This window comes from Blautia sp. AM28-27 (assembly GCF_003480905.1).
Lineage (GTDB): Bacteria > Bacillota > Clostridia > Lachnospirales > Lachnospiraceae > Fusicatenibacter > Fusicatenibacter saccharivorans.
Genome location: NZ_QUJK01000010.1, coordinates 1 through 57,671 on the forward strand (window position 1 = coordinate 1; position 57,671 = coordinate 57,671).

At 47.6% G+C, this 57,671-nt stretch carries 50 protein-coding genes, 3 tRNA genes and 1 other RNA gene (1 of these 54 running past the window's edge); 9 read left to right on the top strand and 45 right to left on the bottom strand.

Going from position 1 to position 57,671, the window contains the following annotated elements; all coding sequences use genetic code 11:
• Nucleotides 1-660: 660 nt before the first annotated feature.
• The 11 genes from DW743_RS12445 to pheA form a co-directional block, all read right to left on the bottom strand.
• On the bottom strand, nucleotides 661-2,217 hold the full coding sequence (locus DW743_RS12445) for an ABC-F family ATP-binding cassette domain-containing protein (RefSeq protein ID WP_117761760.1): 1,557 nt from the start codon (nucleotides 2,215-2,217) through the stop codon (nucleotides 661-663).
• A gap of 408 nt (nucleotides 2,218-2,625) precedes the next feature.
• Nucleotides 2,626-3,450 (bottom strand): HAD-IIA family hydrolase, encoded by an 825-nt coding sequence (locus DW743_RS12450; protein ID WP_226906418.1) that lies wholly within the window; start codon nucleotides 3,448-3,450, stop codon nucleotides 2,626-2,628.
• Nucleotides 3,447-4,175, bottom strand: coding sequence for a glycerophosphodiester phosphodiesterase (locus tag DW743_RS12455; RefSeq protein ID WP_117761795.1), 729 nt, complete (start codon nucleotides 4,173-4,175; stop codon nucleotides 3,447-3,449). Before DW743_RS12455 ends, DW743_RS12450 begins: the two co-directional genes overlap by 4 nt.
• A gap of 319 nt (nucleotides 4,176-4,494) precedes the next feature.
• The gene (locus DW743_RS12460; RefSeq protein ID WP_117761796.1) at nucleotides 4,495-5,913 is read right to left on the bottom strand and encodes an ABC transporter substrate-binding protein; all 1,419 of its coding nucleotides are present in this window, start codon (nucleotides 5,911-5,913) and stop codon (nucleotides 4,495-4,497) included.
• Nucleotides 5,914-5,966: 53 nt separating this feature from the next.
• A complete protein-coding gene (locus tag DW743_RS12465) occupies nucleotides 5,967-6,779 on the bottom strand; it encodes a carbohydrate ABC transporter permease (protein ID WP_416388109.1) in 813 nt (270 codons plus the stop codon).
• 101 nt (nucleotides 6,780-6,880) lie between these two features.
• On the bottom strand, nucleotides 6,881-7,708 hold the full coding sequence (locus DW743_RS12470; RefSeq protein WP_117761797.1) for a carbohydrate ABC transporter permease: 828 nt from the start codon (nucleotides 7,706-7,708) through the stop codon (nucleotides 6,881-6,883).
• A 55-nt stretch (nucleotides 7,709-7,763) separates the two neighbouring features.
• Nucleotides 7,764-8,918: an ABC transporter ATP-binding protein gene (locus DW743_RS12475; protein WP_117761761.1), complete on the bottom strand. Its 1,155-nt coding sequence runs from the start codon at nucleotides 8,916-8,918 to the stop codon at nucleotides 7,764-7,766.
• Nucleotides 8,919-9,524: 606 nt separating this feature from the next.
• Nucleotides 9,525-11,711 carry an RNA degradosome polyphosphate kinase gene (locus tag DW743_RS12480; RefSeq protein ID WP_117761762.1) on the bottom strand — a complete coding sequence of 729 codons (2,187 nt, stop codon included), beginning with the start codon at nucleotides 11,709-11,711 and terminating at the stop codon, nucleotides 9,525-9,527.
• 16 nt (nucleotides 11,712-11,727) lie between these two features.
• Nucleotides 11,728-13,269, bottom strand: a complete 1,542-nt coding sequence (locus DW743_RS12485; protein ID WP_117761763.1) for a Ppx/GppA phosphatase family protein — start codon at nucleotides 13,267-13,269, stop codon at nucleotides 11,728-11,730.
• Nucleotides 13,270-13,352: 83 nt separating this feature from the next.
• Nucleotides 13,353-14,681 (bottom strand): ATP-binding protein, encoded by a 1,329-nt coding sequence (locus DW743_RS12490; protein WP_055222098.1) that lies wholly within the window; start codon nucleotides 14,679-14,681, stop codon nucleotides 13,353-13,355.
• Nucleotides 14,682-14,758: 77 nt separating this feature from the next.
• A complete protein-coding gene (pheA, locus tag DW743_RS12495) occupies nucleotides 14,759-15,889 on the bottom strand; it encodes a prephenate dehydratase (protein ID WP_117761764.1) in 1,131 nt (376 codons plus the stop codon).
• Between the two features lie 413 nt (nucleotides 15,890-16,302).
• Here pheA and pyrB point away from each other — a divergent pair, with 413 nt between their 5' ends.
• Nucleotides 16,303-17,223, top strand: coding sequence for an aspartate carbamoyltransferase (gene pyrB / locus DW743_RS12500; RefSeq protein WP_022462762.1), 921 nt, complete (start codon nucleotides 16,303-16,305; stop codon nucleotides 17,221-17,223).
• A 19-nt stretch (nucleotides 17,224-17,242) separates the two neighbouring features.
• Nucleotides 17,243-17,680, top strand: coding sequence for an aspartate carbamoyltransferase regulatory subunit (locus DW743_RS12505; protein WP_022462761.1), 438 nt, complete (start codon nucleotides 17,243-17,245; stop codon nucleotides 17,678-17,680).
• Between the two features lie 60 nt (nucleotides 17,681-17,740).
• On the opposite strand, the gene DW743_RS12510 is transcribed toward DW743_RS12505, so the two are convergent.
• A complete protein-coding gene (locus tag DW743_RS12510; RefSeq protein ID WP_117761765.1) occupies nucleotides 17,741-18,922 on the bottom strand; it encodes an MFS transporter in 1,182 nt (393 codons plus the stop codon).
• A gap of 194 nt (nucleotides 18,923-19,116) precedes the next feature.
• On the opposite strand from DW743_RS12510, the gene DW743_RS12515 reads away from it, so the two are divergent.
• Together DW743_RS12515 and DW743_RS12520 are read left to right on the top strand one after the other, a co-directional pair.
• A complete protein-coding gene (locus DW743_RS12515; protein WP_022462759.1) occupies nucleotides 19,117-19,401 on the top strand; it encodes an autorepressor SdpR family transcription factor in 285 nt (94 codons plus the stop codon).
• A complete protein-coding gene (locus DW743_RS12520; protein ID WP_055267355.1) occupies nucleotides 19,385-20,017 on the top strand; it encodes an SdpI family protein in 633 nt (210 codons plus the stop codon). Before DW743_RS12515 ends, DW743_RS12520 begins: the two co-directional genes overlap by 17 nt.
• Before the next feature lie 141 nt (nucleotides 20,018-20,158).
• On the opposite strand, the gene nadC is transcribed toward DW743_RS12520, so the two are convergent.
• From nadC to DW743_RS12540, 4 genes are all read right to left on the bottom strand, one after another.
• On the bottom strand, nucleotides 20,159-21,013 hold the full coding sequence (nadC, locus tag DW743_RS12525; RefSeq protein ID WP_117761766.1) for a carboxylating nicotinate-nucleotide diphosphorylase: 855 nt from the start codon (nucleotides 21,011-21,013) through the stop codon (nucleotides 20,159-20,161).
• Nucleotides 20,979-22,355: an L-aspartate oxidase gene (locus DW743_RS12530; RefSeq protein WP_117761767.1), complete on the bottom strand. Its 1,377-nt coding sequence runs from the start codon at nucleotides 22,353-22,355 to the stop codon at nucleotides 20,979-20,981. The genes nadC and DW743_RS12530 overlap by 35 nt, the downstream gene beginning before the upstream one ends.
• A 40-nt stretch (nucleotides 22,356-22,395) precedes the next feature.
• Nucleotides 22,396-23,304 (bottom strand): quinolinate synthase NadA, encoded by a 909-nt coding sequence (gene nadA, locus DW743_RS12535; RefSeq protein WP_117761768.1) that lies wholly within the window; start codon nucleotides 23,302-23,304, stop codon nucleotides 22,396-22,398.
• Nucleotides 23,305-23,684: 380 nt separating this feature from the next.
• Nucleotides 23,685-24,899, bottom strand: coding sequence for an AI-2E family transporter (locus DW743_RS12540; protein ID WP_243002094.1), 1,215 nt, complete (start codon nucleotides 24,897-24,899; stop codon nucleotides 23,685-23,687).
• A 275-nt stretch (nucleotides 24,900-25,174) separates the two neighbouring features.
• On the opposite strand from DW743_RS12540, the gene DW743_RS12545 reads away from it, so the two are divergent.
• Nucleotides 25,175-26,329 carry a DUF4317 domain-containing protein gene (locus DW743_RS12545; protein ID WP_117761770.1) on the top strand — a complete coding sequence of 385 codons (1,155 nt, stop codon included), beginning with the start codon at nucleotides 25,175-25,177 and terminating at the stop codon, nucleotides 26,327-26,329.
• 94 nt (nucleotides 26,330-26,423) lie between these two features.
• On the opposite strand, the gene DW743_RS12550 is transcribed toward DW743_RS12545, so the two are convergent.
• From DW743_RS12550 to DW743_RS12635, 18 genes are all read right to left on the bottom strand, one after another.
• Nucleotides 26,424-26,846, bottom strand: a complete 423-nt coding sequence (locus DW743_RS12550) for a flavodoxin (protein WP_022462753.1) — start codon at nucleotides 26,844-26,846, stop codon at nucleotides 26,424-26,426.
• Between the two features lie 91 nt (nucleotides 26,847-26,937).
• Complete coding sequence (locus tag DW743_RS12555; RefSeq protein ID WP_117761771.1) at nucleotides 26,938-27,492, bottom strand: DUF3793 family protein; 555 nt, start codon at nucleotides 27,490-27,492, stop codon at nucleotides 26,938-26,940.
• 18 nt (nucleotides 27,493-27,510) lie between these two features.
• Nucleotides 27,511-27,801 carry a DUF2325 domain-containing protein gene (locus tag DW743_RS12560; protein ID WP_022462751.1) on the bottom strand — a complete coding sequence of 97 codons (291 nt, stop codon included), beginning with the start codon at nucleotides 27,799-27,801 and terminating at the stop codon, nucleotides 27,511-27,513.
• A gap of 364 nt (nucleotides 27,802-28,165) precedes the next feature.
• Nucleotides 28,166-30,253 (bottom strand): heavy metal translocating P-type ATPase, encoded by a 2,088-nt coding sequence (locus DW743_RS12565; protein ID WP_117761772.1) that lies wholly within the window; start codon nucleotides 30,251-30,253, stop codon nucleotides 28,166-28,168.
• 97 nt (nucleotides 30,254-30,350) lie between these two features.
• Nucleotides 30,351-30,662: a DUF6110 family protein gene (locus DW743_RS12570; RefSeq protein ID WP_022462749.1), complete on the bottom strand. Its 312-nt coding sequence runs from the start codon at nucleotides 30,660-30,662 to the stop codon at nucleotides 30,351-30,353.
• Between the two features lie 176 nt (nucleotides 30,663-30,838).
• The gene (locus tag DW743_RS12575) at nucleotides 30,839-31,294 is read right to left on the bottom strand and encodes a transcriptional repressor (protein ID WP_022462748.1); all 456 of its coding nucleotides are present in this window, start codon (nucleotides 31,292-31,294) and stop codon (nucleotides 30,839-30,841) included.
• Nucleotides 31,295-31,327: 33 nt separating this feature from the next.
• Entirely contained in the window at nucleotides 31,328-31,462 is a 135-nt protein-coding gene (locus tag DW743_RS12580; RefSeq protein WP_022462747.1) for a FeoB-associated Cys-rich membrane protein, read from the bottom strand.
• 97 nt (nucleotides 31,463-31,559) lie between these two features.
• Complete coding sequence (gene feoB / locus DW743_RS12585; RefSeq protein WP_022462746.1) at nucleotides 31,560-33,710, bottom strand: ferrous iron transport protein B; 2,151 nt, start codon at nucleotides 33,708-33,710, stop codon at nucleotides 31,560-31,562.
• Between the two features lie 116 nt (nucleotides 33,711-33,826).
• Nucleotides 33,827-34,048 carry a FeoA family protein gene (locus DW743_RS12590; protein ID WP_022462745.1) on the bottom strand — a complete coding sequence of 74 codons (222 nt, stop codon included), beginning with the start codon at nucleotides 34,046-34,048 and terminating at the stop codon, nucleotides 33,827-33,829.
• A gap of 19 nt (nucleotides 34,049-34,067) precedes the next feature.
• Nucleotides 34,068-34,277, bottom strand: coding sequence for a FeoA family protein (locus DW743_RS12595; RefSeq protein ID WP_022462744.1), 210 nt, complete (start codon nucleotides 34,275-34,277; stop codon nucleotides 34,068-34,070).
• Nucleotides 34,278-34,510: 233 nt separating this feature from the next.
• A complete protein-coding gene (locus DW743_RS12600) occupies nucleotides 34,511-36,685 on the bottom strand; it encodes a M3 family oligoendopeptidase (RefSeq protein WP_117761773.1) in 2,175 nt (724 codons plus the stop codon).
• 16 nt (nucleotides 36,686-36,701) lie between these two features.
• Nucleotides 36,702-37,298, bottom strand: coding sequence for a Maf family protein (locus DW743_RS12605; protein ID WP_117510305.1), 597 nt, complete (start codon nucleotides 37,296-37,298; stop codon nucleotides 36,702-36,704).
• Nucleotides 37,299-37,479: 181 nt separating this feature from the next.
• Nucleotides 37,480-37,830, bottom strand: an RNA gene (gene rnpB, locus DW743_RS12610) — RNase P RNA component class A.
• Nucleotides 37,831-37,930: 100 nt separating this feature from the next.
• Complete coding sequence (locus DW743_RS12615) at nucleotides 37,931-39,586, bottom strand: nucleoside kinase (RefSeq protein ID WP_243004582.1); 1,656 nt, start codon at nucleotides 39,584-39,586, stop codon at nucleotides 37,931-37,933.
• 117 nt (nucleotides 39,587-39,703) lie between these two features.
• Nucleotides 39,704-40,402 carry a tRNA (adenine(22)-N(1))-methyltransferase gene (locus tag DW743_RS12620; protein ID WP_117761774.1) on the bottom strand — a complete coding sequence of 233 codons (699 nt, stop codon included), beginning with the start codon at nucleotides 40,400-40,402 and terminating at the stop codon, nucleotides 39,704-39,706.
• Nucleotides 40,403-40,431: 29 nt separating this feature from the next.
• Entirely contained in the window at nucleotides 40,432-41,574 is a 1,143-nt protein-coding gene (rpoD, locus tag DW743_RS12625; RefSeq protein WP_055218884.1) for an RNA polymerase sigma factor RpoD, read from the bottom strand.
• Nucleotides 41,575-41,679: 105 nt separating this feature from the next.
• Entirely contained in the window at nucleotides 41,680-43,458 is a 1,779-nt protein-coding gene (gene dnaG, locus DW743_RS12630) for a DNA primase (RefSeq protein ID WP_117761775.1), read from the bottom strand.
• An 18-nt stretch (nucleotides 43,459-43,476) separates the two neighbouring features.
• Nucleotides 43,477-44,484, bottom strand: coding sequence for a deoxyguanosinetriphosphate triphosphohydrolase (locus tag DW743_RS12635; protein WP_117761776.1), 1,008 nt, complete (start codon nucleotides 44,482-44,484; stop codon nucleotides 43,477-43,479).
• A gap of 253 nt (nucleotides 44,485-44,737) precedes the next feature.
• On the opposite strand from DW743_RS12635, the gene DW743_RS12640 reads away from it, so the two are divergent.
• From DW743_RS12640 to DW743_RS12650, 3 genes are all read left to right on the top strand, one after another.
• Nucleotides 44,738-44,822: transfer RNA gene (locus DW743_RS12640), tRNA-Leu, on the top strand.
• A gap of 25 nt (nucleotides 44,823-44,847) precedes the next feature.
• Nucleotides 44,848-44,932, top strand: a tRNA-Leu gene (locus DW743_RS12645).
• Nucleotides 44,933-44,957: 25 nt separating this feature from the next.
• Nucleotides 44,958-45,042 (top strand) — tRNA-Leu (locus tag DW743_RS12650).
• A 125-nt stretch (nucleotides 45,043-45,167) separates the two neighbouring features.
• Here DW743_RS12650 and ilvA read toward each other — a convergent pair.
• From ilvA to pta, 11 genes are all read right to left on the bottom strand, one after another.
• The gene (gene ilvA, locus DW743_RS12655) at nucleotides 45,168-46,379 is read right to left on the bottom strand and encodes a threonine ammonia-lyase (protein WP_055219017.1); all 1,212 of its coding nucleotides are present in this window, start codon (nucleotides 46,377-46,379) and stop codon (nucleotides 45,168-45,170) included.
• Between the two features lie 36 nt (nucleotides 46,380-46,415).
• Nucleotides 46,416-47,357: a signal recognition particle-docking protein FtsY gene (ftsY, locus tag DW743_RS12660; RefSeq protein WP_022462735.1), complete on the bottom strand. Its 942-nt coding sequence runs from the start codon at nucleotides 47,355-47,357 to the stop codon at nucleotides 46,416-46,418.
• A gap of 60 nt (nucleotides 47,358-47,417) precedes the next feature.
• Nucleotides 47,418-50,978 (bottom strand): chromosome segregation protein SMC, encoded by a 3,561-nt coding sequence (gene smc, locus DW743_RS12665; RefSeq protein ID WP_117761777.1) that lies wholly within the window; start codon nucleotides 50,976-50,978, stop codon nucleotides 47,418-47,420.
• A 7-nt stretch (nucleotides 50,979-50,985) separates the two neighbouring features.
• Nucleotides 50,986-51,678, bottom strand: coding sequence for a ribonuclease III (gene rnc, locus DW743_RS12670; protein WP_022462733.1), 693 nt, complete (start codon nucleotides 51,676-51,678; stop codon nucleotides 50,986-50,988).
• A 105-nt stretch (nucleotides 51,679-51,783) separates the two neighbouring features.
• Nucleotides 51,784-52,017 carry an acyl carrier protein gene (gene acpP, locus DW743_RS12675; protein ID WP_022462732.1) on the bottom strand — a complete coding sequence of 78 codons (234 nt, stop codon included), beginning with the start codon at nucleotides 52,015-52,017 and terminating at the stop codon, nucleotides 51,784-51,786.
• Nucleotides 52,007-53,047, bottom strand: coding sequence for a phosphate acyltransferase PlsX (plsX, locus tag DW743_RS12680; RefSeq protein WP_022462731.1), 1,041 nt, complete (start codon nucleotides 53,045-53,047; stop codon nucleotides 52,007-52,009). Before plsX ends, acpP begins: the two co-directional genes overlap by 11 nt.
• A 228-nt stretch (nucleotides 53,048-53,275) precedes the next feature.
• The gene (locus DW743_RS12685; RefSeq protein ID WP_055218872.1) at nucleotides 53,276-54,061 is read right to left on the bottom strand and encodes a hypothetical protein; all 786 of its coding nucleotides are present in this window, start codon (nucleotides 54,059-54,061) and stop codon (nucleotides 53,276-53,278) included.
• Between the two features lie 207 nt (nucleotides 54,062-54,268).
• Nucleotides 54,269-54,448, bottom strand: a complete 180-nt coding sequence (gene rpmF / locus DW743_RS12690; protein ID WP_022462729.1) for a 50S ribosomal protein L32 — start codon at nucleotides 54,446-54,448, stop codon at nucleotides 54,269-54,271.
• A 2-nt stretch (nucleotides 54,449-54,450) separates the two neighbouring features.
• Nucleotides 54,451-54,978 carry a YceD family protein gene (locus DW743_RS12695; RefSeq protein WP_117761778.1) on the bottom strand — a complete coding sequence of 176 codons (528 nt, stop codon included), beginning with the start codon at nucleotides 54,976-54,978 and terminating at the stop codon, nucleotides 54,451-54,453.
• 74 nt (nucleotides 54,979-55,052) lie between these two features.
• Nucleotides 55,053-56,249 (bottom strand): acetate kinase, encoded by a 1,197-nt coding sequence (locus tag DW743_RS12700; protein ID WP_022462727.1) that lies wholly within the window; start codon nucleotides 56,247-56,249, stop codon nucleotides 55,053-55,055.
• Nucleotides 56,250-56,348: 99 nt separating this feature from the next.
• Nucleotides 56,349-57,344: a phosphate acetyltransferase gene (gene pta, locus DW743_RS12705; protein ID WP_022462726.1), complete on the bottom strand. Its 996-nt coding sequence runs from the start codon at nucleotides 57,342-57,344 to the stop codon at nucleotides 56,349-56,351.
• 215 nt (nucleotides 57,345-57,559) lie between these two features.
• Here pta and DW743_RS12710 point away from each other — a divergent pair, with 215 nt between their 5' ends.
• Nucleotides 57,560-57,671 carry the 5' end (the start) of a tRNA(Met) cytidine acetate ligase gene (locus tag DW743_RS12710; RefSeq protein WP_022462725.1) on the top strand. 1,139 nt of this gene lie beyond the right edge of the window, so 112 of the gene's 1,251 nt are visible here — the first part of the coding sequence; it begins with the start codon at nucleotides 57,560-57,562; its stop codon lies off the right edge, out of view.

Below are 57,671 nucleotides of genomic sequence, written 5' to 3' on the forward strand. Positions count from 1 at the left end.
TATTCAGAACTTTCGAGGATGTGTTTCACTGTTTAATTATCAAGGATCTTTGCTGTTCCGACTCGGATCAGCTCGTTTATTTTATCACAGAACCTTTCGTTTGTCAAGAACTTTTTTAATTTATTTTTTGAAGCTTTTTCGAACTTCTTTGCTGTTCTCTCGATCAGCAACTCGTTTATTTTATCAAACTCATTCGCTTTTGTCAAGAACTTTTTTCAGGTTTTTTGAAGCAGTTTTTCCAACCCGCGGCAGCCACCCGGCTCCGAACTAGGTTTTTCTGTTTCAAAGAAACTCATTCGCATCAGCTCTCGCTGACAGCTTAGTTATAATAACACCGCCAAAAGCAAAAGTCAACACCTTTTTTCGAATTTTCTTATTTTCAGAAAAATACACACAATTCTGTATATTCATTTTTTTATCTAACTACTTGTTAAATACAAAAAATCAGCAGAAAACACCTTCTATAAAGTCCGTTTTCTGCTGACTTTTCTTCTTAATATTAGTCAAGCGGATGTTCGCAATCCGTTTCGCTACTTGCTCATAACCAAATAACTGCTTCGCAGCTTATCAGGAGTGACTTGTACCACTCCTGATACAAACAAGTCCCAACCCACTGCTTATTGCTCCACGCAATGGAAGCAGGGAACTTACTTGATTCGATTAAATCACTTTCGTCGTCCACTCCGAGCAGTCCCATACGCTGGTTGCCAGGCCATCATAAAATTCCGGCTCATGGCAGACCATAAGAACAGTTCCTTTGTACTCTTTCAGTGCGTTTTTCAGCTCCTCTTTCGCGTCCACGTCAAGATGGTTCGTCGGCTCGTCGAGGACAAGGAGGTTAGTTTCGCGGTTGATGAGTTTGCAGAGGCGCACTTTTGCCTGCTCGCCGCCGGAAAGGACACGCACCAGGCTTTCAATGTGCTGTGTGGTAAGACCGCATTTGGCGAGCGCTGCGCGGACTTCATACTGGGTATAGGATGGAAATTCTTCCCAGATTTCCTGGATACAACTGTTGGTGTTGCCTTTTGGCATTTCCTGCTCGAAATATCCGATTTCCAGATAATCGCCAAGCTCCACGTTTCCGCCAAGGGACGGAATCAAACCGAGGATACTCTTTAAGAGTGTTGTTTTTCCGATTCCGTTGGCACCGGTGAGCACGATCTTTTCGCCACGCTCGATCGCAAAGGTCAGCGGTCTGGAAAGCGGTTCTTCATAGCCGATCACAAGTTCTTTTGCAGTCACAACGAAACGACCCGAAGTGCGCGCAGTGCGGAAATGAAATTCCGGCTTTGGTTTTTCTTTCGCAAGCTCGATCACATCCATCTTATCCAGCTTCTTCTGCCGTGACATAGCCATGTTTCTGGTTGCCACACGGGCTTTGTTTCGTGCCACGAAATCCTTCAGTTCACTGATCTCCTGCTGCTGACGGTTATAGGCAGCTTCCTTCTGCGCTTTTTTGACCGCATAAACCTCCTGGAAGTGATCGTAATCACCCACATAACGATTCAGCTCTTTGTTTTCCATATGATAGATCAGATTGACAACACTGTTCAGGAATGGGATATCGTGAGAGATCAGAATGAAGGCATTTTCATACTCTTCAAGGTATCGTTTCAGCCAGGTGATATGTTCCACATCCAGGTAGTTGGTCGGCTCATCTAAAAGAAGGATATCCGGTTTTTCCAGCAGCAGTTTTGCCAGAAGGACCTTCGTTCTCTGTCCGCCGGAAAGCTCAGTGACATCGCGTTCGAGACCGATCTCCTCGAGGCCGAGTGCACGGCCGATCTCTTCGATTCTCGAATCCAGAATGTAGAAATCGTGTGCATCCATCATCTCCTGAATCACACCAAGTTCCTCCATCATCTGATTCAGCTCGTCCTCGGAGGCATCTCCCATGGAATCGCAGATCGTGTTCATCCGCTCTTCCATCTCGTACAGCCAGGAAAAAGCGCTTTTTAACACATCACGGATCGTCATACCTTTTTCCAGAACGGTATGCTGGTCCAGATAGCCGACACGGACATTTTTTGCCCACTCAACCTTTCCCTCATCCGGCATCAGCTTTCCGGTGATGATGTTCATAAAGGTTGATTTTCCCTCACCATTTGCGCCTACCAGACCGATGTGTTCCCCCTTTAAGAGGCGGAACGATACATCTTCAAAAATCGCACGGTCGCCGAAGCCGTGGGACAGATGTTCTACATTTAAAATACTCATGCATAAATTCTCCTTCTTCTGTTGTATTGGAATTTTCCGATCTCCTGATCGTTTTCTTTTTCATATGTAACTATTCAGAGCCATGCAAAATGGAAGAAAATTGCGAATCATGCTTGCATGAATGAGCGGTTTTCTTCCTTTTCATATGGCGAGAAGCAACATCGAGATGCAGCGTAAGCGGAATCGAGATGGGGCTCTGAATAGTTACTTTCCTATTATAGTCTGAATCATTATATAGGGAAATTCCCTCTTTTGGCAAGCTTTTTCTATACCGTCCCAGGCTTTTATCCCATATCCGGAAAGTATCCTTTTCCGCAGCAAAAAAGAAGAACTCCTTCGGAAAAAGGTTCTCCTCTCAGAATTCTTCTTTTTGTTTTTTTGTTCCAAAACCATAACCATTTCGGAATTTTAAGAGCATTTCTTTTTTTGTCCATACACCCAATCCGCATACATTTCCTTCACGGATGGATAGACATACTCCACAAGATACTGCGAGTTCTGCATTTCTTCGCGTGTAGATTCGCCTGAAAGCACAAGGGCTGCAGAAATATCCGCCATGTTTGCGCACGCAATGTCCGTATAGAGACGGTCTCCCACAAGAACAGCCTCATCGCGGGTTCTGCCTGTCATATCAAGTGCCATCTCAACCATCCGTGTACCTGGTTTTCCGATATAAGTCGGCATGCGGTGGACCGCATGTCCGATCATCTCGCAGATGGAACCGCAATCCGGCACGTAGCCGAATTCAATCGGACAAGCATAGTCCGGGTTCGTTGCAGCGTAATCGAGCTCCGGGCGCTCTGTCAACAGCCGACAGATATCCGTCAGTTTTTGATACGTCAGTTCATTGTCATAGCTTGCAAGCACACATGCAATTCCTTCTTTCTCCGGATCGTGGGTGGTACACACACCGAAGCTCTCCAATTCCCGGATCAGAGAGTCCGTTCCCAGCACATAGACGGGACGGGATCCATATTTCTGCTTCAGATAATGCGCTGTTGCAACAGAAGCCGTCAGAAAGTTCGCGCTTGTTGTCGGGATGCCCAGCTTTGCAAATTTTTTCCGGTAATCTGCTACGCTCATCGTCGTATTATTTGTGATAAACACATAATCTCCACCGTACTCGGACAGTCCGTTTAAAAATCGGTCTGCTCCCGGAATCAGACGGTTCCCCACGCAGATGGTTCCGTCGATATCCAAAAGGAACAGCTTTTTTTCTCCAATCGGTATCACTTCGCGTTGCGGCAGGAAACGGCCACATCCGGATAATTAGTGATGACTGCGTCAACACCGGCCTCCATCAGACGCTCGATCTCCGCCTTATCATTGACCGTCCACACATGCACCGCAAGATCGCTTTCCACATACTGCTGAAGAAAGTCTGCCATCTGCACATGAAAGGTTGCCGGATGAAGAGCTCCTGTTCCGATTTTTTTCGCATAATTCACGACATCATAAATAATATCTGCGTAGAGGATGCCGGTGCTGGCTTTCGGATCCAGTTCCAGAATTTTTGCAATGCTGTAATGGTTAAAGGAAGAATAAATCACGCGATCTTCCATCTCCATCTCTTTTGTCAGCTCGAGTACCTTTTTTTCCAGGTCTTTATACCAGAAAATACCGGTTTTCAGCTCGACATTGATCGTCATTCCCGTTGGCTTTAATGCTTCATATACTTCGCGAAGCGTCGGAATTTTTACATTCTGATATTCCAGATGTGTCTTATTAAAGTTCAGGTTCTTCAATTCCGCAAGCGTATAATCTTTGACAAATCCGCTTCCGTCACTGACCCGGTCGATTTCTTCATCGTGGACAACAACCATCTCGCCATCTTTCGTCAGCTGTACATCCAGCTCCACACCGTCTGCTCCCTGCTCTGCCGCAAGAAGAAACGCTTCCAGTGTATTTTCCGGTGCATATGCACTGGCTCCTCTGTGTGCCCATACTTTTGTTTTCATCTCGTATCTGTCCTCCATTTTCCGTTCCCATTTCCAAATCTGCACTCTTTTCTATCTTTTGTCCCGACTGCAGCTTTTTTCCTTTTATCGTAAGCCTGAAAACAAGTGAAAAAAGCGGTGCTGATTTTTTTACATCTTCTGCGGGATTGCTATAGATTCGGAAGCGCGCCGGATTTTTGTCTCCGACGCATTTCCAGTCATATCTGAAAAATCATTTCCGTAAATCGGATCTTCCCATTCACAAAACCGTTCAAACACGCTTTGGGAACTCGTTTTTCTTCACTATAGGACGAAATCTTATTTTTGTAAAGCCTGTCTCTTATTCATTTACCAGATTATAATCCTCGATGGAGCTGTTGATCTGGGAAGCCATTGATTCTACTGCTTTCTCCGGGGTCTCATTTCCGTTGATCATATTCTCGATTTCTGTTTCCACAATCTGTCTTGCCTCCGGGAATACAGAGAGAAGTGCGCCGGCGTACTGCGGCTTGGAATCGTGCAGCTGGTCGATTGCGGTCTGGAACTGCGGATACTGTGCTACATTATCTTTAAAGGTCTGCTCCTCATCAGCAGCTGTTGTTACCGGGAAGTAACCCGTCTCGGCATTCCAGTATGCCTGAGATTCCGGGGAAATCAGGAATTTAATAAATTTCCAGGTAGCTGCTGCTTTCATATCATCGTTGTTGTTCAATGCCCAGAGAGAGGCTCCTCCGATGGAAACACCGCCCTCATCGCCGTCCTTGATTGTCGGGAAATATGCGGTTCCAACTTCGAAGCTTCCATTGACATCCTGTAAAATCTGCTTCAGAGATGCGGTAGAGCCAAGGGTGATCGCTGCTTTTCCGGAAGTAAAGTCTGTCGTTGCGGTATCACTTCCGGCACGGCCTACGTTTGGTGCAACGTCGGCATCGTTCAGGGCTTTCCACTCATTTAAGATGTTGAGCGCTCCGCCGTTGGAATCAAATTCAACTGCAGTAGCAGCGGCATCACGGCCATTTCCATTATCCGCATAGGAAAGTCCCTGTTTACAGAGCCACTGTTCGAAATACCATCCATAGATGGAGAGTGCCAGCGGTTCACCGGCTCCGCCCTTTGTTTTCAGATCATCACCGATAGCAAGAATTCCTTCCAGGCTTGTCGTAACCTCAGTGATCCCTGCTTTTTCAAACATATCTTTGTTGTAATACAGAATCGGTGTGGACGAATTGAATGGCATCGAGTACAGCTCATTGTTTACCGTATAATAAGCAGCGATATTCGGCTCGATCTGGGAAATGTCATAGCCATCTGCATTAATCAGCTCCTGCATCGGAATGACCCAGCCGGAATCAATCATAAAGCGTGTTCCGATATCATAAATCTGTACCAGGTCTGCTCCCATATTTCCGATCTGTGCACTTTTCAGTTTGTTAATCGTATCATCATATTCTCCCTGATAAACCGCCTCAACGGTAATGCCATCGGTATTCTCTTCATTGAATTTATTGACAAGATAATCCATTGCCTCGCCATTGACACCGCCCATGGAATGCCAGAAGGTAATCGTGGTTCCCTTCGTATCCTGGTTTAAATCCGGTGCTTCTGCGCCATCTGCCGTACTTCCTGCCTCTGTGCTGGCTGTGGTTTCATCCGTTGTCGCACTCTGTGCCTCACTCGTTGTTTTTCCGCCTCCACATCCAGTAAGCGCCATAGCTGCCATAGAAGCCGCAAGAATCGATGCAATCACTTTTTTCTTCATTTTTTTCTCCTCGTTTTTCATACAGTTTTCTATTCTTTTTTCTGTCACAGGAATCAGCCCTTGACTGCTCCTGAAAACATTCCTTTGATTAAGGCCTTCTGGCCTACGATAAAGATGGAAATGGATGGAATGATAATCATTACCACGCCCGCCAGCATCAGGGTAATCGACTGTGCGTCGACGCTGTTCAGCATACTGATACCAATCTGTACGGTACGCTTGCTGTCCGAACCTGTAACCAGCAGCGGCCACATGTACATATTCCATGCATTGATAAAGGTGTAAACCGCCATTGCTCCCATTGCTGACTTTGTCAGCGGCATCAGGATTTTTACGATAAACCGCAGATTCCCGCAGCCGTCCAGCTTCGCCGATTCATAAAGCGAAATCGGAAAGGTCATGTAGAACTGGCGGAACAGGAAAATTCCCATTGCAGAGGTAAGAGAAGGCAGGATCAGAACAATATAGGTATCGAGCAATCCGAGACTTCCTACTGTCAGATAATTGGAAATAATGGTTGCCTCACCCGGCACCATCATGGTCGCCATGACCAGCATAAACAGAACATTTTTTCCTTTGAAATTCAGGAAAGAGAAGGCAAATGCCGCAAGAGAACACGTTACAATCTGACCCAGCGTAATGCTGCCCGCAACCAAAAATGAGTTCAGGACAAAGCGTACCAGCGGAATTTTATGAAATGCTTCCACGAAATTTTCCAGCGTCGGATGTTTTGGCACGATGTTCATTGCCATTGTGTAAAGCTCGCCGGACGGCATAAACGCTACACTGATGGTATAAAGCAGCGGAAACAGCATAAACAGACAAACGATCAGGTTCATGGTAACCAACGCTGTTTTCTGAAGCATTTTCTTTCTTTTTGCTTTTGCATTCATTGCCAGATGCAGTGCCTGCAGCTCCTCTGCAGAATAAGTTTTTGGTCCGGCAATCGTAGTTGCTATTGTAGACATCAGTATTTTACTCCTCTCTTTTCCACGCGGAACATAACCAGGGTAAGCGCCATGACAATCAGAAACAAAACAACGGACTGTGCGGCTGCGCTTCCAAACCGGTAATTAAAAAACGCATCACGGTATATCGAATATACAATCAGGTTCGTGGATTCTCCCGGTCCTCCCTGTGTCAGGATTTTCACCTGTCCGAATGACTGGAATGCCTGAATAATGTTAACAACCAGTGTGTAGAACATGATCGGAGAAAGCCCCGGCAGTGTCAGCTTAAAAAATTTCTGTACTGCATTCGCTCCATCTACAGAAGCACGCTCATAAATCGAATCATCAATGTTTCCAAGTCCCGCCGAAAAATACAGGAAATTGATGCCACTGTTCAGCCATGCCGTAAGGACAGCCACACAGATCAGCGCATATTTCGGATCACTGACCCAGTTAATGCTCACATGCAGCAATTTGTTTACGATACCGATCGTGGGATTTAAAATAATCTTGAAAATCATGGCGCCTGAGCTCGATGCTACTGCCATTGGGAGTGCATAGGAAGTACTGAATACCCGGATTCCCGGGAAAGCCTTGCTGCAAAGAACTGCTCCCAGAAGGCCAAGCGCCATACTTCCGACTACAACAATCGCCACAAATTCCAGTGTAACCCAGAGACTGTTGTAAAAGGATGGATTCGATAATAAGCTTTTATAGTTATCCAGTCCCACATACAATTTCGCTTCTCCAAGCTTGTTTGTCTTATACAGGCTCAGATAAATGGTTTTAAAAAACGGATAAAACAGAAAGATGCTAAAGATCACCATACTCGGGATCAGATACATATAAACTTCTGCTCTTTTACACTTTTCGATTACTTTTTTCACTTTCTGCTCCTTCTTATGCTGTTGCACGTTCTTCTTTTTCAACCGGCCGAGATAAAATATTTTCTTCTGTAAACGGATCAAAGATCTGTGCTTTTTCCATATCTGCATACAATGTAATGCTTTCCTTTGCAGTAACCGGCACCTCGGAAGGCACTCTTGCTGTAATCAGATTTTTTCCGGTATTCATATGCAGATACGCTTCTGCACCGATCATCTCCCGCAGGTCAACAAATGCCTTCAACTGATTCTCTTCGTAACAGATCCGATGTGCGGAAGCGGTTGTTTCGTCCTGTAAATCCTCCGGTCTCAGACCTAAGATCACCATTTTTCCGAGATAAGCGCGGCGAAGCACCATTTCGTTCTCTCCTTTTGCACGAAGGGTAACTCCTCCGTCTGCCTCCAGATAAACCGCTCCGTTTCTTTCCATCACCATCGTTTCCATAAAATTCATACTCGGAGCTCCGATAAAACCAGCCACAAATTTGTTTGCCGGATGGCGGTAAATCCGCTCCGGTGTATCCGCCTGCTGCACAACACCGTCTTTCATAACAATAATTTTTGTACCAAGCGTCATCGCCTCCGTCTGATCATGTGTAACATAAATCACCGTCGTTTTCAGTTCCTTATGTAATTTTGCCAGCTCCACCCGCATCTGTGCCCGCAGCTTCGCATCTAGGTTCGAAAGCGGCTCATCCATTAAAAATGCTTTCGGCCGTCTCATAATTGCACTTCCAATCGCAACTCTTTGTTTCTGACCGCCGGAAAGTGCTGCCGGTCTCCGGTCAAGTAAATGCTCAATTCCAAGCATTTTAGCTGCCTCATGTACCTTTTTATCAACTTCATCCTTGGGCTGTTTCCGGATTTTCAGAGAAAACGCCATGTTTTCATATACCGTCATATTCGGATAAAGCGCGTAGTTCTGAAACACCATCGAAAGATCGCGATCCTTTGCTTCTACATAATTACAAAGCTGTCCATCAATCCAGAGCTCCCCGCTCGTAATCTCCTCAAGACCGGCAATCATCCGAAGCGTCGTCGATTTTCCGCAGCCGGAAGGTCCAACAAAAATCACAAACTCCCGATCCGGTATTTCAAGCGAAAAATCCTGAACCGCATAATGTTCCTTATCATAAGATTTACAGACATTCTTCAACACAATATTTGACATTCGTTTTTCTTCCTCCTCGTCTTGTCGAGATTCATTATACCTTTCCTTCCGTAAAGCCCACTACCACCGCTTTGTAAAATATCCGTTAATAAAATAACCGGTTACTTTACAAAAAATGTCCACATTTTCCCTTACCTCCATCCCCTTCTTTTCCAGCCACTCTTCCAGATCACTCTTTGTAAAATCCCCGAAAATCACCCGCAAAACCAATTTTCAAAACAAATTCTGAATAGCCATTCCTTTTCCCAATACCCAACAGATTATTTTTGACACAAAAAAAACGCCGCAACTCTCAAAGCTGCAGCTCTTTCTCATCACAACATACCATATTCTTCTTTCATGTCAACGCAGTGGGCGCTCCCGCTCCCACATCCGTGTCCGTCCTTCACACAGCCCCGTAACGCACACAAGGGTGATGCGCATTTGCAGGGAGCGTGTAATTCTTAGGTTCTGGCATTTTGCGTTATGCGCCAAAAATCAACTGTCTGAGCGACAGCGAGTTTTGATTTTTGGCGCATGGTTTTAGCAAAATGACAGAGCCTTAGAATTACTAGCTCCCGAAACCGCGCATCACCCTTGTGTGCGTTACGGGGCGTCCGTCCAAACCTATTCCACCGGTTCCGCCGGCACAAACACCCTGCTGTTTTCCTGTTCTTTCGGTTTTTCCGCTCTTTCCGTTGCCTCCCTGCAGAAATACTCCTGTGAATTCACCAGCATCTTTCCGCGCTTATCCGGCTTTGTATACGTTCCGTCTGCCTGTAAAATACTGGCTTTCACATTATCCTTCATCTGGATATCAAGAATATGCATTACTTCTTTCTTGATCTGCTCATCCTCAACCGGGAACACGATCTCCACCCGTTTTTCCAGATTTCGCGGCATCCAGTCCGCGCTTCCCATAAACACCTCTTCATTTCCACCACTGTAGAAGTAGAAAATCCGCGCATGTTCCAGGAAATTGCCGACAATCGAGCGAACGGTAATATTCTCGCTGACACCCGGGATTCCAACCTTCAGGCAACAGATTCCCCGGATAATCAGGTCAATCTTTACTCCGGCTGCCGAAGCACTGTAAAGCGCCGCAATAATATCGCGGTCGCATAACGAGTTCATCTTCGCAATAATATGCGCTTTCTGTCCCTTCTTTGCGTGCTCCTCTTCCATCGCAATCAGATGCAGGAACCGGTCCTTCATCCAGAGCGGTGCAACAATCAGTTTGTTCCAGCGATCCGGCTCCGAATAGCCCGAAAGCATGTTAAATACTGCTGTTGCGTCCTCACCGATCTTTGCATTGCATGTCAGCAGGCCACAGTCCGTATACAGCTTTGCCGTAGAATCGTTATAGTTTCCCGTGCCAAGATGTACATATCTGCGAATGCCTGTCTCCTCGCGCCGAACCACCAGTGTGATCTTACTGTGTGTTTTCAGTCCCAGAAGACCATAAATTACATGGCATCCCGCCTTTTCCAGCATCTTCGCCCAGACAATATTGTTTTCTTCGTCAAACCGTGCCTTTAATTCCACCAGTACGGAAACCTGTTTGCCATTTTCCGCCGCCTGAGCCAGTGCTGCAATAATCGGAGAATTGCCGCTCACACGGTACAGCGTCTGTTTGATTGCCAGTACATCCGGATCCTTTGCTGCTTGTTGTACAAATTGCACGACCGGATCAAACGTCATATAAGGATGATGCAGTAAGATGTCTCCTTTTCGGATGTTTGTAAAAATGTCATCCTCATTCATCAGCGCCGGAACTGCTGCTGGAATGTATTTTGGAATTTTATACTCATCAAAGCCGTCGAGCCCATACATTTTCATTAAAAACGTCAGATCGAGCGGTCCCGGAATCCGGAACAGGTCGTCTTCATCGATGTCAAACTCTTTTTCCAGCATCTTCAGGAGCCGCTTATCCATCTTATCTTCCACTTCCAGACGGATCACTTCGCCCCACTGACGTTTTTTAAGCTGCTTCTGGATCTCTTTTAACAGGTCCGAAGCCTCATCCTCATCGATCGAAAGATCTGCATTTCGCATAACACGGTACGGATGCGCACAGACCACATCGTAGCTTAAGAACAGCTTTCCAATGTTCCGCTCGATGATCTCCTCCAGAAGAATCACATACCGCTGTCCCGTCTTTTCATCCTGCGGAAGCAGAATAAAACGCGGCAGTACCGAAGGAACCTGAACCGTCGCAAATTCCAGTTCTTTCTCTTTTTCCTTCTCCTTGCCTTTCTTCTCTTTCTTATCCTCCGCACGGCTCAGAAGCGAATCCTCTTTCTTCTGCACCAGTGCACCGATATTCAATGTTTTGTTCCGGATCAATGGGAACGGGCGGGCCGAATCCATGGCCATCGGGGTCAGAACCGGGTAAATGTTCTCCTCAAAATAGGAATCCACATACTCCGCCTGCTCCTTCGTCAGCTTCTCGTGCTCGCTGATAATCGTAAGGCCAACGTGCTCCAGAGACGGAACCGCCGAGCGATTGTACGTATTGTACTGCAGCTGCACCAGCTCGTGTGTCCGTTTGCTGATCCCGGCAAGCTGCTCCTTCGCATCCATGCCGGACAGATCCTTTTTCGTATAGTTTGCATGCACCTGGTCTTTTAGTGAAGCCACACGGACCATATAAAACTCATCCAGATTGGAGGAGGTAATGCTGATAAATTTCAGACGTTCAAACAGCGGAATACTCTTATCCCGCGCCTCGTTTAAAACACGCTCGTCGAAGCTGACCCAGCTCAACTCCCGGTTGCGGAAATATTCCGGTTTCTTATATGGTGCAATATCCATCTTTCTTCGCCTCCTTTTACATCTGCCGTTTCAGTTTGATGACCGGCTGTATGCTGAATACCTCATTGAAGAAATCTAATTTTTGCTGGCACAAACCTTGCTCAAGGGTAAAATCGCGGTTGACCGTGAGCGAAAGCTGCAGCTCGCGCTCCTTTAATGTGGCGCGGATCGCCTGAATCTTCTGCAAATGACTCCGGTCGAGCGCATTCGCCAGACGGACGATTGCGGTCAGTTCGGATACTGTCAGATACTGCTCGGCACTCAAGGACGATTCCATCACCAGCTCATCGTAGGACGGGAGCGTAACCGTGTTGTATCTTGCAATCAATGCCACCATCTCACGCTCAATGTGCGACAATCCGATGATTTCATTTGACATGATAATATTATAGGAAGAATCCGCCACATTATTGAAACTGATGTATTTTCCAACGTCATGCAGCATCACTGCCATCTGGAGAAGCAGCCGTTCGCGCTCTTTCATACCGTGCATCTTTTTCGTCGCATCAAACATGGCAAGCGCTGTCATCTCCAGGTTCTGGACATGCGGACGGTTCACTGCGTACCGTTTTCCGATATTTTTTGCCGCCATCAGAATATCATTTTCGAAATTATGACCGCCTTTCAGCAGTTTCATCTGCTCCGCATACTCGTATGCAATACCACGTGTCATATGCACGCCCGGAATCCAAATATGCTCCGCACCCATCATATCAATCAGACATTTATAAATCACAGCAGACGGATACATCAGTGAAGCGTTTTCCAGCGGAATACCAAGTTTTACGGCGAGCTCCATCGGTGACTGGCGGATAATTTTCTCATACCAGGTATTAAAGTTTTCGCGGGAAATGATTTTTGTCGTTTTTTCTTCAATGTTCTGATAAACACTGTCGGTGAAAACATCGCCGATCAGCATAATGTTTTCAATTTTGCGGTCTTTCAGATACATCTTTTTAAAGCTTGATACTTCGTTCCAGATCAGCTCCTCGACCATCTCTTCGTAATGTTCCGTCTCACTCTGAATTCCGGCAAGACGCTCGCGGATGCGAAGACTTCCCATGCGGATGTTCTGTGTTGTGACAAGTGCATCCTTGTCGAACAGGGAAATCTGAAAACTGCCACCGTCAAGATCGAGAATCGCAGTTCCCTTTTCAATGATCTTGTTAAAATTGTCCTCCATCGCCGCGAGCGCTTTATAGCTAAGAAAACGCTGCTCCGAGTTGGAGAGAACCGTGACAGAAAGACCGGTCAACTGATGAATTTTTCCAAGGACATAGAGACTGTTCGACGCCTCACTGATCGCACTGGATGCCGCTGCACGGTAATCGTCCACGCGATAGCCTTCCATAATCCGCACAAAATCTGCGAGTACACGGCACAGCTCTTCTTCCATTTCCGGGCGAATTTTTCCCAGCGTGTACGTATCTTTTCCAAGCTCCATCCGATGGCAGATCTTATCCACGCTTCGGATACCCTGCTTTTTGGAGATCTCGAAAATCTCCAGAATGACGTCGTAGCTGCCGATATCAATGGCAGCAAATGTGGAATACTGCATATATGCTTTTCCTCCTTCTTTTTCAAAGGATATCCCAAAAAGCCCGCTCCCAATACCAAGCGGACTTTTTGACCTTTTTCTTTTTACTGTTTTCCGAGCAGATAATCGATAAACTGCTGTGCGGTACGGCCGGACAGACCGCCGTGGGACAGTTCCCATTTGTTCGCTTCTGCCAAAAGCTCTTCCTCACGCAGCGTCACGCCGTATCGTTCGGCCAGTGTGGAAACAATCTTCTGGAATTCTTTCTTATCCGGTGCACCAAAATAGATGCTGACGCCGAAACGGTATACCAAGGATAGTTTCTCCTGTACGGTGTCGGAAGTATGCATATCCTGTCTTGTTCCTTCTTTATCACTGTAATCCTCTTTAATCAGATGGCGACGATTGGAGGTTGCATAAATAAGAATATTGTCCGGACGTTTTTCCAGGCCTCCCTCAATGACAGCTTTCAGGTATTTGTACTCAATCTCAAACTCTTCAAAGGAAAGGTCATCCATGTAAATAATGAATTTATAATTTCTGTTTTTGATCTGTGCAATCAGCTCATTCAAATCCTGAAACTGATGCTTGTAAACCTCGATCATACGAAGTCCCTGATCGTAATATTCATTCAGGATGCCCTTGATGCTGGAGGATTTTCCGGTTCCGGCATCGCCAAAAAGCAGACAGTTGTTTGCTTTCTTGCCCTCGACAAACGCTTTCGTGTTGTCGATCAGCTTCTGCTTTGGAATTTCGTAGCCGACAAGATCAGAAAGGCGCACATCCGGAATGTTGGTAATCGGGATAATCTCAACGTTCTCTCCTGTATGCGCAATACGAAATGCCTTGTGAAGTCCCAGTTTTCCCACTCCGAAATCTTTGTAAAACTGAACCATATCAGCCATAAATTCATCTGCGGATGCAGCCTTTGCCAGACGGATGGCCAGCTCACAGATACGATCCCGGACTTCTTTGTTGAACAGTTTATTTGGACTGTCCGTGTTCTCATAGGAACTGATGACAGAGGCATCGCCGGACTCAAAAATTTCATCAAAAACACAGATATCAAAATCAAACAGTTCTTTGAAACGGACAAAGTCGTGTTTTGCCATCTGGTTGATGCTTCCCTCTACTTTTCCGACAATCTCGCACGAGGTAGAGAATGCATTTTCTTTGTTTACCAGCAGATACGTCAGATAATCATGCCAGAGATTTCCGGAGAAGCCGTAGCGGTTTGCCATCTCGACAAGGCGGTTCAGTGCCTCGTAAAACTGCGGCTCATATGCGCTCATATTCTCACGGAACCGGCGGTCCTTTAAGGAAATCTGAGCATTGACCAGTTTTTTGTAGGTCTCCACCAGTATCGTCATATCGCGCAGTACCTCTCCCTCTGCGAAATCGCGGTAGAGGATACATTCTTCTATTCTAATCATCTTTTTGTCTCTTCCTTCCTGTCATTTTTCATTTTATTTATGCGAAAAGGCCGCTTGGTACGGCCCTCTCTTCTGGATTAATAATTTCCGAAAATCCGGAATTTCGCGGATTCTGCCTGCAATCCGCGCAGTGCGTTTTTGACTGCCGGATCGCTTAAGTTCCCCTCGAAATCCACGAAGAAACGGTACTCCCATTTCCGCTGCGGAATCGGGCGGGACTCGATTTTGGTCATGTTCAGATCGTTGTAAATAAAATGTGCCAGTGCATTGTAAAGAGAACCGCTTTGATGCGGCAGTTCCATGCATACGCTGATTTTCTGTGCATCCTTTACAAAGCGTTTCTGACCGGAAATAATAACAAAGCGTGTCGTATTGCCCCGGGTGTCAAAAATGCCTTCTTTTAAGATCTGCAGTCCGAAGTGTTCTGCTGCATATGGGCTTCCGACGGCTGCCATCGTCAAATCCCCGCTCTCAGATACTTCTTTTGCAGCGGCGGCCGTATTCAGTCGTTCCTCTGTTTTCCAGTTTTCATTGGAATCGAGAAAACGGCGGCACTGGGCCAGTGCCTGCGGGTGGGAAATCACGGTACGGATGTCCTCAACTTTCGCACCCGGCAGTGCCATCAGCACATGCTCGACCGGCAGCTCCTGCTCGCCGACGATGTAGTGCGGGTATTCCACGAGAAGATCGTAAATGTCGGATACGATGCCTGCGGTGGAGTTCTCGATCGGAAGCACAGCGTAATCAGCCTCGCCCTTTGTGATCGCCTCCATCGCCTCTTTCCAGGTGTCTACGTGGAAACTGGTGATCGTATCATCGAAAAATTCTTTCATGGCACCGAAGCTATAGGCGCCCTCCACACCCTGGAAGACAACTCTTCTGCCGTGCGTCGGGAGGTGGTCAACCTGTGTGTAATCGGTCATCTCCTCGCCGCCGTTCTCGGTCAGCAACTGATACTGGCGTTTCCGGCTGATCGACATGATCTGCTGGAACAGCTCCTGGATGCCTTTTGTATTGAATGCATTTGTTCCCTCGCCTGTCAGCTTTTCCAGCTTCTGGCGCTCACGTTCTGCATCGAAAACGGCTTTTCCTGTCTCTATCTTGTACTGCGCAACCTCCGCCGTCAGCGCCATCCGGTGCTGGAACAGGCGGACGATCTCGTCATCGGTGGCATCGATCTCGTCGCGGATTTTTCCTAAGTCTAGCATATCTGGTCCTCCTGATACTCTACATTTGTTGCAGATATCAATATTTTACTCCATCTCCGTTTAATTTACAAGAAAAGATCTTCCGAAATTCGGCTTTTGTACAATCTTTTTCCTTTTTGACTGCTATTTCACTTTATTTTTTCACATTTCATATTACTCTGCTTTTCGACCTTTTTCCTACCATTTTTTATCTTGCATTTATCCTGTTTTTGTGTTAAGGTGGAACACAGAAAAAATAAGTTACTGTTCACTCAGCAGGGAAACACCTGCTGTTTCGCTGCGTAAGAAAGTGATTCAGGCGTGAGCAGCCCTCCTTTTGCGAAGCAAAACTTTAAATGAGGGCTGCGAATGTTACCGTTCGCAGGGAACCTGTGAACGGTAACAAAAATAAGGATCTTCATAGGAGGTAATATATGCGACACTTAATGAGTCCCCTTGATTTCTCGGTCGAAGAACTGGATCAGTTAATGGATCTGGCGAACGATATTGAAAAGAACCCGGAGAAATATGCACATGCCTGCGATGGCAAAAGACTTGCTACTTTATTTTATGAACCAAGCACACGCACCCGTCTCAGCTTTGAGGCTGCCATGATGAATCTTGGCGGTACTGTTCTTGGTTTTTCTTCTGCCAATTCTTCTTCCGCTTCCAAAGGTGAAAGCGTAGCCGACACCATCCGCGTGGTATCCTGCTTTGCAAATATTTGTGCCATGCGTCATCCGAAAGAAGGCGCTCCGCTCGTTGCATCGATGTACTCCCGTATTCCTGTGATCAACGCAGGTGATGGCGGACATCAGCATCCGACGCAGACTCTTACCGATCTTCTTACCATCCGTTCTTTAAAGGGTCGCCTGAACAATCTTACCATCGGCTTCTGCGGTGATCTTAAATTCGGCAGAACGGTTCATTCCCTGATTGAAGCGCTGGTTCGTTATACCGGCATTAAAATTGTATTAATCTCCCCGGAGGAGCTTCGTCTCCCGGATTACATCCGTGATGATGTGCTGCGGGCGAACAATGTTCCATTTGAGGAAGTTATTAAAATGGAAGATGTTCTCCCGAAGCTGGATGTTCTTTATATGACCCGTGTCCAGAAAGAACGTTTCTTCAACGAGGATGATTACATCCGCATGAAGGATTTCTATATTCTGGATCAGTCCAAAATGGATCTTGCTTCTCCGGAAATGCTGGTTCTGCATCCGCTGCCGCGTGTCAATGAGATCTCCGTTGACGTGGATAATGACCCGCGCGCTGCTTACTTTAAACAGGTTCAGTACGGTGTTTATGCACGTATGGCCCTGATTCTGACGCTGCTGAACATCAAAGTCGATTAAGAAAGGAGCATCTTTCGCTATGCTGAACGTAGGACGTATTGAAGAGGGCTTCGTGCTCGACCATATTAAAGCAGGAAAGGCTATGACCATTTACCATGATCTGGGACTGGACAAGCTGGACTGTACCGTAGCCATTATTAAAAATGCCAAAAGTGAAAAAATGGGAAAAAAGGACATTCTGAAAGTTGAGTGTTCGGTTGATAAGATGGATCTTGACATCTTAGGCTTTATCGATCACAATATCACTGTCAATGTCATTAAAGACGGCGAGATTACGGAGAAAAAAGAACTTCATCTGCCGAAACAGGTGGTTGATGTGATTAAATGTAAAAACCCGCGCTGTATCACCTCTATTGAGCAGGGATTAAAACATGTCTTTATCCTGGCTGACCCGGAAAAAGAGGTTTACCGTTGCAAATACTGTGATGAGAAGTATACAGGAAACAGAAATAAATAAGAGCTGTACGGCAAAGCGCCCGGAACCACGTTCGGTTTCGGGCGCTTTCTTTTATCTTTCCTATGCAGTTTTTGCTTCTTTCGAACCGAGGCACACAATCAGCCAGCCGATGAAGGCCGCAAGAGATGCGCAGATCAGCATCGCGCCAACACCGGCTGCATCGATAAGCCAGCCGCCAAACAGGGAGCTCATTACATTTCCTGCGGTGATGGTCATCGCCATATATGCCTGTCCTTTAATCGAATCCTGCGGCTCCATGATGCCGTCCACGTAATAGACGCAGGCGACGTTGATCAGCGCCCAGCCGAACATCTGGAACGGCTGAACAGCGTAGTATGTCGGAATATTAAAGGCCAGGAAGGTTCCTATGCTTTTCAGGACAAAAAACAGTCCGGAGAGGCGGAACCAGAAAACACTGCTCTTCTTTTTCAGCAGATAGCCGAACAGAAACATCGTTGGCAGCTCGGAAACTGCAGAGATGGTCATCGCATTTCCCATCTCACCGCTGCCACCACCTTTTGCCATTGCAATCTGATAATTGAAGCTGTTAATCAGGCTATGTGACATAAAGATCAGAATGCAGCCAAGCAGTACTACCACGAAAGACGGATACCGTTTCAGAAAATCGACCGGACCGGCTGCTCCTGTCTCTTCTTTTTCTGCTTCTGCTTTTTTCCTGTCCTTTTTAAACGGAAAGCGAAATACACAGATGAGGAAAAGAATGGTCAGTGCGATATCCCAGATCGGAATCATGTCTGCTCCAAAGGATGCGGTCAGCCGGCCGAGCAGCCATGATGCAATCGCATATGCAACGGAACCCATGCCGCGCCCGATTCCGTAATCAAGTTCCTCTCCCTGGCGGATCGTCTCCATACCAAGAGAATTAACGAACGGAATCATCAGCATCAGCATCGTAATGCTTGCGCCGTACAGCAGTGTCCTTACCACCATAGAACTGCTTTCTGCCGTTGCAGCAAGGGAAATGATAAGAACAAGCTGAATCAGGTTCGCTCCAAGGAGCATTGTTCGTACGGACGGGCTTTCCGGCCGATCTGCGTAGGATGCCAGCGCAGGCTGCAGAACCGCTGACACGATACAGCCAACTGCCGTCAGAAGGCCGATTTGTGTGTTTGTGAAGCCTTTTTCAAGAAGATAGACGCTGGCATACCCCATCAGTGCCGCGTATCCCATCCAGTAGCAGCCTTGAATCGTGCCGTAGCGCACGGACAGGTGTTTTTTCATGTTTTTGTCCCCCTTTTTCTACAACTTTTCCCTTATCGTAGCGTATTCTACAGAAAATGGCAACTCAAAATCAACAATAAAACTATTTAGATTTTTTTCGAAATGCTTATTGACTTTTCGCTTTCCATGTGATAAAAAGTATTTAGATGAATTTCTAATTAATTTGCATTCATACTGCCGGAAAGGAGGTTTCCATGGCATTCGCAGAAACGTTTAAAGCTCTCTCCGATCCTGTCCGGCGAAGGATTCTGGAGCTTCTGAAAAACGAAAGACTTTCTGCCGGGGAGATCGGATCGCACTTTGATATGGCAGGTGCAACCATCTCCTACCATCTCGGTATTCTGAAAAAAGCAGATCTTGTGCTGGAATCCCGGGAGAAAAATTTTATTTATTATGAACTCAACACTTCCGTCCTGGAAGAAATCATGCTCTGGATTTCAGAGCTCAAAGGAGGCACTTCTGATGTGGAAAAAATATAAAACAACACTGATTCTGACAACACTCATTTCTCTTTTTCCGATGGTGATCGGACTTCTGCTCTGGAATCGCATGCCGGACACCATTGCCACCCATTTTGGCACAAACAATGTTCCAAACGGCTGGAGCAGCAAAACGATGGCAGTGATCGGTATTCCTCTGTTTCTTGCCGCTCTGCAGATTTTTACCGCTGTTCTCACTTTTTCTGATCCGAAGCGGCAGAACATCGGCCCGAAGATGATCCGTCTTGTTCTGTGGATCATACCTGTAACCTCCCTGATAATCTGCTGCTCCATCTACGCAAACGCAGTCGGCATCGCAGTTGATATCGGTTTTGTTAGCAATGGGATTGTCGGCCTTCTCTTTATTCTCATCGGCAATTACATGCCAAAATGCAAACAGAACTACACAACCGGCATCAAGGTTCCATGGACCCTTCACAGTCAGGAAAACTGGAACCGCACTCACCGCCTCGCCGGCTGGGTTTGGATCATCGGCGGCGTTGCCATGATCGTAAACAGCTTTCTGCAGCTTGAATGGATTTTATTTCTCACGATCGCAGCGCTGGTTTTGATTCCGATCGGATATTCCTTTCTCCTGTTTCAGAAAGGAATCTAAACCCGGAGAATTTTTTATAAGAAAATTCAACGAAGTTTCCTGTTTAAAAAAGCTTCTGTTCTTCCCTTTTTCCGGGAGGAACAGAAGCTTTTTTATTTCGCGATTTTTATATCTATAAGGAAATGATTCCTATTTTTATACTTATTCTACTGGATGCAGATTTTTCAATGATACATCAAGAATCGGTGCAGAATGCGTCAGTGCACCGCTGGAAACATAGTCTACGCCGGTGTCGAGGATCGTGGCGATATTTTCTTTTGTCACATTTCCGGAGCACTCGGTTTTTGCTCTGCCGTTGATGACGGCTACCGCCTCTTTCATCTGCGCCGGAGTCATATTGTCGAGCATGATAATGTCGGCACCTGCATCTGCTGCTTCGCGGACCATATCAATATTTTCGCACTCGACTTCAATCTTGCGCACAAACGGAGCATAATCGCGTGCCATCTCGATCGCTTTTGTGACACTGCCTGCAGCTCCAATATGGTTGTCCTTTAACAGAACGCCATCGGACAGATTGTAGCGGTGATTCTGGCCGCCACCGATTTTGACTGCATATTTTTCAAAAATACGCATATTCGGGGTCGTTTTTCTGGTATCGAGAAGGGTCGTTTTGGAACCTTCGAGCAGCTTCGCAACGCTTCTCGTATACGTTGCGATTCCGCTCATCCGCTGCAGATAATTGAGCGCGGTTCTCTCACCGGACAGCAGAACACGGATATCGCCGTTTACGGTTGCGAGCAGATCGCCTTTTTTGACTTCATCGCCGTCTTTCACATACGGAATAATCTCGGTTTTCTCATCGAGCAGAGTAAATACTCTTGCAAATACTTCCATACCGGCAATGACGCCGTCCTGTTTGCAGAGAAGCTGTACCGTTCCCTGGCAGGCTTCTGGCATGACAGCATTCGTGGTTACATCTTCACTGGAGATATCTTCCTGCAGTGCCAAAAGCAGCAGATTATCCACATTTAGTGTTCTTGTGATTGGATTCATATTCATCTTCCTTTCTGATCGCATCCCAGATGCTCTCTTTGCAGCGTTCTGCATATTCTTCCATATTCTGGTAATCTTCTTTTCTAATATCGTACCGTTTTGCAAGGAGCTTCCATTCATCTTCCTTCGGCTCCGTTGCCGTTTCTTTGCGGTCTGCGTTCTCTGTAAGACCCTCTGCGGCCCATTCGGCAGCCATCTTCTTTGCCGCGCGTTCTGCGAATACAAGGCTCTCCAGCAGAGAATTGCTTGCCAGACGGTTTGCACCGTGCACGCCGTTGCAGCTCGTCTCACCTGCTGCGTACAGATGATCCATCGTCGTTTCGCTATTGCTGTCTACCTTGACGCCGCCCATAAAGTAATGCTGTGCCGGTACAACCGGAATCGGTTCTTTCGTGATATCATATCCCTCTTCCAGGCATTTCTGGTAAATATTCGGGAACCGTTCTTTTACATCAAGCGGAATCGTTTTCAGGGAAAGCCATACGTGCTTCGTGTGATCCTTTTCCATCTGGCGGTGAATCTCACGGGATACCACGTCACGCGGCTGCAACTCATTGGTGAAACGCTCACCGTTTTTATCGAGCAAAACAGCGCCCTCTCCGCGGACAGATTCGGAAATCAGAAAACGGCGGCCTTTCTTTTGGGAATACAGCGTTGTTGGATGAATCTGTACGTAATTGACATTTTTCAGTGCTACGTTCCTGTGGATTGCAATTGCAAGTGCATCTCCGGTCAGATGCGGGAAGTTCGTGGAATTATCGTAAATTCCGCCGATGCCACCGCATGCCCAGATCACATCCCTGGCATAAACCGGAATCAGCTTTCCTTCTTCATCCCGGATCAAAACACCCTCGCAGACATTTTTGCAGGAAAGAATATCACACATTTCCGTGTGCGCAAGAAGCGTCACGTTCGGCAGCTTTTTTACCTGCGCGAGAAGCTTGCTCGTAATCTCCTTTCCGGTTACATCGTCGTGGAACAAGATGCGATTGGTAGAATGTGCGCCTTCTTTCGTATAGCAGAGTTCCCCGTTTTCATCGCGGCGGAAATCCACACCCCAGGCGATAAGCTGATTGATGACATTCCGGGAAGAACGGATCATAATGTCGACGGATTCCGGCGTATTTTCATAGTGGCCGGCATGCATCGTATCCTCATAGAACGCATCGTAATCGTCTTCGTTTTTCAGAACACAGATACCGCCCTGTGCGAGGAAGGAGTCGCTGTCCTCGGTATCTGCTTTTGTTATCATCAGAATATCGGCTTCCTGGGGCAGATGAAGTGCCGCAAAACATCCTGCCACACCGCATCCTACAATCACTGCATCATAATACTTTTTCATTTCATTTCCTCTTTTCCGCTTCTGCGTTCTGCTCATTTTGTTACTTTGCAAGCTCGAGCATTCTTAACAGCGGCGCATGTGCGTCTGAAATTTCCTGTTCGCTTAACAGAACTTCATTCTCCTCGTTTTCCAGTGCTTCTATTAATTTGTCCAATGTTACTTTTTTCATATTTGGGCAGATCTGCGTATTTCCCACTGCATAAAACTTCTTATCCGGGCAGCGCTTTTTCAGCTCTGCGAAAACGCCAAGCTCGGTTGCAACGAGAAACTCGGTATTTTTACTTGCCTCGGCATATTTGATGATGCCTGCGGTGCTTCCGACGTAATCGGCAAGTGCAACGACTTCACTTCTGCACTCCGGGTGAACGAGAAGCTTTGCCTGCGGACGCGCTTCCTTTGCAGCCTTTGCAGCTTCCGGACGGATGGCAGCATGTACGTGACAGAAACCGTCATTTAAGATGATATGTTTCTCCGGCACCTGCTCAGCCACATAGGTACCAAGATGCTCATCGGGGATAAAGAAGATGTCGTGGTTCGGCAGTTCTTTTACAATTTTTACTGCATTGGAGGATGTGACACAGACGTCGGAATGACTTTTTAATTCCGCGGTGGAATTGACATAGCATACGACAGCCACATCCGGGTACTCTTTCCGGACTTCCTCGATTTTTTCAATCGCTGCCATGTGAGCCATCGGGCAGTCGGCATGCAGATCCGGGAGCAGTACTTTTTTGCCCGGGTTTAAGATTTTGGCGCTCTCACCCATGAAACGAACGCCGCAGAGAACGATAACACTGGCGTCCACTTTCGTCGCCATGTCGCTTAAGTAATACGAATCTCCGATGTAATCGGCAATTTCCTGCACTTCATCCGGCACGTAATAGTGTGCCATGATGACGGCGTTTTTTTCTTTCTTTAATGCTTCCAGCTTTTCTCTTCTGGTATCCATTGGTTTTGTTTCCTTCCTATTTTTACTATCACGATTCAGAACCCTGAATCGTGATATTTTTTTAACACTTTAGCGCTTAGTATACCACAACTTTTATCATGTGACAAGACAGTTGTAATATCCATTGTCCATTTTTTTCCTGCCTTTTCCCTTCCCAGTGCTCTATAATAGGAAGTACTTGTCTAAGACATGAAAATCTGTGACGCAGTAATTCACGTTCTGCTGCGCTGAATTTTTGCATTATTTTCCGGGATTGCTATAAAAACACCCGGAAATTTGACGGTTGCATAATTATCTACAAAAAAAACGGCCACAATACCCATATTTACTGGGTTTGTAACCGTTTTATCACCATACAGCCGTCAAAGTACGGGATTCTATCATTTCACCTCTGATATGTCACTATTTACCATTTCTTCCGCCGTATCTTCTTCTATTTCTGTCTTTGTCACCTGTTTGATATGCTTTTTTTTCAGATGCAGATATACGAATTCCCGAAAAATAGTATAAAACACGGAAAGCAACGGAATGAAAACAAGCATACCTACAATTCCCATAAGATTTCCGCCGATCGTAACTGCTGCAAGAACCCAAATCGACGGAAGCCCTACAGACTCACCCACAACATGAGGATAGATCAGATTTCCCTCGATCTGCTGCAGCACCAGAAATACTATAATAAATAAAATTGCCTGTTTCGGATTTACCATAAAGATCAAAAAGCTTCCCACTGCACACCCGATGAAGGCTCCGAAAATCGGGATCAATGCCGTAAACGCAATTAAAACTCCAATCAAAAGTGCATATGGCATCCTCAAAATACTCAATATCACAACAAACATACAGCCAAGGATCACGGCTTCCAGACACTGACCTGTAAGAAAATTTGCAAATGTCCGATAAGTCAGAGAGCAGACTTTAAGAAAAGCATCTGCTTTTTCCTTTGGAAGAAAAGCGAAAAATACTTTTCGAATCTGCACCTGCAGCGTTTCCTTCTGAAAAAGGACATAGCAGGCAAAGGAAAATGCAACAAAAAAGGCTGCCAATCCACTAACTATGGAACCCACTGCTGACATTGTGATATTCATCATATTTCCTGCACCATTTCCAAGTAGGCTTATCCCCCACTTGATCGCCTGATCCGGATTAAACTGTACCTGATCTACAAGCTTCATGATTTCCTGGTTATTATGGGAAAACTCCCGGATCCAGCTTTGCATCTGCGGAATAAAATCAGCGATACTCATCATCAGGGTTCCTATTGTCCGCGTAAGCTGCGGAATCACACCAAACATCACCAGTACAATCACGCCAACCGCAAATACGATCGTGAGGAACAGGCTTATTGGTCTTGCCAGTTTTTCGACTATCTTATTTTCTTTTTTTGCCCTTCCAAAAATTTTCTTTTCCAAAAAGCTCATTGGCACGTTGGTCACAAATGCGATCGCTCCGCCAAGTACAAATGGAAATACGATCCCCCATATTGCTTTCAACACATCGAGTACCACATTAAACTTCCACAGCGCGACCACAAGAAATGCTGTAAACACAATAAGTTCCCGGATTTTTTTTACAGATTTTTTACTTATATCCACTGTCATTCTCCTCTTTTTCTTAATTTCATGCGTATCCATTTAAGCAGCTGAATAATCGGAAGACTTGCAAACGCAAATTTTCAAACTTAAATTACTCCCCTTTATTAGACCTAATCGTATAACAGAATCGGTACCTCTGTCAAGATTTTTGAAATTATATTTAAAGTGTAAAAAGATATAGTCGCCATTTTCTTTCTTGCCTTTTCCCTTCCCTATGGTCTATAATAGAAAGTACTTGTCTAAGATACGAAATTGCTGATAAAGGAGCATTTTATATGAACAAAAAGGAAATTGCTGAAATTAAAAAACTGTTTACCCCATCCCACTGTGCGATCACGCGAATCTGCGGATGCTATGTGGATGCGGAAAAGAATATTAAGACAAAATTAAAAGAAGCGTTTCTCTCTCTCGAAGAGGAAGAAATGTTTAAATATTTTAAGATTTTTAAAAGCACCCTCTCCGGTACCATCGGAAAGAATCTGCTGAATATGGAGTTCCCGCTCTCCCAGGAAAGTGAGGGCGGCACACAGGAGTTTCTCTTAAAACTCCGCAACAGTGAGCTGAAGGACGAAGCGCTGATTGATGAATTTTATGAAAAGGTGATGGCGGATTATCTCTATCCGGAAAACTACTATATTATTCTGATCCATGGTGCCTACGATGTACCGGGACGCGCTTCGGATAATCTGGATATGGACGATGCTTCCGATTACGTCTATGAATTTATCCTCTGCAGCATCTGCCCGGTAAAGCTTGACAAACCGGGACTCTTCTACAATGTGTCCCACAACACGATTGAAAACCGCGTGCAGGACTGGGTGGTCGGCGCACCGGAAAACGGTTTTCTCTTCCCTGCCTTCACAGACCGCAACACGGATATCCACAATCTGCTGTATTTCACGAAAAACGCAGAGATGGATCAGCCGGACTTTCTCGACCACTTCCTGGGCTGTCAGGCGCCACTCTCCGCGAAATCTCAGAAAGAAACGTTTCAGTCTATTATAGAAGAAACTCTCGATTGCGCCTGTGATTTTTCTACTGTTATGACCATTCAGGAGAACTTAAATACCATGATTGAAGAACGGAAAGACGATCCGGAACCGGTGGTGCTCGATAAACACGAGGTAAAACGTCTGCTCGCCAGCAGCGGCGTACCGAATGAACAGCTTGACGAGTTCGACGAGAAGTACGAATCCATTGCGGATGAGAAAGCAAGCTTCGTTGCCTCGAACGTGGCCAGTACACGGAACTACGAGATCCGCACCCCGGATGTTATCATCAAAGTCAGCCCGGAAAAGGCCCAGCTCATCGAAACCCGTACGATCGACGGAACACCGTATATTCTGATCGAGGCAGCCGATGAAGTGGAAATCAACGGAATTCTTTTAAAACCGTCACGGCCATCCGATGCGGATGATACCGAATTTTAACAGCCAAATGACAGCGAGTCTTTCTCCCTGTCCGAAAAAAAAGCGGCAGTCCCAGACAAAAGGGCTGCCGCTTTTTCTTCCTTTTTATTTATGCTTAGCAGAGTGCTTTTCCAAGTGCAATGCATGCTGCCTCAGCTTCATCATCTGGCGCGTCTGCGCAGATCACGCTGTCGCATACCAGCTCGGCGCCATCATTTTTGCAGCTTTCTTCCCAGGTGCGCATCCACTCGCCGTCTCCCCATCCATAGGAGCCAAACAGAGCGATTTTCTTTCCGGAGAGTTTGGATTCACATGCGGAGAACATTGGCTCGAACTCGGTATCTTCCAGCTCTTCTGCCCCCATAGCCGGGCATCCGAAAGCGATTGCATCGTATGCATCTACATCATCCGCAGAGAAATCTGCGCAAGTCAGAACAGAAACTTCTGCGCCTGCCTCTTTTGCTCCCTCTGCTACTTTCTGTGCCATCATTTCTGTGTTGCCGGTTCCACTCCAATAAACTACTGCTACTTTGCTCATGTTTCAAATCCTTCTTTCTTTATTTTCTGATTCCGGGGGATTTTTCTTTCCCCGATCCTACTGCCCTTTTTATGGTATGCAGGATTTTATGTTAAACAGCTACGGTGAGCTGTAAAACGCTTCTTCCCTGCTTCCAGAGACGCAGATACACGTTTCTGCATTTCTGATAGCGCTGAAATGTTTTCTGTGTTTCGCACTCATTGCAATAGACCTTCCAGCATCCCTTGCATTTATAATTGTGGCCTTTGTTCTCAATAAAACCGATCACATCACCGAGCGGATAGTCGAGAAACACACCGATCTCATGCGGAAATCCTTCTTTACACTCTGCCACCCGGGTTTTTAGGCGATTCAGTGCATAAGCAATGTCTGTATTTTCATATCCATAGGATTTTAAAAACGCTGCATTCTCCGGATTTTCCAGCTCCTTCTGGAGAAGCCCTTCACGGTACACATAGACCAGTGCTCTCGTCTCATGCTCCCGCAATACAAAGATGCGAATTCCTTTTGGTTCCAGACAGGCACTCCAGTATGAAATCTGATCTTCCAGTTCTTCTTTGGATGAAAATGTCATATTACATAAATTTGCGGCTTTGATGGAAGCCAGCGTTGCCGAACAGTGTTCGATCAAAAATCTCTCAATCATGCCTTTTACGTCTCCTTCTTACATTGCTGCTGCGCAGTGCTCATCTAATACCGAGCGAAGTGCGGTGGCACTGCTGGTATGGATTCTTGCGATCGGAATATTGTTTTTCTTTGCTTCCTGGGAAGCAGTGATGACCATTTTGTGGGATACGGTGTTGGTAAAGAGAATCATCAGATCCGGATTCCCGATTTTTTTCTTAACGGAGCCATGCTCTTTCGGGAACACCTTTGCTTTACATCCATAGTCTTTACAGATATCTGTATATTGACACACCATTCTTTCATTTCCACCGATAATTACGACACTCATCTTCTCTACCTGCCTTTCTGTTGTTATCTTATGCTACTTGAAATTAGTTTATTCTAACTCCTGTGTTTTAAGAAAGAATCCCTCTACCGGGATCCCGTATGATTTTTGGTTTTATCCGTTGTACTTTAGTTAGCTACATCTAACTGTTGGGTATATCATACCGTTTTTGTCGGATTTTGTCAAGGATATCCTGCAAATTTTTCCGGCTTTTCTTGAGAAAATTGTATCATTTTCTTTTTCACATCACGCTGGTGAAAGAATATTCGCAATGGAAGCAGAGACTTTCCCTGCTTTTGTTAAAAAGCCGCTGGAATCTTAAGAAGAAGACTCCAGCGGCTTTCCCGTTGCTATTCTGTTCTGTTTTTTATACCGGCTCGTCCAGCAGGTTACCCATACTCTTTAAGCCAATGTAAAGAGTAGATGTATTGTGAAGCAGTGCGGAAGTGGTTGGCTGTAAAATGCCGCCCACGCCGAGCAGAATCAGTCCGGCATTGAACGTAACGATAAAGCGGTAATTCTTATGAATCCGTTTCATCAGACGGTTGCTCAGCATACGAAGCACCAGAATTTCTGCCAGATCGTCTGCGGCAACGGTGATATCCGCGATCTCACGCGCAATCTCTGCGCCCTCGCTGATGGCGATTCCAACGTCTGCGGCAGAAAGTGCCGGTGAATCGTTAATACCGTCACCGATCATAATGACTTTACGTCCCTCTGCTTTTTCTTTCTCCACAAAGTTTGCCTTATCCTCCGGCAGTACCTCAGCATAGTACTCGTCCACGCCGACCTTCTTCGCGATCGCTTTTGCCGTGCGCTCGCTGTCTCCGGTCATCATGACGATCTTTTTCAGACCTGCTTTTTTCAGCTGACGGATAATTTCGGCCGCCTCCGGACGAAGCGGATCCTCAATGCAGATAACTGCTGCAAGTACACCTTCTAAGGCAAGATAGAGATGAGAATACTCCTCCGGCAGATGACGGAACTTCTCTTCCATTCCTTCCGGAATGATACTGTTCTCATCCTCAAATACGAAGTGATAACTTCCAATAATCGCTTTTTTGCCATTGATCGTTGTAGAAATACCGTGTGCAACGATATATTCTACTTTGGAGTGCATCTCCTCGTGATCCAGATGTTTCTCTTTTGCCGCGTCTACTACGGCTTTTGCCATGGAATGCGGAAAATGCTCTTCCAGGCAGGCTGCGATGCGCAGAAGCTCATCCGTGCTCTTTGTTTCGCTGAAGGATACCACCTCTGCTACGGTCGGCTGCGCTTTTGTCAGTGTTCCAGTCTTATCGAAAACGATCGTATCCGCTTCCGCCACAGCCTCCAGGAATTTACCGCCCTTTACGGTGATCTTGTGCTGGTTTGCCTCGCGGATTGCAGAGAGAACGGAAATCGGCATGGCAAGTTTTAACGCACAGGAGAAGTCCACCATCAAAATAGAGAGTGCTTTCGTTGCATTTCTGGTCAGAAGATACGTCAACGCCGTTCCACCAAGGGAATACGGTACAAGACGGTCTGCCAGATGCTCTGCCTTGCTCTCCAGTCCGGATTTCAGTTTCTCGGACTCTTCGATCATCGCGGTAATCTTCTCGTAACGGCTGGATCCGCCGGTCTGCTTCACAAGAATGGTAAGCTCGCCCTCCTCAAGAACCGTTCCCGCATAGACAACGGAACCTAAGGTACGGCGTACCGGAACAGATTCTCCGGTCAGAGAAGCCTGGTTTACCATACCCTCGCCGTTGGATACCTCGCCGTCGAATGGAATCAGATTTCCCATATGTACGACAATCTCGTCGCCCGCAACAATTTTTTCAGACGGAACGAGAATTTCCTGGCCGTCTTTTTTCAGCCATACCTTTCCGACGTTCAGCGACATGCTGCGTGCCAGATCTCCGACGGATTTTTTATGCGTCCATTCCTCAAGCAGCTCTCCTACGCCGAGCAGGAACATGACAGAGCCTGCGGTTCCATAGTCGCCGCGGAGCATCGAAACACCGATTGCGGTTGCATCAAGAACCGGAACTTCGATCTTTCCCTGTGCCAGTGTCTGGATTCCTTTCCAGATATATTTTACGGAAACAACCGTAGTATAGATGGCACGGATCGGTGCCGGAAGAAGCCATTTTCTTCCAAAGTGGTAAATCACTTTGCTGATCAGCTTTTCCTGATATTCGTTGTTTAACGCTCTGCCGGAGCTCTCAAGCAGTCCGGTCGGCAGCTCTACTTCCTCGTAGTGGAAGAGCTGTATCATCCGAATCACAGCGGCTCGTTCTCCCTCGTAACAGATCACGGCATCGCCGGTTCTGTCATATACCTTCGCGAAAGATACCTGGTTCTGATTCTGCAGATAGTACAGCAGTGTCTCTGCCTGTACGGAGGACATGCGCTTCTGTGCCAGATGGATTCGGATTCTGCCTCTGCTTTCGTGTTTAATATAAAATTTCAAATCTTATGCCTCCTAGAAAAACACCTGCAGAGAATTCTGCAGGCGTTTTGTTTTTTCCGTATGAATACGACGTAAATCAGATGTTGCTGTGTACAGCTTATGCCTCAACCGTATCCTCTGCTTCTGCTTCAACAGCTTCCTCTGCTGTCTCTTCAGCTACATCCTCTACTGCCTCTTCTGCTGCTTCACGCTCTTCGTTGATCTGTTTTGCGTCAGCATAGATGTCCTCCGCATTCTCCTGGATGGTCGTTACCGTATCCATAACAACTTTCTTTGCACGAAGAACAGCTGCGGTGCAGTTGGTGTAAAGTTTTTTCGCATCCTTGCTGGACAGTGCTTTGATACCTGCTGTTCCGAATAATACTCCTGCTGCGAAAAGTCCTGGATGTTTTAAATCTTTGATTGTCATATTACATTTCCTCCTGTTATTAAAATAAATTTTTCCTGAATTTTACATTTTCCCCCGCTGTGGTTCACAGTATAGCACTCACCTGCTCGGTTAGACAATACGTACAGTTCTTTTTGATAATTATTTTCATTAAAACAGGGAAAACGGAAGGAATTTTCACCCGTTTTCCCCGTTTTTCAGCCTTCCACCGCTGAAACAATCACATTTTCAATATCCTGATTCTGAATATAGCCCTTTGCCTTCAGTCCGGATTTCATCACGTCCATCCACATCTCTCCGCTTAAGCGGCAGATGGTATGATCGCTCAGTTCTACGGTACAGCCCTGATCTTTGAAGCATTCTTCTCCACAGGCAATCTTGTAAAAATTTTTGCGGCTGATTGCACCGATGCTCTCCAGTGTATTCACCATGCGATACACCGTAGCAGGCCCGATGCTGCTGTCTTTCTGCAGAGCTTTATAGTAAATTTCTTTACAGCAGGAGCACTCCTCTTCCAGGATAATATCGAGCAGAATCCGTCTCTGTCTGGTTATTCTGCATCCCTGTTCCCGGAGCTTCTGAATAATCAGTTCTCGCTTCATCTGTGTTCTGTGATAATTTCTGGCTTCATGCTTTGTCTGTTCCTGCGGCATACGTTCTACCTCCTGATGATGATTCCTGTCCTGTCAGTCGCAATGTCCCTTGCACTGCCCGCAGTTACCACCACAGCTTCCCTTGCCACTTTTTTTATCTTTAATCATACTGCGTACTGCAAGTCCTACCAGACCAACAACGACTACAAGTGTGATAAAAGTTCCCATAGAAACAACTCCTTTCTTTTCAAAAGAGTCCGCATCCTGCAGCGGATGCCGGATACGGACTCTTCATCAGATACATGTTCTCTATCTGTCACAGCAATTATTTGCTGAACATTTTGTTGGTGGAAACGCTCAGAGTTGCGCTCTCTTTGTAAGGTCTTACCAGCAGATATACAAATCCAATGATGAGCAGAACAGCAACTACCGTTCCGATTCCAAAACCGCCGCCGATGAACAGGTTACCGATCTGATAAATGCACAGGGATACAACATAGGCAAGCAGTGTCTGATATCCGATTGCAGTAAAAAACCATTTGGTATTGTTCATCTCACGTTTGATTGCACCCATTGCTGCGAAGCACGGTGCGCACAGAAGGTTGAATACCAGGAAAGAATAAGCTGCTACCGTAGATAAGCTTCCTGCGAGCTGTCCCCAGATCTCGGCACCGTCTTCTGCAACTTCACCAAAGCCAAACAGGATACCAAAGGTACCAACAACGTTCTCTTTTGCGATCAGTCCGGAAACAGCTGCAACAGCCATCTTCCAGTCGCCCCATCCAAGAGGTGCAAACAGAGGAGCGATCACGCTTCCGATGGAAGCCAGGATACTGTCATTTAACTGCTCGGCTTCCAGCATTCCGAAAGATCCGTCAACCCATCCGAAGTTCATCAGGAACCACAGAACGATGGTGGACATCAGGATGATGGTACCGGCTTTTTTGATGAAGGACCAGCCACGCTCCCACATGCTGCGAAGAACGTTGCTTACCGTCGGCCAGTGGTAAGCCGGAAGCTCCATAACAAACGGAGCCGGATCACCGGCGAACAGTTTTGTTTTTTTCAGGATGATACCGGAGCAGATGATTGCTGCGATACCAACGAAGTAAGCACTTGGTGCAACCCAGGAAGCTCCATTAAACAGGGCGCCTGCGATCAGGGCGATGATTGGAAGTTTTGCTCCACAAGGTACAAACGTTGTTGTCATGATGGTCATTTTACGGTCACGGTCATTCTCGATGGTACGGGAAGCCATGATACCAGGAACACCGCAGCCACTTCCGATCAGCATCGGAATGAAGGATTTTCCGGAAAGTCCAAATTTACGGAAGATACGGTCCATGATGAATGCAACACGCGCCATGTAACCGCAGGACTCCAGAAATGCCAGGAACAGGAACAGTACCAGCATCTGCGGTACGAATCCAAGTACGGCACCAACACCGGCTACGATACCATCGAGAATCAGACCCTGCAGCCAGTCAGCGCAGTGGATCGCGTTCAGCAGATTTTCAATGGCCGGCGGAATGATCTCTCCAAAGAGTACATCGTTGGTCCAGTCCGTTACAAAAGTACCTACTGTTGTGACAGATACATAATATACAACCCACATAACAACCGCGAAGATCGGAAGTGCCAGCCAGCGGTTAGTTACGATCCGGTCGATCTTATCCGATGTTGTCATGGCGTTTTTCTTGTTCTTTGTGACACAGTCGCCGATGATGCTGGAAATATAAACGTAACGCTCGTTTGTAATAATACTCTCGGTATCATCATCAAACTTGTCTTCCAGCTGTTTGATCTCGGCAGATACATCCGGAACGGATTTCATCTGCTCTGTGATCTTATCATCTTTCTCCAGAAGTTTGATTGCAAAGAAGCGTTTCTGCTCATTTACAATATCACTTCCGAGTTTGCTCTCAACGGTGCGGATGACTGCCTCCACATCCTTGTCAAACTCGTGAACCGGTACAGCAGCACCTTTTTTCTGTGCGATCTGTACTGCTTTATCAGCAGCTTCTTTGATTCCGGTTCCTTTCAGCGCAGAGATGGTTACAACTTCACAGCCCAGCTTTTTCGCCAGTTTGTCGATATGTATTTTGTCTCCGTTCTTTTCAACAATATCCATCATATTGACAGCCATGATCACCGGAATACCAAGTTCCATGATCTGTGTGGACAGATAAAGGTTACGCTCAATGTTGGTACCATCTACGATGTTCAGGATCGCATCCGGTCTTTCATTAATCAGGTAATTTCTGGCTACCACTTCCTCCAGTGTATACGGAGATAAAGAATAGATACCCGGAAGGTCCATGATGGTGACATCTTTGTGGCCTTTGAGCTTTCCTTCTTTTTTCTCGACGGTTACACCTGGCCAGTTTCCTACGAACTGGTTGGAGCCTGTCAGTGCATTGAACAATGTTGTCTTACCGCAGTTCGGGTTTCCTGCGAGTGCAATCTTAATTGCCATTTTTTCCATGCCCCTCTTTCTTTGATTTTTACTGATTTTAATAACTTCACAAGCCTTACCAATATTGGCTACAGCTTGCTTTTGTTAGCATCCGCTAACAAGCAGGCAAAAAAAATTTACTCTACTTCAATCATTTCGGCATCTGCTTTTCTTAAGGATAATTCGTATCCTCTGACGGTTACTTCGACCGGATCGCCGAGCGGAGCAACTTTGCGCACGAATACGTCAACACCCTTGGTGATTCCCATATCCATGATTCTTCTTTTGACCGGACCGGAGCCGTTGAGTTTTACAACTTTAACGGTTTCTCCTACGGAAGTCTCTTTTAAAGTCTTCATCTTCTCTCCTTCTTTCCTATCAAATCAGGATTTTGGCTGCCATATCTTTTCCAACGGCCACCCTGGAATCTTTCACATTCACGATGAGATTGCCGTCGATTTCCGATACGACTGTCACGTTTCCGCCAACGACGAAGCCAAGATTTTCAAGAAATCTTCTGGTCTCTTCTTTTCCGCCGACTTTTCTGATTGTGTAACATTCGCCTGGATTTGCCATCGTTAAAGGCATAGTCAATTACCTCCTGTGTATGATAATGAGTTTCATCTCTATTTCAGTTGTTAGTATATGCTAACGTACGTTAGATGTCAACTGCTTTTTTACTATTTTTTTGTATTTTTTTCTGAAATTTACTCCGTTACTGAGAAAAAGCCTTCGTTAAGAGCCCTGTTTTTTTGAAAAATAAGGCAGAACAGAGAAATTTCGTATCTCCCTGTTCTGCCCTTTTTGCTTTCCATTTCTTTTTAGAAACGGTACATCATCTTATGCCATTTTGCACCGCCATGCGTCGAGTCGGAAAGTTCGATATATTCGTATCCGATCCTTTTGTAGAATGGAATCATATGATCCTTGCACGTAAGAACAACGGCTTTTTTGTCACGCTCTCCTGCGCTTTTTACCATATGACGCATCAGTGCTTCTCCAATGCCCTGTTTCTGGAACTTCGGATTGACGTCCAGTCCGAAAATCATCTGATAATCGCCGTCCGGGTTGTGCAGCGTGGCGTCATGGTAGAGTGCATCCGCCAGATAATCGGTATCCGCACAGCAGCCATTGCAGAAGCCTGCGATTTCGCCGTCTTCAGTTTCCGCCACAAAAAAGCTGTTTTTGCAGGTTTTGTACCGCTCCATGAAGTCTTCATAACCTGCCGCCTCGGCAGCCGGGAAGCATAGCGCCTCCACCTCGGCTACCTTTTTCAGATCTTCCTCTTTTACCGGACGGATCGTATACTTTACTTTTCGTTTTAAATAGGGCTTCAGTCCCGCAACGACTTCTTCCACCGTTCCATCCACGAACGGATTCTTCAGTCCTGCCAGCTCCAGCAGTGCAAAATATCCCTTGCTTCCGCCTGCCTGGCAGAGACGGTAATAATCGTCCCACGCCTTTTCCGGCTCTTTTTTGGAACGCTCAAAGAACTGGAAAGCACAGATCTGTGCCAGCGCATAATCAATATAATAGAACGGGTTCACAAAGATATGCTGCTTCTGCATCCAGAAACCGCCCTCCTCGAGGAACTTGTGGCCGTCATAATTTCTCCATGGCATATAGGTCAGCTCTAACTGATGCCAGATCGCACGGCGCTCCTTGGCCGTCATGCCGATATTTTCAAATACCTTATGCTGGAACTCATCCACACATACCATGTACGGAATCACTTCCAGCGCGCTCATCAGGTGCGCATAACGGTAATCATCTGCTTTCTCTCCAAAGAATGCATTCATCCAGGGGTATGCGAAATGCTCCATTGTCATCGAGTGAATCTCCGCCACCTCGCTTGTCGGGAATACCATATCCATAAACGGAATCTGTTTTGCCGCCGTATACGCCTCGAATGCATGGCCCGCCTCATGAGTCAGAACATCAACGTCCGCGCTCGTACCATTAAAGTTGGAGAAGATGAACGGCGCCTTGAACGTATTCAGAAATGTGCAGTAACCGCCTGTCTGTTTTCCCGGCTTCGTCTCCAGGTCAAACAGCTCATGCTCCACCATAAAGTCAAAGAACTCACCCGTCTCTTTCGACAGCTCATGGTACATCTTCTGCGCCTTCGCAACCAGTTCCTCCGTCGTTCCTTCCGGAACCGCGTTTCCTTCCGGGAAAATCAGCTCCTCATCGTAATAATGCAGCCTGTCCACTCCAAGCCGTTTCTCCTGCTCCTTCCGAAGCTCCAGGCAGAGCGGTACAATCTTCTCCTTCACCTGCGCACGGAACCTTGCAACATCCTCCGCCGTATAATCGTATCTTCCATAGCTCAGGTAAATAAATTCAATGTAAGAAGAAAATCCCAGCTTCTTCGCAATTTTATCGCGCAGCGGAACCATCTTGTCATACAGCGCATCCAGCTCCCCGGAAATCTCTTCATACAAATCTCCCCATGCCGTCATCGCCTCTTTCCGCATCTGGCGGTCCGTACTCTGCATCGCCTTCAGCAATCCATAAAAATTACACGTTTCGCCCTTAAATTCCGTCGAAGCATTCGCCGTAATTTTACTGTACTGCTGCGTCAGATTCGCCTCTTCGATCAGATCCTCCACGATACAGTCGTCCGCTAATTTTTGGCCAACCTCCATATTCTTCACAAAGAATTCCCCGAACTCCTCTGCAAACTCTTTGATAAACGGAGACTCCAGAATCACCTTCTCTGCCTTTTGTATCAGCAGATGGATCGCCGGAATCGTCTCATTCCAGAACTGAACCTCTCCTTCATAAAACGAATCTCTGGTGTCCACCGTATATCTTACCTGCGCCACTTCCGCCATTGTCGTCCAGGCATCCTCGCGCGTTTTTTCTTCCATAAAAAGTCCGCGCAGCTCCTCATATGATTTTGCCTCTTTGAGCGCCTTCGTATACGCTCTTACTTTTTCCTGCTCTGCCTCCATGTCCGGCCTTACGTATTCAATTTCCGAAAACTTTTTCATCTTCTCTTACCTCCCTCTATTCCAGAACGCCCAGATTTTTCAACTCATGATAAACCCGGGACGCCGGCAGTCCCATCACATTATAATAGTCTCCCTGGATTCCTTTCACAAACTTTGTCCCAAACACCGTCTGAATTCCGTATCCTCCAGCCTTATCCGACCACACAGGAGCCTCCCCCTCTTTCTCAAGAGCAAGATACCCGTTTATCTCCTCCTCTGTCATCGCATAAAACTCTACATCTGTACGGTCACAGAACGATACCACACGCTTTGCGTCCCCCTCTGTTACCGCAATCGTAACTCCAGTATACACCTGATGCACCCTTCCCTGCAACTGCTGCATCATACTTCTGGCATGTTCTATCCCCTTCGGCTTGCCAAGGATCTCCCCTTCAAAAGCCACAACCGTATCCGCCCCGATCACAACGGCATCCCCTTCGGTAATCTCCGCAACATCCAGACATTTCAGCCTTGAAAGCTCCTCCACAACCTTCTCCGGTTCCGCAGACGTCACAACTTCTTCCGCCCCTGAAGCCTGAACCTTACACCGTATTCCCAACATCTCCATCAACTCTCTTCTTCTGGGTGACCCCGAAGCCAATATCACTTTCATCCTGCTGTCTCCTTTATTTTTTCTTTCATGACATGCATTTTTTCACACCATGCAGCGATCCGCGGGAATGTGCGGCTTGCGCCGGATGGCCGGATAAAATAAGTACGCCGGGAACGAACACAATCCACTCGTGTCCGTTCCCGGCGTACTTATTTTATCCAGATGCCTGAATTTCCGTCTTAAGCAAAGCAAAACGATAAGCCGGGTTATGTCGTGTGTAATCATCTATCCAATGGAACTGTCGCCAGTCCCCTTAAGCGACCCACCTGAAAACATGACGGGCAGCCATATACGTTTTCTATTCGGTCTTGCTTCGGATGGGGTTTACATGGCTTTCTCTGTTACCAGAGAAACGGTAGTCTCTTACACTGCCTTTCCACCCTTACCAGGAAAAACCTGGCGGTATCTCTCTGTTGCACTATCCCTGGAGTCACCTCCGCCGGACGTTATCCGGCACCCTGCCCTGCGAAGCCCGGACTTTCCTCACCTGGCCCCTTTCGGTCCTGCCAGCCGCGATTACATATCTTACTTTGTCAAAAACGGAACATCAGACAGTTAATAATCTTACCACAAACTCTCTTTCTTGTCCATCCCCAAATCGCAGATCCCACAAAGCCATACAAAACAGCCTTTCACACATCAAAGCAGCTTCCCCCCACAAACTCCCGCAGAATCGAGTTTTTCGGAATATCCTCAATCGGCACCCCGACAAAATAATCCAGGAACTTCAGCAGCCGCTTCGCCTCCTGATACTCCGGCTCCCCCTCCTCAATCTGGAACAAAAGCGGCTCCGCATACAGCTTCAGCACCGAAAGCTCATACACCAGCGCCGAATTAAACATCACATCCGCCTTCTCCTGGTTCGGAAAAATATTCCGATCCTCGCCGCGGCGCACCGACGGCCACATCGCAATCGTCTCCTTCGCCGACGTTGCCCGCGTCCGGCTGTCGCGCACCATCCGCCGGATCAGACGTCCGTCCGTCGTCGGAATCCGGTTGTGCTCATCCACATTAATCTGCGTCAGCGCACTGATATAAATCCGGAACTTGCTCTCCGCCGGAAGCGACCACGTCAGTTTCTCATTCAGCCCATGGATGCCCTCCAGCACCAGCACATCCGTCTCCTTCATCTGGATAAAATTCCCCTTGTACTCGCGCTTGCCCGTCTTAAAATTAAAATACGGCAGCTCCACACGCTCTCCATTCAGAAGCTTCGTCATATCCTGGTTCAGCAGATCAATATCCAGCGCCTCCAGGCACTCAAAATCATACTCCCCATTCTCATCCCGCGGCGTATCCACACGGTTCACATAGTAATTGTCGAGACTGATCGGATGCGGCGTCAGCCCATGCGCCGAGAGTTGGATCGAAAGCCGGTTGCAGAACGTCGTCTTGCCGGAAGAGGACGGACCCGCGATCAGCACAAACTTCACCGTCTTTTTCTCCGCGATCTGCTCCGCAATCTTCGCAATCTTCTGCTCCTGCAGTGCCTCCGCAATCAGCATCATCTGCTGGATATTCCCCTTTGTGATGCGTTCATTCAGATCCGCAACCGTCGAAATTCCCATCTGCTCGCCCCAGCGCTCCGATTCCCGCTGCACCTGGAACACCTTCGGGGAGAGATTCGCCGCCGGCACCGTCTCCGGCGCCTTTTTCTCCGGCATCTGCAGCACAAAGCCGTCATCGTATAAATAGAGATCAAAATACTTCAGATAACTCGTATCATACGTCATAAATCCATAATAATAGTCTTCAAAATCCCCGAGACTGTACAGATTCACACGGGAGACACGGCGGTAACGGAACAAGCGGTCTTTATCCGTCATGCCATGCAGCCGGAACCGTTCTCTCGCCTCGTGCGTATCGACACTCCGCTTATAAATCGGCACCGCCTTTTCCACCTGTTCATGCATATACGCTTTTACTTCGTCCAAAAACGCCTGATTCAGCGTGATATCGCCGTCCACCGTATAGAAAAAGCCCGAACCCGCCGAAAAATGCAGCATCACATGGCGGATCTTATCGTAGCCTCCCACATGATACACCGCTTTTACCAGCAGAAGAGAAAGACTCCTCTGATACGTTTTATGTCCGATCTCATCCTCCGTTGTCACAAATTCCAGTTCACAGTCTTTTTTCAGCTGTTTGTGCAGCTCCCGCAGCCGTCCGTCCACTTTCACAAGGACAATCGGCGCGTCCATTGTTTTTTCAAAATCCTTTGCAATCTCATAATAAGAGCAATTTTCCGGATATTCGTATCCTTTTCCATCAATTGTTACCTGAATCAATTGTAATTCCTCCTTCTTGCAAAACTTTCTGAAAATTCAGAAGTGACAGAAAAGGCGCGCCCGAAAATTACAACTGCTGAAATTTTCAGACACGCCCCTCTTGTGCAAACGCTGTCGTTACATCGTATGGAAACGCGCAAGCGCAGATTCCAGTACTGCCTCTTTTTCTTTTAATTCCCAAAGGCGTTGTGCTGCCTTTTCACTGGAGTGATCCGAAAGCTGGCGGATCAGCGTCTGGTTCTGCTCCTGCTGTTTCAGAAGGTATTCCCTCAGCACCGGATTTTCCTTTTCCAGAAGGCGCGGTCCATAGAAAAGCTCCTCCGCCTTCAGATTCTCCTTTTCCCCTGGCACTGCCCGCAGAATCGGATAATATTTTCCATCCTCCTCTACAAAATTCTCCTGTGCAAGGAAAAATCCGTGTTCCAGAAGCCATGCACGCACGCGGTCGATATCCGACTGCGGCTCCAGGATCAGCTCCCGAAAACCGGACAGCAGCGGCTCACCTTCGCTTAAAATTCTTACGGTAAGCCCGCCGCCCATGCCCGCGATGAGAAGAGAATCACCCTCTCCCGCACGCAGGGCATGGAGTCCGTCGGAAAGTCTTGTTTCTATGTAGTCCCCCATGTTATACTGCGCAATATGCTCCCTGGCCCGCTCCAGCGGTCCGCGGTTCACATCCATGGCGATTGCGGAGGAAATTTTTTGCTGTTCCAGCAGCGCAATCGGCACATAGCCGTGATCCGTTCCCACATCGACTAGGCAGCCGCCCGGGGTGACAAACTCCGCTACTGCGGAAAGTCTTTTTGATAACTGCATTTTCCTGTCGTCCTTTTCTTCCTCGCAGATTAGTCCAGGTAATCTTTCAGCTTTCTGGAACGGCTCGGATGGCGCAGTTTACGGAGCGCTTTCGCCTCGATCTGACGGATACGCTCTCTTGTAACGTTAAACTCTTTACCAACCTCTTCGAGGGTTCTCGCACGGCCATCGTCAAGTCCGAAACGGAGACGCAGAACCTTCTGCTCACGGTCGGTCAGTGTGCTTAAGACATCCTCCAGCTGCTCTTTCAGCATCGTGAATGCTGCCGCGTCTGCCGGTACCGGCACATTGTCGTCCTGGATGAAATCGCCGAGGTGGCTGTCCTCTTCCTCACCGATTGGTGTCTCGAGGGAAACCGGTTCCTGGGAGATTTTCAGGATTTCACGCACACGCTCTACAGACATGTGCATCTCCTCTGCGATCTCTTCCGGAGTAGGTTCGCGGCCTAACTCCTGCAGTAACTGACGGGAAACGCGGATCAGCTTGTTGATGGTCTCTACCATATGAACCGGAATACGGATCGTTCTCGCCTGGTCTGCAATCGCTCTTGTGATCGCCTGGCGGATCCACCATGTTGCATAGGTGGAGAATTTGTATCCCTTGCGGTAATCGAATTTTTCAACCGCTTTGATGAGGCCTAAGTTACCTTCCTGAATCAGATCCAGGAACAGCATGCCGCGGCCGACATAACGTTTTGCAATGGAAACAACGAGACGAAGGTTGGCCTCTGCCAGACGTTTTTTCGCATCCTCATCGCCCTCTTCCATTCTCTGTGCCAGCTTAATCTCTTCCTCTGCAGAAAGAAGCGGCACTTTACCGATCTCTTTTAAGTACATGCGGACCGGGTCCTCAATGCTGACGCCTTCCGGAACGGAAAGGTCGATGTTCTCCATATCGATCTCTTCTTCTTCGGAAAGGTCGATGTCATCGTCGTCCAGAAGGAGAAGATCACGGTCTGCCGCATTTGGATCCTCGGTCATGTCTGAGAGACGCAGTACATCGATGCCGCTTGCCTCCAGGTATTCAAATACCTTCTCCATCTGCTCCGCGTCCAGCGGCATATCGCGGAAAAAGTCGTTGATTTCCTGATATTCCAGGACGCTCTTTTTCTTTTTGCCGTATGCTACCAGCTCTTTTAATTTTTCCATAAATTTTGCTTTATCGAACTCCATTGACTGTCCATCCTTCCATAGCTTGTATATATTCTGTCCCTGCCCTGCGAAATTAAACACGCAGAACAGAAGATTCCAGGGTTTTTCTTTGGTATCCAGGCCTCCTTAAAAAGCGAAATCCGGAAGTTCCCCTGCTCTCCACCGCTCCAGGCTCTTTTTGTCCGCCATCAGCTTCTGCAGCGCCGCCATATCGGTCACATTCATATGCGCCGACTGATACGCAATGCTGTTTTCTTTCATATTGCAGATCACATCATGCAGCGCGCGCCGTTTTTCCTCCTCTGTCTCCAGCGGGATTCTGGCATTAAAAAGGCCTGCAACTTCTTTCTGCTCCTCGGAATCAACAAACTGATTCAAAAGCTTTGCCGGATTCACCCCGCCCTCGTGATACTGCAGCACAATCATCTCTGCAATCTGGCGGTAAAGAGGTGTGGTAAAATCCTCCGGCGTAATATATTTTTCCAGCTTTCCAATGAGTGCCGGATAAGAGGTCATCCATGTCAGCATCAGCTTCTGTGCTTTTTCGACACCGCCCTCTTTCTCTTTTTTGTTTGCGGCTGTATTCCGCGGCTTGACACGCTCCGTCCTTCCGGCTCCTGATAGTGCCATCTGACCGACCTGCTTTCGCAGTACTTCGACGGCAATCCCGTATTTTCCCGCCACTGCCTCAAGATAACTGTTCCGCTCGATCTCATCCTCGATTGCAACGAGACGGCGCACCGCCTCATGCAGGAAATCGGATTTGCCCTGCGGGTCGGCAAGGTCGAAATCGCGTTCCTTCATGCGGATCTCATACAAAACGCTGTTCTCCGCCTCTTCCAGACGTTTTTCGAACGCTTCGCAGCCCTCGTGCTGAATAAACTCATCCGGGTCCTTATACGGTCTCAAATTGACGACACGCGTTGTAAGACCAACCCCTTTGAGCATCGGAATCGCACGAAGCGCCGCTTTGACGCCTGCCTCATCGCTGTCATAGATCACAAGAACCTCGTCGGTATACCGCTTCATCAGCCCCGCCTGCAGCGATGTGAGCGCTGTTCCAAGAGAAGCTACCGCGTTATTGAATCCTGCCTGGTGCATGGAAATTACATCCATATAGCCCTCGCAGATAATCAGATTTTTTCTCCGTGAAGAGCGCGCCAGATGCAGCCCGTAGAGATTGCGGCTCTTATCGAAAATCTTTGTCTCCGGCGAGTTCAGGTATTTCGGCTTTCCATCCCCCATCACACGGCCTCCGAAGCCGATGACACGGCTGTTGGCATCCATGATCGGGTAAATGACACGGTTCCAGAACTTGTCCTGCATGCCATGCACCTCGTCCGCCAGAAAAAGGCCCGACTGACGCAGGATTTCATCGTCATACCCTTTTTCTTTTAAGAAACGGTACAGCAGGCTTCCATACTTATCTGAATAGCCAAGGCCGAATTTTCGAATCGTATCATCCGAAAGGCCGCGCCCCTTCAGGTAATCGTAGCCTTGCTTTCCGCGCTCGGTGTGGAGCTGATAATAATAGAATTTCGCCGCCTGCTTGTTGATCTCCAGCAGCGTATTCTTTAAATCGGCCTGCTCCTTTGCTTCTTTCGAATACTCCATCTGCGGAAGCTCCACCCCGGCCCGGTCCGCCAGAAATTTCAAAGCTTCCACAAACGTAAAGTTTTCATATTCCATCAAAAACGTAAAGACATTTCCTCCGGCTCCGCATCCGAAGCAGTAATACATCTGCTTTCCGGGGCTGACAGAAAAAGAAGGAGACTTCTCATTGTGGAACGGGCAGAGCCCAAAGTAAGAGCTTCCTCTTCTTGTCAGCTTTACGTAGCCGGATATCACATCTACGATGTCATTTTTCATACGAATCTCTTCCACTAAATCATCGGAATATCGCATTTTCTATCCTCCCGGTATCTAATAAACTGCCCAGGCTTTCGGCACGAACAGTTCCTCGTACTGATGCATGGAATACTGATCGGTCATACCGGCAATATAATCGCACACCACCTGCGTTTTGTCCTGGCCGCACCCGATGAGTCCCCGGTACTCGCGGGACATCTGCTCCGGATGCTCCTGGTAATAGGTGTAGAGGGAAACCAGCATCTTCTTTGCCTTCTCTTCCTCTTTTTTCGCGTCCGGATTGCGGTAGACGTTTGCAAACATCAGTTTCCGCAGCAGGCGCATGCCCTCGGCAATTTCCGCCGACTGACGCACATACTCCGTTCCGCGGCTCTGCTCCACAATGTCGTGAATCAGCGTATTGAGCCGCTCGCGGCATGTATCGCCAAGGACAACACGGATCGTAATCGGGATGTCATCCTCGCTTAAAATGCCGGCCCGGATGGCATCGTCCATATCGTGGTGGATGTAGGCGATCTTGTCACAGAGACGTACGACCTGCCCCTCCAGGGTGGAAGGCTTTCCCGCCGTACGGTGATTCAGGATCCCATCCCGCACCTCCCAGGTCAGGTTCAGGCCTTTTCCTTCTTTTTCCAGGACTTCCACAACACGGACACTCTGTTCTGCGTGACGGAACCCACCGGAATGCACCATATTGAGCGCGTCTTCCCCGGAATGACCAAACGGTGTGTGCCCGAGATCGTGGCCGAGCGCAATGGCTTCGGTCAGATCTTCATTCAGATTCAGTGCCCGCGCAATCGTACGGGCGATCTGGGACACCTCGAGCGTGTGCGTCAGGCGGGTACGGTAATGGTCGCCCTGCGCAGCGAGAAACACCTGCGTTTTGTCTTTCATTCTGCGAAAAGCTTTTGAGTGGAGAATCCGGTCCCGGTCTCTCTGGTAAACGGTACGGATGTCACACTCCGGTTCATATCGGTCCCTTCCTCTGGAATTCCGGCTGTGCGCCGCATAGGGGCCAAGCTCCTGAAATTCCCGTTCTTCAAATGATTCCCTCAAGTTCAAGCGAAGACCACCTCTTTCCCGGTAATATGCCTGCAACAGTTTCCTCACAGTGAAACCCGTCCGTTTCACTGTTGACTGGACAATAGGATCTGTTTCCACTGTCCCCCTATTTCCTATATTCGGTGCCCGTTTCCGATTTCCTTTTTTATTTTTCAAATTTTTCAATTTTTTTCAAAAAAAGTGTTGACGTCTCACAATTCTGGTGCTATAATACATCTTGTCGTCAGCGAGATGACAAAAACTTAAAGAGCATGCGGAAGTGCTGGAATTGGCAGACAGGCCAGACTAAGGATCTGGTGGTCATTGCGATCGTGTGGGTTCAAGTCCCAGCTTCCGCATGAAATTTAAAAAACTACAGAACATGCGGAAGTGCTGGAATTGGCAGACAGGCCAGACTAAGGATCTGGTGGTCATTGCGATCGTGTGGGTTCAAGTCCCAGCTTCCGCATGAAATTTAAAAAACTACAGAACATGCGGAAGTGCTGGAATTGGCAGACAGGCCAGACTAAGGATCTGGTGGTCATTGCGATCGTGTGGGTTCAAGTCCCATCTTCCGCAGAATGAAAACCCTTGTGCATGCAAGGGTTTTTTCCTGCTCAAAAAAAATCAGAGGAAATTCCTTTCCGGATCCCTCTGATTTCTTATTTTTCTTTTTTTCAGAATTTTCTCTGCAATTTCTGTTTTTACAGGTTCGGTCTTACAATCTTCGGTGTATAGCCAGCCTCTTCCAGTGCTTTGACAATACGGTTCTTGTGATCGGTGCCGAATGCCTCCATTGTGATGCGGAGCTCTACTGCAGCACTTCTGTTCGTTGTGAAGAACTGGTTGTGGTCCAGTTTGATGACGTTTCCGTTCTCGTTTGCAATCACCTGGGAAACGCGTACCAGCTCGCCTGGTTTATCCGGCAGAAGAACGGATACAGTAAAGATACGGTCTCTCTGGATCAGTCCGTTCTGGATCACGGAAGACATGGTGATGACGTCCATATTTCCGCCGCTTAAGATCGAAACAATCTTTTTGCCCTTGACATCCAGATGCTTTAATGCAGCCACAGTCAGAAGACCGGAGTTCTCGACGATCATCTTGTGGTTTTCTACCATATCAAGGAATGCTACGATCAGCTCATCATCATCCACGGTAATGATCTCGTCCAGGTTCTGTCTTACATACGGGAAAATCTTGGATCCCGGTGTCTGTACTGCAGTACCGTCTGCAATTGTGCTGACAGGAGATACGGTCGTTACCTCGCCTTTTTCAAAAGAAGCCTTCATACAGGCTGCTCCGGACGGCTCAACACCGATGACTTTGATGTTTGGTTTCAGCAGTTTTGCCAGTGTGGAAACACCGGTAGCCAGTCCGCCTCCTCCGATCGGAACAAGGATATAATCTACGAGCGGAAGCTCCTGAATCACTTCCATAGCGATGGTTCCCTGGCCGGTTGCAACGGTCAGATCATCGAACGGGTGAATAAAGGTATAGCCATGCTCTGCTGCAAGCTCGTATGCTTTTGCACATGCCTCATCGTACACATCTCCGTACAGAACAACCTCAGCGCCGTAGCTCTGGGTACGCTCTACTTTGATGAGCGGTGTGGTAGTCGGCATTACGATGACAGCCTTTGCACCGTAGCATTTTGCCGCATACGCAACGCCCTGTGCATGGTTTCCTGCAGATGCGGTGATCAGTCCTTTTGCGCGCTCCTCTTCACTTAAGGTGCTGATTTTGTAATAGGCACCGCGCAGCTTATAGGCGCCGGTCAGCTGCATATTTTCCGGTTTTAAGTAGACTTTATTTCCCGTCTGCTCGCTGAAATATTTGCTGTAAACCAGTTTGGTCTCCTGTGTTACTTTTTTTACGATTTCAGACGCTTCCTCAAATTTCGGGAGTGTCAGCATTTCTTCTGCCATAGTCTTTTCTCCTTGTTGTCTTTTTTAAGCATTCTCTTCGGATGTATGGAACAGTGCATTTACAAACTGGTCTGCATCAAATTTCTGTAGATCGTGGATGCTCTCGCCCACGCCGATGTATTTGACCGGAATATCAAGCTCGGACTGGATGGCAACGGCGATACCGCCCTTTGCAGTTCCGTCCAGCTTCGTCAGAATGATACCGGTGACATTTGCCACTTCTGCAAACTGTCTTGCCTGCTGCAGCGCATTCTGGCCCGTGGTACCGTCCAGCACCACCAGCGTTTCCAGGTATGCCTCTGGGTACTCTTTTTCCAGAATCCGGTAAATCTTGTGGAGCTCTTCCATCAGGTTCTTCTTGTTGTGAAGTCTTCCTGCCGTATCACAGATCAGCACATCCGCATTTCTGGCTTTTGCCGCTGCGACTGCATCGTATACGATCGACGCCGGATCTGCTCCATTCTGTCCGCCGATGATATCCACGCCGGCGCGGTGCGCCCACTCCGTGAGCTGCTCGCCTGCCGCTGCACGGAACGTATCTGCTGCCGCAAGAACAACCTTTTTGCCCTGATCCTTCAGAAGGCCGGCCAGCTTTCCGACGGAGGTCGTTTTTCCGACTCCATTGACACCGATCACCAGCACTACCGATTTCCGGTTTTCAAATTCATAGGCTGTATCGCCTACATCCATCTGTTTTTTGATGCTCTCGATCAGAAGCTGTTTGCACTCTGCCGGATCGGTAATGTGTTCTTCTGCCACCCGCTCTTTTAAGTGGTCAATAATTTTGGTCGTTGTATTGATGCCGATATCTCCCATGACGAGAATCTCCTCGATCTCCTCATAAAAATCGTCATCAATATTGGAATAGCCGCTGAAAATAGAATCAATTCCAGCTACAATGCTGTCTCGGGTCTTCGTCAGACCGTTGACAAGACGTTTGAAAAAGCCTACTTTCTCCTCCGCCATACCGTTCGCCTCCCTTTATCTTTTCTATCTTACTTCTTTCGTATTGTATCTTATTCGTTTCTATTTGTCCAGTTCTCCCTCGATCAAATCGACAGAAACAAGGGTAGAAACACCCTTCTCCTGCATCGTGATGCCGTACAGACGGTCTGCCGCCGTCATCGTACCGCGCCTGTGGGTGATGACGATGAACTGGGTATTTTTTGTCAGCTTATGCAGATACTGCGCAAAACGCGTTACGTTGGAATCGTCGAGCGCCGCCTCGATCTCGTCAAGTAAACAGAACGGGGACGGCTTTAAGTTCTGGATTGCAAAAAGCAGCGCAATCGCGGTCAGTGCCTTCTCGCCTCCGGAGAGCTGCATCATATTCTGCAGTTTCTTTCCCGGCGGCTGGGAAATGATGCGGATGCCTGCCTCGAGTACATCCGTGTCCTCCTCGAGCTCCAGCGTTCCCTTTCCGCCGCCGAACAGCTGGCGGAACACGCGGTCAAACTCTTTCCGGATCTCCTCGAATTTTTCCGTGAACTGCTTGCGCATACCGGCATCCAGCTCATCGATGATGCCCTGCAGTGTCTCCGCCGCTTTGACAAGATCGGTGTGCTGTGCATCAAGAAATGCGTGGCGCTCCGAAATCTCTTTGTACTCCTCAATCGCATTCACATTGACAGAGCCAAGTTTCCGGATCGCATCTTTTACTTCCAGCACACGCCGCTTTAATTCACTGCGCTCCGGAATCTCCTCCATCTGGAACTCTCTTGCGTGGCCCGGTGTCACTTCGTACTCTTCCCAGAGATACGAGGTCTGTGCCTCTTTTGTCTCCTCCAGCTTTTCTTTCTGGCTGTTCAGACGGAAGCACTCTTTGTCCATCAGGGAAATCTGGTCGGAGAGCTGATCCCGCTTCTCGAAAAATTCTTTGTGATCTGCGCTTAATGCTTCTTTTTTCTCCTGCAGTTCCACAATCCGGCGGTCTTCCTCTTCTTTTGCCTGCACTGCTGCTGCAATCGTCTTCTGTATCTCCACGATGTCCTGCTGTTTCTTTTTGACATCGTCTTTTTCCTCCGCCGCTTTTTCCAGCATGGTGCGGCTTTCCGCTTCCAGTTTTCCCGTCTCTTCCTCAAGACGGCGGATGTTCTGGGCAAGGAATCCATCCTTCTGGGACAGATTTGCGTAATTTAACCGGATTTCTTCAAGATCCTTCGTATATTCTGCTTCCCGGCGGCGAAGCCCTGTAAGCGCCTCCTGCGCCTTCTGGATATTCTCCTGCAGCGTGCTTTCCCGCTCCACCGATTCCTGCATTTCCTGACCGATGACTTTCCGGTTCCGCTCAATCTCGGCGATCTGATTTTCAATCTCGAGACTCTCCTTCTGAAGCGCTTCAAAATCCAGACGGATTTCCGTCTTTTTCTCGCGCGCTTTTTCCAGATTCAGGCGCACCGTATTCTGCTCGATGTACTGCCGCTGCAGTTTTTCATTCAGCTCGGTGCGGAGATCACGGATTTCATTCCGCTTATTTTTCTTCTCTTCAAGTTCCTGCTGGATTTCCCGCAGTTCCTTCGCAAGACCCTGTACGCTCTTTTCGAGTTCCTCAATCTCACGCCGTCTTCCGAGCAGGTTGCTGTTGTTCCGGAACGAACCTCCTGTCATGGAACCGCCCGGGCTCAAGAGCTCGCCCTCGAGGGTTACCATGCGGAGCGTCTGACGGTATTTCCGCTGAATCACAATGGCATGGTCGATCGTGTCGACCACCAGCGTTCTTCCAAGCAGCTGTGCCACAAGGCCCTCATACACCGGGTCGTACGAAACAAGTGCATTTGCCACACCAAGCACACCGGTTTCTCTTGCCGCATCCTCATTCACCTGCGTTTTTTTCCCGCGCATACTGGTGAGCGGAAGGAACGTCGCACGGCCGAAATGGCCCCGTTTCAGGTATTCAATCAGGTATTTCGCCGTCGCCTCATTGTCGGTGACAATATTCTGAATGCTGCCGCCAAGTGCGGTCTCGATCGCCGTCTCGTACTTTTTCTCCGCCTGCAGAAGATCCGCCACAACGCCGTGGATGCCGGGATTCCGGTCTTTCTGCTCCATGACCTTCCGAATACTGTTTCCATAGCCGTCGTACCGCTCGGTGATGTTCTTTAAGGATTCGAGCCTTGACGCTTCTCTGTGGTAATTGGTCTGTCCGGCTTCCATCTCTTTCGTCTGGTTCGAGAGATCCGCCGTCAGCGCGGTAATCTTCTGATCTGCCTCCTGGTACTGCTGTTTCAGGCTGCTTACCGTCTCTTCGAGCGCTTCAAACGCGTTCTGCAGTTCTTCCATCTGCCCGTTCTGTTCGGACTCGCTCGTCTTTAAATGCAGCACCCTCTGGCTTAATTCTGCCTTTCGGATGCCGATCTGCTCGAGCATCGCATCGTAGCGCTGCATTTTTCCCTTCGTGGAACCCCGCTGGTTCAGAAGGCCGATGACTTCGCTCTTATCCTGTTCACTCTGCAGCTCGACTGCCTGGATCTGCTCCTGGCATTCCGAGAGAGCGGCCTCTTTCTCACTCTTTTCCGTTTCTGACGCAAGAAGTGCTTCATGAAGCCCGTCCTTTTCTGCCTGATATGTATTTTTTTCCGCCGTCTTTGTGCGGCTCTCCGCGCGGATCGCCTCCAGACGTTCTCTTAATGTGTCGCTGTTCCTCTCCGATGCATGAATCTGCTCGTTCAACACCTCGATCTGGTTTTCGAGCTGCTGGCGTTTCAGTGCATTCTCCCCCGCCTGATCGCGCGCAGAAAGAATCGTCTGGTCCAGTTTTTCCTGCTCCTGTTCCAGCTTTTCATACTCCTGCTTCGTATGCTCAAAAGCCTCTTTCGTGCTCTTTAACTGCTCTTCTGCAATCCGGTACCGGTCTTCTACTTTCGCGAGATCGTTCCGGATGCGCTCCATCTCGAGCAGAAACATATTGATATCGAGGATCTTTAATTCCTCTTTCTTCTTTAAATAAATCTTTGCCGTCTCAGACTGGCGTTCCAGCGGCTCTAACTGCCTTGTCAGTTCCGAGAGAATGTCGTTGACGCGCACCAGATTCTGCTGCTCTTCCGCCAGCTTCTTTTCGGTCACGGCCTTCCTTCTCTTGAATTTGACAATTCCTGCCGCCTCGTCAAACAGCTCCCGGCGCTCTTCCGGCTTACCACTTAAAATCTTATCAATCTGACCCTGTCCGATGATGGAATAGCCTTCTTTTCCGATACCGGTATCGTAGAACAGCTCGTTGATGTCCTTTAACCGGCACGATGCGCCGTTCATCAGATACTCGCTCTCACCGGAGCGGTAGAGCCGTCTCGTCACCGTGACTTCCTCGAAATCGACATTCAGCTTGTGGTCGGAATTGTCAAGTGTAATTGCAACCGACGCGTAGCCGAGCGGCTTTCTCGTCTCGGTTCCGGAGAAAATAACATCCTGCATATTTCCGCCGCGGAGCTGCTTGGCGCTCTGTTCGCCGAGCACCCAGCGCACCGCATCGCCAACATTGCTCTTTCCACTGCCGTTCGGCCCTACAACGCCGGTAATACCGTCGTGGAACTGCAGAATGGTTTTGTTGGCAAACGACTTAAATCCCTGCATTTCAATGGATTTGAGATACATAATTCACCTACGCTTTTTTTCTGGCAAGAATTGCATCGTATGCCGCTGCCTGTTCTGCCGCTTTTTTCGTTCTGCCCTTTCCGGTACCGAGCGCTTTCTTTCCGACGCTGACCTGTGCCCAGAAGCTCTTGTCGTGATCCGGTCCCTCTTCTTTTAAGATGGTGTAAACAATCTCTTCATCCGTCTCACCCTGGATCAGCTCCTGCAGAATCGTTTTGCTGTCGTAGAAAAGCTGTTTGTGTTCGATATCGTTTAAGATATAGTTCAGAACGAACGTTTTTGCCGGTTCAAAGCCGCCGTCCAGGAAAATCGCACCGATCGTTGCCTCCATAGCATCCGAAACGATGGAATCGCGGTGACGGCCGCCGGTTGCCTCCTCGCCCTTTCCAAGGAGCAGAAAGCTGCCAAGGTCAATCTCACGGGCACAGAATGCCAGTGCCGGTTCACAGACGAGGCTGGCGCGTTTTTTCGTCATCTCGCCCTCCGGGAGACGCGGGAATGTCTTGTATAAAAATTCGCTGGATACAACTTCCAGCACGGCATCTCCTAAGAACTCCAGACGCTCGTTGCACTCCAGGCGCTCCATATGGTGCTCATTTGCGTAGGAAGAATGGCGCATCGCCATCTCCAGCAGTCCGAAATTCTGAAATTTATACTGGATCTTCTTTTCCAAATCCACGAGTTTATCAATATTATTCATAACCTGTTTTAAGCCTGTCCTTCCTCATAGTTACCGTTTGCAGGTGTTCTGCGGACGGTAACAAAGGGGCTGTCCTGTAGCAAACAGCCCCTTCGCCATTTTCTATTATTCTGCCAGTTTCTTTTTGATCGCTTCCACCGCATCCTCAACCGATACGATGTGCTCTGCTTCTTCTGCTTCGATCTGGATATCAAATTCTTCTTCAATTCCCATCACAATCTGAAATACATCCAGGGAATCCGCTCCCAGATCATCTGCAAAGGTTGTCTCCATGGTTACTTCATTCGGATCTACGTTTAATACATCCGCAATGATCTCCTGTAATTTTTCAAACTCCATCTTTCGCTGCCTCCCTGCTGCTCTTATAGTCTGCCAGATGCTCCTGCACTTTCTGCGGAATCTTCTCCTCGCTGAATGAAATGCACTGGAGAATGGAATTTTTAAATTCGTTGGCTTTTGAGCTTCCGTGCGTTTTTACAACGAGTCCTTTTAAGCCAAGCAGCGGTGCTCCGCCGTACTCACTGGCATCAAAAGACTTCAGTGTCTCTTTCAGCGCCGGTTTCACAAGAAGGGCTCCGATTTTACTGCGCAGAGATGTCATCATGCCCTGTTTTACCTTGGAAATCAGGGTCGCGCCGACGCCCTCATACAGCTTTAAGATAACGTTTCCGACAAACGCCTCACAGACAACAACGTCTGCGGCTCCGTTTGGAATTTCTCTTGCTTCGATACTGCCGACAAAGTTGATATACGGGTTTTCTTTCAGAAGCGGATACGTCTCTTTGACGAGCGCGTTTCCTTTTTCTTCTTCCACACCGATATTCACGATTCCCACACGCGGATTTTTAATGCCGACAACGTGTTCCATATAGATGGAACCCATCATGGCAAACTGCACCAGATGGGACGGTCTTGCATCAACATTCGCACCGCAGTCGATCAGAAGGGATACACCGTCTTTCGTCGGGATCAGCGGAGCCAGCGGCGGGCGCTCTACGCCCTTGATGCGTCCTACGATCGTCTGTCCGCCGACCAGGACTGCTCCGGTGCTTCCGGAGGAGACAAACGCGTCTGCCTCTCCGCAGCGCACTTTTTTCATGCCGACAACGATCGAAGAATCTTTTTTGTGGCGGATCGCATTGACCGGCGGCTCTCCCGTCTCAATGATCTCGGTTGCCGGAACGATCTCAACCCGCTCCTTCGGGTACGTATATTTCTGCAGTTCTTTTTCGATGACATCCACCTGGCCGACCAGCTGGACTTTGACACGTTCATCTGCGTTTACGGCCTCAACGGCACCTTTTACCGGCTCCACAGGCGCATAATCGCCGCCCATCGCGTCCACTGCAACTCTGACTAAGTCACTCATGTTTTTTCCTCTTTTCTCTTTTCTAAAGCGCGTTTGAAAACTCTTTTTCTTTCAAAAAACCGTTTTCAACCACGCTCTAAAAGCACTCATGCAAGTGCTGTATTAACTATACTAAACTCCTTTGCAAAAATCAAGCACAAATGCCCATCCGCGCTTTCTCCTGTATTCCAAAAAAGCGGGTGGATTTATCTTTCCAAAATCCACCCGCTCTGTTTTATCTTATTTTTCTTAAGAAACCTTGACTCCGCTCGAATTCATCTCATGACCGTCTATGGTTGTATTCCGTGCCATGACACCGGTATCCGGATCCAAATAATATTCCTCACCATCCTGCGTGAACCAGCCGGTCTGCATCTGACCGTTGTCCGCCAGATAATACCATTCTTCTCCGCTCCAGTACCATCCTGTCACCATGTATGAATTTTCATCAAACACGTACCAGTAGCCGTCGATATTCTGCCAGGTATTGGTTGCATAGCTTCCATCATTATTCTGATACTGCCATCCGTTTTCATTCTGAACCCATTTCCCTGCCGGAATTACCGTAACTTCTGTTACCGTACTCGTCGCCATGGAAACGGTATTTCCAACCGTGTTTGTTGCCACAACGTAATAGTAATCTTTGCCCTCCGCCGAAGTATCGACCTGGTATGTCACTTCTGTTGCGCCTTCAATCGGCGTTCCTCCGCCGTTGGAATTTACGTTGTTCTTATACCACTGATATGTTACTGTGCCTTCTCCCGTTATTCCTGCCTCACAAGTCAGCTTTCCAGATGTATTTCCAACGGGAATCTGCAGGCTCTCCACCGGATTTACCGAAAAAACCGGCTTTTCCAGATTGGCATCTACATGAACAGCATCGCTGTCCTCTTTTGAAATATCTACACTGGCCGAAGACGAAACCGTCGTCTCAGTTCCCATCATTTTATCCATCAGACTGTCTGTGGAACATCCTGAGAGGAATACTACACTGCACATGCATGCTGCCAGAAATATGATTCGTCTATTCTTCATATGCTTTGCACTCCTTTTTTATAATTGTTACGAAAATATTGCAATATTGTTTCAATTCTCACCGAGACCATTATAGCACATCACGACACACCACGTCAAATCTTTTATATGACGCTTCCAGACAACCCGCAGAGACAACAAAAAAGCCCCCGGTGACGGGAGCCTTTTGCTGCATTGCACATCGGAACTGATTCCGATTTATGAATATTAGTCCATTGCAACGACTTCTTTTTTGTTGTAAGAACCACAAGCTTTGCAAACTCTGTGCGGCATCATAAGAGCACCACATTTGCTGCATTTTACAAGGTTCGGAGCAGACATTTTCCAGTTTGCTCTTCTCTTATCGCGTCTTGCTTTGGAAGATTTATTCTTAGGACAAATGGACATAGTTACACCTCCTTAAATTTGCTGAATATATCTTTGATTGCAGCCATTCGGGGGTCTAGCCCTGTGGTATCACAATCACAGGTCTGAATATTCAGATTCGCACCACAACGGCTGCAGATTCCTTTACAGTCATCTTTACACAGCACTCGAATCGGCCATTGGACTATGAGTTCATTACGAACCAGTTCTTCCACATCGAGCGCGTCTCCCTCCACAAACGAAGAGTCCTCTTCTTTTTCCTCGCGTTCTTCCTCTGACAGATTCAGATCAATCTGCAGATCGAACTCGAGCTGGAATGGAGTCGCTACCGGTGTCAGGCATCTTGCACATGGAATCTCCATTGTAAGGTCTGCACTGCCGGTGATCGTGATCACACGATTGCCTTCATGCGTAAGGCCAAGGATAACAGGATGTTTTTCGATTACCCGATAGTCCTGCCCGCCGATCGAAAAAGTTTCGGATGTAAGCGGAATTTCATACTTTTCGGACTTTCCGTCCTGCGCAAATAACTTGGTCAGACTGATTTTCATATTGTTCTCCTAATCACACTTTACCAATTATACCCGGGAAGGTAAGAATTGTCAACTGCTTTTTGAATTATTTTTTATTTTCCTTTTACTAACTCTACAGTCTCCTCGCAGATTGCGATTTCCTCGTTGGTCGGGATCACGCATGCTGTAATCTTGGAGCCTTCTTTGGTGATGATCTTCTCAACGCCGCGGCAGTTATTTGCCTCAGAATCGAATTCCAGACCCATGAACTCAAATGCTTTGCAGATGGTCTCACGAAGCGGAATAGCGTTCTCTCCAAGGCCTGCGGTGAAGGTGATCACATCTACGCCGCCCATAGCTGCGATGTAGGAACCGATGTATTTGATAATGCGGTAAGCGTATGCTTCCAGACAGTTGATGGCATCCTGATTGCCTGCCTCTGCTGCTGCAGATACATCACGGTAATCGCTGGAGATGCCGGTCATGCCGAGCATACCGGATTTCTTGTTCAGAATGTTCAGAACCTCGGATACGGTCAGGTTCTCTTTGTTGCACAGATACTCAACAAAAGCCGGATCGATATCTCCGGAACGGGTTCCCATGATCACACCTTCGAGCGGGGTAAGGCCCATGGAGGTATCTACACATTTGCCGTTCTTTACAGCGGAAAGGGAAGCACCATTTCCCATATGGCATACGATGATCTTCAGATCGTTGTAGTCTTTGCCAAGGAACTCTGCGGTTCTCTTGGATACGAATTTATGAGAAGTTCCGTGGAAGCCGTATTTACGGATTGCGTATTTCTCATAGTACTCTTTCGGAATACCGTACATATATGCTTTCGGAGGCATGGTCTGATGGAATGCGGTATCAAATACTGCTACGTTCGGAACGCCCGGCATCAGTTTCATGCAGGCATTGATTCCCATCAGGTTTGCCGGATTGTGCAGAGGACCGAGGTCAGCGCACTCCTCGATAACTTTGATTACTTCGTCATCGATGATAACAGAGTTTGTGATCTTCATTCCGCCGTGCAGAACGCGGTGTCCGATGGCATCTACTTCTTCCAGGCTCTTGATGACGCCGCTCTTCTCGTTTACCAGAGCGTCCAGAACCATCTGGATTGCCTCTACGTGTGTCGGCATTGCTGCTTCTGTTACCTCTTTTTCGCCGTTCTTTGGCTCATAAACGAGGCGTCCGTCGATACCGATTCTCTCACAGAGTCCTTTTGCCAGGACGTCACGGTTATCGTAATTGATCAGCTGGAATTTCAGAGAGGAACTTCCGCAGTTTACTACTAATACGTTCATTTCTAAATTCTCCTATTTTAAAATTCTTATTAAAACTTCTGGCCGGCCTGTTCTCCGCAGCCGGCCAGAAAACCGCTTGTAATTGGTTTTATTTCGTGCTTACTGTGCCTGGCACTGTACAGCAGTGATTGCTACAACACCAACGATATCCTCTGCGGAGCATCCACGGGACAGATCGTTGACTGGAGCTGCGATACCCTGCGTCATCGGGCCGTATGCTTCTGCTTTTGCCAGTCTCTGTACCAGTTTGTATCCGATGTTTCCGGCATCCAGATCCGGGAAGATCAGAACGTTTGCTTTTCCTGCTACTTTGCTGTCCGGAGCTTTGGATGCACCTACGCTTGGAACGATAGCGGCATCAAGCTGCAGCTCGCCGTCGAGTGCGAGATCCGGGTTTGCTTCTTTTGCAATTCTGGTAGCCTCAACAACTTTGTCTACATCAGCATGTTTTGCACTTCCTTTGGAGGAGTGGGAAAGCATAGCAACTCTTGGCTCGTTTCCGGTCAGCATGCGGTAGGACTCTGCGGAAGACTCTGCGATTGCAGCCAGCTCTTCCGGATTCGGGTTCTGGTTCAGACCACAGTCACCGAATACGAATACACCGTCATCGCCGTACTCGCAGTCCGGAACTACCATCAGGAAGAATGCGGATACGAGTTTTGTGCCTGGTTTGGTCTTTAAGATCTGCAGGCATGGACGTAAGGTGTTTGCGGTAGAATGGCAGGCACCGGAAACAAGTCCGTCTGCATCTCCCATTTTAACCATCATAACGCCATAATATGTATAGTCATTCAGGATGGTCTCTCTTGCTTTCTCCGGAGTCATGCCTTTCTTTGCACGAAGCTCTACCAGCTTATCTACATAAGCCTGTGTTTTCTCGTTTTTCTCTGGATCTACAATAGTAGCTTTGGAGACATCCAGTCCCTCGCTGCCTTTCTTTACTGCCTCTTCGCTTCCGATGATGATCAGATTTGCAAGGTCCTCTTTCAGGATCTGTGCAGCAGCCTCATATGTTCTTCTGTCTTCTGACTCTGGCAGTACAATTGTTTTTTTGTCTGCTTTTGCTCTTGCTTTAATTGTGTCAATAAATCCCATGATCTTTTGACTCCTTTCGATAAATTTACTCGATATTCTCATTGTAGTACGCTTTTTGCCCTTTCGCAAGTATAAAATTCAAAACAACTGGACAAAAAATCCAAAACGGAGGAATTCTTGCATTCCTTTTCTGTTTTTGTTACGATAGGGCTATGTGATCCGCGGTTCCTCTCTATTTGGAATCGTGCTATTTTTTTCGAAAGAAGGTACGTTTTATGACCATTACCGCAGTCATTGCAGAATATAATCCTTTTCATAACGGCCATGCTTATCAGCTGGCAAAAGCCAGGGAGCTTACCGGGGCGGACTATCTTGTCGTGATTATGA

Excerpts from the sequence above, each read along its gene's own strand:
- DW743_RS12445 (WP_117761760.1), bottom strand. The coding sequence starts at position 2,217 with ATGAGTATTTTAAATGTAGAACATCTGTCCCACGGCTTCGGCGACCGT.
- DW743_RS12455 (WP_117761795.1), bottom strand. The coding sequence starts at position 4,175 with ATGAAAACAAAAGTATGGGCACACAGAGGAGCCAGTGCATATGCACCG.
- DW743_RS12460 (WP_117761796.1), bottom strand. The coding sequence starts at position 5,913 with ATGAAGAAAAAAGTGATTGCATCGATTCTTGCGGCTTCTATGGCAGCT.
- DW743_RS12465 (WP_416388109.1), bottom strand. The coding sequence starts at position 6,779 with ATGCTTCAGAAAACAGCGTTGGTTACCATGAACCTGATCGTTTGTCTG.
- DW743_RS12470 (WP_117761797.1), bottom strand. The coding sequence starts at position 7,708 with ATGTATCTGATCCCGAGTATGGTGATCTTTAGCATCTTTCTGTTTTAT.
- DW743_RS12475 (WP_117761761.1), bottom strand. The coding sequence starts at position 8,918 with ATGTCAAATATTGTGTTGAAGAATGTCTGTAAATCTTATGATAAGGAA.
- DW743_RS12480 (WP_117761762.1), bottom strand. The coding sequence starts at position 11,711 with ATGGATATTGCACCATATAAGAAACCGGAATATTTCCGCAACCGGGAG.
- DW743_RS12485 (WP_117761763.1), bottom strand. The coding sequence starts at position 13,269 with ATGCAGTATTCCACATTTGCTGCCATTGATATCGGCAGCTACGACGTC.
- DW743_RS12490 (WP_055222098.1), bottom strand. The coding sequence starts at position 14,681 with ATGATTAGAATAGAAGAATGTATCCTCTACCGCGATTTCGCAGAGGGA.
- pheA (WP_117761764.1), bottom strand. The coding sequence starts at position 15,889 with ATGCTAGACTTAGGAAAAATCCGCGACGAGATCGATGCCACCGATGAC.
- pyrB (WP_022462762.1), top strand. The coding sequence starts at position 16,303 with ATGCGACACTTAATGAGTCCCCTTGATTTCTCGGTCGAAGAACTGGAT.
- DW743_RS12505 (WP_022462761.1), top strand. The coding sequence starts at position 17,243 with ATGCTGAACGTAGGACGTATTGAAGAGGGCTTCGTGCTCGACCATATT.
- DW743_RS12510 (WP_117761765.1), bottom strand. The coding sequence starts at position 18,922 with ATGAAAAAACACCTGTCCGTGCGCTACGGCACGATTCAAGGCTGCTAC.
- DW743_RS12515 (WP_022462759.1), top strand. The coding sequence starts at position 19,117 with ATGGCATTCGCAGAAACGTTTAAAGCTCTCTCCGATCCTGTCCGGCGA.
- DW743_RS12520 (WP_055267355.1), top strand. The coding sequence starts at position 19,385 with ATGTGGAAAAAATATAAAACAACACTGATTCTGACAACACTCATTTCT.
- nadC (WP_117761766.1), bottom strand. The coding sequence starts at position 21,013 with ATGAATCCAATCACAAGAACACTAAATGTGGATAATCTGCTGCTTTTG.
- DW743_RS12530 (WP_117761767.1), bottom strand. The coding sequence starts at position 22,355 with ATGAAAAAGTATTATGATGCAGTGATTGTAGGATGCGGTGTGGCAGGA.
- nadA (WP_117761768.1), bottom strand. The coding sequence starts at position 23,304 with ATGGATACCAGAAGAGAAAAGCTGGAAGCATTAAAGAAAGAAAAAAAC.
- DW743_RS12545 (WP_117761770.1), top strand. The coding sequence starts at position 25,175 with ATGAACAAAAAGGAAATTGCTGAAATTAAAAAACTGTTTACCCCATCC.
- DW743_RS12550 (WP_022462753.1), bottom strand. The coding sequence starts at position 26,846 with ATGAGCAAAGTAGCAGTAGTTTATTGGAGTGGAACCGGCAACACAGAA.
- DW743_RS12555 (WP_117761771.1), bottom strand. The coding sequence starts at position 27,492 with ATGATTGAGAGATTTTTGATCGAACACTGTTCGGCAACGCTGGCTTCC.
- DW743_RS12560 (WP_022462751.1), bottom strand. The coding sequence starts at position 27,801 with ATGAGTGTCGTAATTATCGGTGGAAATGAAAGAATGGTGTGTCAATAT.
- DW743_RS12570 (WP_022462749.1), bottom strand. The coding sequence starts at position 30,662 with ATGACAATCAAAGATTTAAAACATCCAGGACTTTTCGCAGCAGGAGTA.
- DW743_RS12575 (WP_022462748.1), bottom strand. The coding sequence starts at position 31,294 with ATGCCGCAGGAACAGACAAAGCATGAAGCCAGAAATTATCACAGAACA.
- DW743_RS12580 (WP_022462747.1), bottom strand. The coding sequence starts at position 31,462 with ATGGGAACTTTTATCACACTTGTAGTCGTTGTTGGTCTGGTAGGACTT.
- feoB (WP_022462746.1), bottom strand. The coding sequence starts at position 33,710 with ATGGCAATTAAGATTGCACTCGCAGGAAACCCGAACTGCGGTAAGACA.
- DW743_RS12590 (WP_022462745.1), bottom strand. The coding sequence starts at position 34,048 with ATGAAGACTTTAAAAGAGACTTCCGTAGGAGAAACCGTTAAAGTTGTA.
- DW743_RS12595 (WP_022462744.1), bottom strand. The coding sequence starts at position 34,277 with ATGCCTTTAACGATGGCAAATCCAGGCGAATGTTACACAATCAGAAAA.
- DW743_RS12600 (WP_117761773.1), bottom strand. The coding sequence starts at position 36,685 with ATGAAAAAGTTTTCGGAAATTGAATACGTAAGGCCGGACATGGAGGCA.
- DW743_RS12605 (WP_117510305.1), bottom strand. The coding sequence starts at position 37,298 with ATGAAAGTGATATTGGCTTCGGGGTCACCCAGAAGAAGAGAGTTGATG.
- DW743_RS12620 (WP_117761774.1), bottom strand. The coding sequence starts at position 40,402 with ATGCAGTTATCAAAAAGACTTTCCGCAGTAGCGGAGTTTGTCACCCCG.
- rpoD (WP_055218884.1), bottom strand. The coding sequence starts at position 41,574 with ATGGAGTTCGATAAAGCAAAATTTATGGAAAAATTAAAAGAGCTGGTA.
- dnaG (WP_117761775.1), bottom strand. The coding sequence starts at position 43,458 with ATGCGATATTCCGATGATTTAGTGGAAGAGATTCGTATGAAAAATGAC.
- ilvA (WP_055219017.1), bottom strand. The coding sequence starts at position 46,379 with ATGCTGACACTCCCGAAATTTGAGGAAGCGTCTGAAATCGTAAAAAAA.
- ftsY (WP_022462735.1), bottom strand. The coding sequence starts at position 47,357 with ATGGCGGAGGAGAAAGTAGGCTTTTTCAAACGTCTTGTCAACGGTCTG.
- smc (WP_117761777.1), bottom strand. The coding sequence starts at position 50,978 with ATGTATCTCAAATCCATTGAAATGCAGGGATTTAAGTCGTTTGCCAAC.
- rnc (WP_022462733.1), bottom strand. The coding sequence starts at position 51,678 with ATGAATAATATTGATAAACTCGTGGATTTGGAAAAGAAGATCCAGTAT.
- acpP (WP_022462732.1), bottom strand. The coding sequence starts at position 52,017 with ATGGAGTTTGAAAAATTACAGGAGATCATTGCGGATGTATTAAACGTA.
- plsX (WP_022462731.1), bottom strand. The coding sequence starts at position 53,047 with ATGAGTGACTTAGTCAGAGTTGCAGTGGACGCGATGGGCGGCGATTAT.
- DW743_RS12685 (WP_055218872.1), bottom strand. The coding sequence starts at position 54,061 with ATGAAGAATAGACGAATCATATTTCTGGCAGCATGCATGTGCAGTGTA.
- rpmF (WP_022462729.1), bottom strand. The coding sequence starts at position 54,448 with ATGTCCATTTGTCCTAAGAATAAATCTTCCAAAGCAAGACGCGATAAG.
- DW743_RS12695 (WP_117761778.1), bottom strand. The coding sequence starts at position 54,978 with ATGAAAATCAGTCTGACCAAGTTATTTGCGCAGGACGGAAAGTCCGAA.
- DW743_RS12700 (WP_022462727.1), bottom strand. The coding sequence starts at position 56,249 with ATGAACGTATTAGTAGTAAACTGCGGAAGTTCCTCTCTGAAATTCCAG.
- pta (WP_022462726.1), bottom strand. The coding sequence starts at position 57,344 with ATGGGATTTATTGACACAATTAAAGCAAGAGCAAAAGCAGACAAAAAA.